34 protein-coding genes (2 of these 34 only partly in view) are annotated in these 57,671 nt (G+C 50.6%); 8 read left to right on the forward strand and 26 right to left on the reverse strand.

The annotated features are described in order from the left end of the window. The 17 genes from RBB63_RS02620 to RBB63_RS02700 form a co-directional block, all read right to left on the reverse strand. Positions 1 to 109, reverse strand: the beginning of a protein-coding gene (locus RBB63_RS02620; protein ID WP_309380812.1) for a hypothetical protein. It extends 836 nt beyond the left edge of the window; the window shows 109 of its 945 coding nt (coding positions 1–109); its start codon is at positions 107 to 109; the stop codon falls past the left edge of the window. Between the two features lie 51 nt (positions 110 to 160). Further along, positions 161 to 4,192 (reverse strand): type I secretion C-terminal target domain-containing protein, encoded by a 4,032-nt coding sequence (locus tag RBB63_RS02625; protein WP_309380814.1) that lies wholly within the window; start codon positions 4,190 to 4,192, stop codon positions 161 to 163. 81 nt (positions 4,193 to 4,273) lie between these two features. Further along, positions 4,274 to 14,578 carry a LamG domain-containing protein gene (locus tag RBB63_RS02630; protein ID WP_309380816.1) on the reverse strand — a complete coding sequence of 3,435 codons (10,305 nt, stop codon included), beginning with the start codon at positions 14,576 to 14,578 and terminating at the stop codon, positions 4,274 to 4,276. A gap of 40 nt (positions 14,579 to 14,618) precedes the next feature. After that, positions 14,619 to 16,481 carry a hypothetical protein gene (locus tag RBB63_RS02635; RefSeq protein ID WP_309380817.1) on the reverse strand — a complete coding sequence of 621 codons (1,863 nt, stop codon included), beginning with the start codon at positions 16,479 to 16,481 and terminating at the stop codon, positions 14,619 to 14,621. Between the two features lie 194 nt (positions 16,482 to 16,675). Beyond that, complete coding sequence (locus tag RBB63_RS02640; RefSeq protein WP_309380819.1) at positions 16,676 to 20,035, reverse strand: protein kinase domain-containing protein; 3,360 nt, start codon at positions 20,033 to 20,035, stop codon at positions 16,676 to 16,678. Positions 20,036 to 20,108: 73 nt separating this feature from the next. Beyond that, the gene (locus RBB63_RS02645; protein ID WP_309380821.1) at positions 20,109 to 20,648 is read right to left on the reverse strand and encodes an ECF-type sigma factor; all 540 of its coding nucleotides are present in this window, start codon (positions 20,646 to 20,648) and stop codon (positions 20,109 to 20,111) included. Between the two features lie 173 nt (positions 20,649 to 20,821). Continuing rightward, entirely contained in the window at positions 20,822 to 21,721 is a 900-nt protein-coding gene (locus RBB63_RS02650; RefSeq protein ID WP_309380822.1) for a peptidylprolyl isomerase, read from the reverse strand. A gap of 365 nt (positions 21,722 to 22,086) precedes the next feature. Continuing rightward, on the reverse strand, positions 22,087 to 22,842 hold the full coding sequence (locus RBB63_RS02655; protein ID WP_309380824.1) for a metallophosphoesterase: 756 nt from the start codon (positions 22,840 to 22,842) through the stop codon (positions 22,087 to 22,089). A 272-nt stretch (positions 22,843 to 23,114) separates the two neighbouring features. Next, positions 23,115 to 23,921: a sugar phosphate isomerase/epimerase family protein gene (locus RBB63_RS02660; RefSeq protein WP_309380826.1), complete on the reverse strand. Its 807-nt coding sequence runs from the start codon at positions 23,919 to 23,921 to the stop codon at positions 23,115 to 23,117. After that, on the reverse strand, positions 23,922 to 24,572 hold the full coding sequence (locus RBB63_RS02665) for a DUF6250 domain-containing protein (protein WP_309380828.1): 651 nt from the start codon (positions 24,570 to 24,572) through the stop codon (positions 23,922 to 23,924). Between the two features lie 70 nt (positions 24,573 to 24,642). Further along, a complete protein-coding gene (locus tag RBB63_RS02670) occupies positions 24,643 to 26,409 on the reverse strand; it encodes a sodium:solute symporter family transporter (RefSeq protein WP_309380830.1) in 1,767 nt (588 codons plus the stop codon). A 45-nt stretch (positions 26,410 to 26,454) separates the two neighbouring features. Continuing rightward, positions 26,455 to 27,510: an NAD(P)-dependent oxidoreductase gene (locus tag RBB63_RS02675; protein ID WP_309380832.1), complete on the reverse strand. Its 1,056-nt coding sequence runs from the start codon at positions 27,508 to 27,510 to the stop codon at positions 26,455 to 26,457. 20 nt (positions 27,511 to 27,530) lie between these two features. Next, entirely contained in the window at positions 27,531 to 28,184 is a 654-nt protein-coding gene (locus RBB63_RS02680) for a type II secretion system protein (RefSeq protein ID WP_309380834.1), read from the reverse strand. A gap of 67 nt (positions 28,185 to 28,251) precedes the next feature. After that, entirely contained in the window at positions 28,252 to 29,637 is a 1,386-nt protein-coding gene (locus RBB63_RS02685) for a sulfatase-like hydrolase/transferase (RefSeq protein ID WP_309380835.1), read from the reverse strand. A 1-nt stretch (position 29,638) separates the two neighbouring features. Further along, a complete protein-coding gene (locus RBB63_RS02690; RefSeq protein ID WP_309380837.1) occupies positions 29,639 to 31,951 on the reverse strand; it encodes a heparinase II/III domain-containing protein in 2,313 nt (770 codons plus the stop codon). 49 nt (positions 31,952 to 32,000) lie between these two features. After that, a complete protein-coding gene (locus RBB63_RS02695; protein ID WP_309380839.1) occupies positions 32,001 to 32,528 on the reverse strand; it encodes a hypothetical protein in 528 nt (175 codons plus the stop codon). A 113-nt stretch (positions 32,529 to 32,641) separates the two neighbouring features. Continuing rightward, the gene (locus RBB63_RS02700; RefSeq protein WP_309380842.1) at positions 32,642 to 33,670 is read right to left on the reverse strand and encodes a LacI family DNA-binding transcriptional regulator; all 1,029 of its coding nucleotides are present in this window, start codon (positions 33,668 to 33,670) and stop codon (positions 32,642 to 32,644) included. 94 nt (positions 33,671 to 33,764) lie between these two features. Between RBB63_RS02700 and RBB63_RS02705 the strand changes: the two genes are divergently transcribed. From RBB63_RS02705 to RBB63_RS02720, 4 genes are all read left to right on the forward strand, one after another. Beyond that, positions 33,765 to 34,532 carry a PEP-CTERM sorting domain-containing protein gene (locus tag RBB63_RS02705; RefSeq protein ID WP_309380844.1) on the forward strand — a complete coding sequence of 256 codons (768 nt, stop codon included), beginning with the start codon at positions 33,765 to 33,767 and terminating at the stop codon, positions 34,530 to 34,532. A gap of 147 nt (positions 34,533 to 34,679) precedes the next feature. Next, positions 34,680 to 34,823, forward strand: coding sequence for a hypothetical protein (locus tag RBB63_RS02710; protein WP_309380846.1), 144 nt, complete (start codon positions 34,680 to 34,682; stop codon positions 34,821 to 34,823). 857 nt (positions 34,824 to 35,680) lie between these two features. Next, positions 35,681 to 38,485 carry a hypothetical protein gene (locus RBB63_RS02715; protein WP_309380848.1) on the forward strand — a complete coding sequence of 935 codons (2,805 nt, stop codon included), beginning with the start codon at positions 35,681 to 35,683 and terminating at the stop codon, positions 38,483 to 38,485. 3 nt (positions 38,486 to 38,488) lie between these two features. Further along, positions 38,489 to 39,175, forward strand: coding sequence for a hypothetical protein (locus RBB63_RS02720; protein WP_309380850.1), 687 nt, complete (start codon positions 38,489 to 38,491; stop codon positions 39,173 to 39,175). Between the two features lie 17 nt (positions 39,176 to 39,192). Here the strand turns inward: RBB63_RS02720 and RBB63_RS02725 are convergent, their stop codons facing one another. Next, entirely contained in the window at positions 39,193 to 40,212 is a 1,020-nt protein-coding gene (locus tag RBB63_RS02725; RefSeq protein ID WP_309380852.1) for a LacI family DNA-binding transcriptional regulator, read from the reverse strand. A gap of 344 nt (positions 40,213 to 40,556) precedes the next feature. Between RBB63_RS02725 and RBB63_RS02730 the strand changes: the two genes are divergently transcribed. The 3 genes from RBB63_RS02730 (at position 40,557) to RBB63_RS02740 (ending at position 45,586) form a co-directional block, all read left to right on the forward strand. Continuing rightward, on the forward strand, positions 40,557 to 42,314 hold the full coding sequence (locus tag RBB63_RS02730; protein WP_309380854.1) for a sodium:solute symporter family protein: 1,758 nt from the start codon (positions 40,557 to 40,559) through the stop codon (positions 42,312 to 42,314). A 562-nt stretch (positions 42,315 to 42,876) separates the two neighbouring features. Then, a complete protein-coding gene (locus RBB63_RS02735) occupies positions 42,877 to 44,430 on the forward strand; it encodes a glycoside hydrolase family 140 protein (protein WP_309380856.1) in 1,554 nt (517 codons plus the stop codon). Between the two features lie 370 nt (positions 44,431 to 44,800). Further along, entirely contained in the window at positions 44,801 to 45,586 is a 786-nt protein-coding gene (locus RBB63_RS02740; RefSeq protein ID WP_309380858.1) for a PEP-CTERM sorting domain-containing protein, read from the forward strand. 463 nt (positions 45,587 to 46,049) lie between these two features. Here the strand turns inward: RBB63_RS02740 and RBB63_RS02745 are convergent, their stop codons facing one another. Next, entirely contained in the window at positions 46,050 to 46,778 is a 729-nt protein-coding gene (locus tag RBB63_RS02745) for a type II secretion system protein (RefSeq protein ID WP_309380860.1), read from the reverse strand. Positions 46,779 to 47,175: 397 nt separating this feature from the next. Between RBB63_RS02745 and RBB63_RS02750 the strand changes: the two genes are divergently transcribed. Beyond that, entirely contained in the window at positions 47,176 to 48,714 is a 1,539-nt protein-coding gene (locus RBB63_RS02750; protein WP_309380862.1) for a glycosyl hydrolase family 28-related protein, read from the forward strand. Positions 48,715 to 48,823: 109 nt separating this feature from the next. Here RBB63_RS02750 and RBB63_RS02755 read toward each other — a convergent pair whose 3' ends face one another. The 7 genes from RBB63_RS02755 to RBB63_RS02785 all read right to left on the reverse strand — a co-directional run. Beyond that, a complete protein-coding gene (locus RBB63_RS02755) occupies positions 48,824 to 49,831 on the reverse strand; it encodes a hydroxyacid dehydrogenase (RefSeq protein WP_309380864.1) in 1,008 nt (335 codons plus the stop codon). Between the two features lie 118 nt (positions 49,832 to 49,949). Continuing rightward, positions 49,950 to 52,808, reverse strand: coding sequence for a LamG-like jellyroll fold domain-containing protein (locus RBB63_RS02760; RefSeq protein WP_309380866.1), 2,859 nt, complete (start codon positions 52,806 to 52,808; stop codon positions 49,950 to 49,952). Positions 52,809 to 53,220: 412 nt separating this feature from the next. After that, positions 53,221 to 54,027: a hypothetical protein gene (locus RBB63_RS02765; protein WP_309380868.1), complete on the reverse strand. Its 807-nt coding sequence runs from the start codon at positions 54,025 to 54,027 to the stop codon at positions 53,221 to 53,223. A 21-nt stretch (positions 54,028 to 54,048) separates the two neighbouring features. Further along, entirely contained in the window at positions 54,049 to 55,878 is a 1,830-nt protein-coding gene (locus tag RBB63_RS02770; protein ID WP_309380870.1) for a glycosyl hydrolase family 28-related protein, read from the reverse strand. 11 nt (positions 55,879 to 55,889) lie between these two features. After that, positions 55,890 to 56,246 (reverse strand): polysaccharide deacetylase family protein, encoded by a 357-nt coding sequence (locus RBB63_RS02775; RefSeq protein WP_309380872.1) that lies wholly within the window; start codon positions 56,244 to 56,246, stop codon positions 55,890 to 55,892. Then, positions 56,243 to 56,623, reverse strand: coding sequence for a polysaccharide deacetylase family protein (locus RBB63_RS02780; protein WP_309380874.1), 381 nt, complete (start codon positions 56,621 to 56,623; stop codon positions 56,243 to 56,245). Before RBB63_RS02780 ends, RBB63_RS02775 begins: the two co-directional genes overlap by 4 nt. A gap of 241 nt (positions 56,624 to 56,864) precedes the next feature. Continuing rightward, positions 56,865 to 57,671, reverse strand: the 3' portion of a protein-coding gene (locus tag RBB63_RS02785) for a PEP-CTERM sorting domain-containing protein (protein ID WP_309380876.1). It continues 33 nt past the right edge of the window; only the last 807 of its 840 coding nucleotides appear in the window; its start codon lies off the right edge, out of view; it ends in the stop codon at positions 56,865 to 56,867.

Consider the following 57,671-nt stretch of genomic DNA (forward strand, 5'->3'; position numbering starts at 1 on the left):
TTTCAATGGTGTTGAGCGCCCCATCAAATGTGCTGGTTATAGTCGAATACTCATTATCCGCCGCACAATAGAAAGCAGCACATAAGATGATTATAATAGGTATTTTCATCGGCTTTCAATGAAGCTCTCCCAGGCCTTTTGTGCTACGATTGCCTCGTCATTAATTCGAGCTTAGGAGTAGATTTTTTATCTTCGCGCCGTCGTCGCTTTCGACTGCCGTTACTCGCCACACAATCATATGAACGCCCGATAGAGCTTCGGCATAACTAAAACTCGTCCATCCACTAGAGTCGCCCGCCGACAAAACGGACTGCCCGTCAACAAGCAGTTCAAATATAACTCCCTGGCTCGTTGATTGAACTTCATAGTCAAATGCCAACTCGAAAGATCCGTCTACAAACGTAGAGAATGATGACACTTCCATGGGCTCTAAAGATGGGGTCGTGATCGCATCGGAGTCGTCAATTTCGGGCGTCCATGGCTTATCGCCACTGAGCAACAAAACATGCCCCGCAGCTCCCAATGACTCGGCAATATCCGATTCCCAATTAGGAACGGCATCCCGACTCATGCTAACTCGGTAGAACTGTGAGCCTCCACTGTTTTGCAGATTATCTGGACGCACCGAAACATAGCGACGCTCGATCCGCCCATCCGGCAGTAGCACCATCTCTAAGTCGAACTCGTCATTCACGTTGGAATTTACAACAGCGAATGACCCATCTAGCTCTTGGATATTGAAATGCACATCAGTCAAATCGGATGCATGGCGAAACCGCAGTTCCCGGTCTCCATGTGAGTTAGTGAAGAAGCTAACGGCGGAATCTATCTGGTCATTTGCAGTAGGGTCCGTCCCATATAGATACTCAGCAAATGTTGATGCCGTATCTCCATCTGAATTATGCATAGCCCAATCGACCACCCCACTGATCTCCTGGCCTGTAAAGTGAGCAGCTAGCCAGCTATCGAAATTTTTGGCGCCTTCAACGATACCATCCACAATCAGTACAGATGCAGTCCAAGGGTTGGTCAACATGTAGCGCTCCGGATCAGGCAACACACTAATCTGAACCACTTTTGTTCCACCATTCTTTTCAACGCCCAAGAGCGGCTCGATTTCTATAAAAGCCGTTTCGCTTCCGGACGGGAAAGTTACGACTGGGATAATGCTCTCGATATCCCGTCCCATCACCGCATTGCCGGATACTGCCAAATCTATAGTCAATGCCTCTGATAAATCGCCCGATCGCGTGATCTGGATGAGCCCGGGTATACTCCCCGCTCTCTGCGCATACTCCGTCAGCACTGCAATCTTGATAGAAGGCGCATCGCCGATAGTCAAAGCGGCTTCATCCGCCGAGTAATCCGTTATCCTAGCGTCACGATAAACCTTGATAGTCACAGATTCATGCTCGTCCCAAATATCCTGGATTGGCGTCAAGCTGAACGTGATTGAGCTATCCCCTTCGGGGAAAGTAAAGCTGCGTACCGAGCCATCGCCATCAAGACCACTAAGCGTAAAGTCCTCCCCTTCTCCCGCAGACCCCGAGAAACCAAGGTAGAAAGTCTGCTCGCATTCGGTGTTGCCGCTGCGCCTAATCGTTATGTCGTAGGAGATACGGCCTTCGACTAACAAGGTCTCCTCCGCCTCAATTGAAACCGACATGGGATATACCGGACCGCCGAGAAGAACAGAGCCTTCACCGACCAGTCTTTTCAAATCCTGCTGCGAATAATAGACGCCCTGAAGCTTGATCGTCTGCTCCACAATGCCGTCTTCATCCAAGTCAATGGAAATGAGGGTGCTGGCCGTCGGAGTGGAAGGTTTGTCAGTAGCATAAAGCTTGAATAGCAGCTCATAGTTTTCGTTCGTGCTGAGATGACCGCCGTCATAACCGTTAGCTCTGTTGTATTTTAAATATTTTTTGTCAGTGGCGAAGGAATAAGTCTGGCCCGTCGTTAGTGAAACCGGTTCGTCGAACTTAAAGACCGTCCAACTCGAATCACCGATCGTGGCGCTAGCTTGGCCAAGGATAGCTCCTTCAATTCCTTCGCCCTCATAAATCGTCAATGTACGACTGTAACCATCGCCCTTAGTGAAGTCGTATAACACAAAAACACTATGCAGGAAATCATTTGTAGCCGTGAACGATTGCCATATCTCTTCTGATTGATTGAAGGTGGCAGTAAAAGCCAAAAAACTCGAGGCCATCACTTCTGGCACGATATCAGAAGGTTGAAGCGAATCGACCACCAAACTAAAGCTAAGATAGTCATCAGGCGTTCCGCCCAAACGTGAAAAAAGCGGGCTAAGGTCCAAGCGATCACCTTCTCCTTCTGCGAAATCCTTAATGATCTTATTTCCGCTCGCCGGATAAAATTGAAATACATCCTCCCCCGCACCACCAGCGATGACGTCATCTCCGGCGCCCATACGGAAAACATCTTCACCCGGTGAGCCAATAAGCGTATCGTTGCCCCAACCGCTGGCTATGATATGGGCTGAGGATGTGGCGCCGCTCAGGTCCAACTCCACCGGCGATGTCAATGCGCGCAAGTCCCATAGCTTATAGAGATAGTTTGAAAGTAGATAATCAGCCACACGGCTTTCAATCTCCGCAGAGAGCACGCGATCGAACAATACGAGCTCAAATATCTGTCCATCGGAGAAAAACTGTGAAGCCGCCCCCTCCGTGACAAGGCACTCAGCGCCCACCGTAGGGAAAGCAGCCGGAAGGCTCGATTCCTGTTTCCAAGAATAAGCCAGTGATCCGTCAAATAAGTTACGGAGAATTCCCAATTGGTCGTCACTCGTAACGCTAAAAAAATTATATGCATTCTTCAGAGGAGCGCTAACCGCAACCTGATCATCCTCCATTAATTGCAGGCTCTTACGATATGGTTCATCGCCTCCGGTCAAACTAAGGCGAAAGTGTCCACAATTTAGAAGCGTCATGCGATCAGATGTTGCTGCGCCAAAGGAAGACGGCGGGTAAAAGGCAACGAACAAGCTATAATCAGAGTTAAGGAGCTCCCGGTCATCCCAGAAAAGGAAATCATCCAAATCAAAATCGAATGTTGGGTATGATGTATAAGGGACAACGCCGAGGCTGGGATCGTGGCCATCGTCAGGTAGCCAATACAAATTTTGGTCATTGCCTGACAGGTCAATTACCTTTCCATCGTTCGCATTGAACGCATCTGCCTGATCAGCGTCAAACCAAGCCACTGGCGCGCTCTGGTTTAGGGAGGCGGGCGAAAATGCTTCCACCATCACGCTCAAATCACCGTATGTCGTTGGCGTTGCGTCAGCATTATCAGTGATGCTAAATACGATGGGGGCGTCGATGAAACTAGCGGCCACCTCAATAAATATGCCCCCCTGCTTCATTGATCCCAGAGTGAAGGAGTCATTTATGCCAAGTATTTCGCCCCCAAAACATCGGCCGATAGAAAGCCCAGCCGGGATCGATTGCAGAGTAAAAATGAGCTCAGAGTCCTCACTATCCGCATCCTGCACCTGAAGATATAAACCAGATACGCCACCCAAGGTTACATCGATGGAGCTAGTCAGCAATTGAGGGGTCAGATTGGAACTAGTGGGATCGGAACCTTTGCCAAACTCCGCTGCATTATTCCAGCCATCCTCGTCGCCATCTAGCGCTGCATCTCCTGCGTAGTATGGGTTCAGGCCGTAGCGCATTTCCCACAAATCGGGCATGCCATCGCCATCGGAATCCAACACGTCTAAATTCACCATCAGATCGAGTTCGATCTCCTCCATCTTCAGATCAAACCGCGTTTTCAGAATCGCCATATCACCATCGAGCGGAAACACAGGCGCCCCATTCAACGTAATCTCGCCGATTTCATATTCACTAAGTTCTGGCAAGACCATCAGCGTATCGCCTAAGACGTCGCTAACCGGCAGATAGGTCAACTCATACTCCAACCAATAAGAAAAGATTCCATCGGTCCCGGATGGCTTTAAATCCGTGGTCAGTGTAACCGCATTGCTTGGGTTGATGCTATTGACTAAGGTAACGGAGAGCTCGCCTTCGAACAATTGGAGCGATGTGCTATCAGAAAACTGAAAGACCTTACCGAAAAGCACAAGGGGGGGCTCAGTAAAGCCGTTATCCTGCGCCCAGCCTGCGGACGGTCTACACGCCAAAATCAAAATAAGCCCCATGAGGACCCTGTAGCAGGAAATACAACTATAGCTATTCATAACACTACCGATGAAATCATTGTTGGCGCCTTCCCTATTAAACTAGAGCCCAGCATTGGAAAAAGTTTCGAAGGCTAATTTGATGTCACTGACGTTCTCAACAAACTGGTCTAATCCATACTCGTTATCGCCGTGCAGGTAGTTACCGGGAATAATCAGCATCCACCGTGTGTTCCATACCGAACGGCCAATTAAACGTGTATTGGGCATCATCTCCTCAATGGAAACCACCTCTTCACCACTACTATGATAGGCGCGGAAGGCGCTGAACCGCTTAATGTCGACAAAACTCCCATTCACTGAGTCAACCGAGGGAATATAGCCAACGTCCTCCAGGTGGCTGTCGTTGATGGGCAGCACATTCGGTATCGTCTGCTCAAGGATGTTCCAAGTGCGCGTCGTGGGCTCTTCTGCATCCGCTAAGCGAAGCACATCCGTACCAACTGGAATGAGATAACAACGAGGAGTCGTGGCGACCTCCGCATCATTGTAACCCTCGAACCAAACGCCCACCGAGCTAATTTTGGTCGCATAGACGGAGGGATCGTAAGCGTGGTCCTCTCCTCCTAATTTGTGACCGAAGAAGTTCTTATTCGCGAATATCTCGGTGCCAAATTCAATCACAATCCCCGGCAATGGGCCTTCATCCCGACTCAGAGGCGGACGACAGAATCGGCCGAACTCCGGAAGAGCCCACAGATCATCTACGCGCCGCGCCTGCAGGGCTTTCTTCCAGCGCTCATCGCTGTAATAATTACCTTCCTTGATCCGAAAGTATTCCTTGCGCAGAGAGATGTACCCCGTCTCTAACTGCGGGTTGTTAATGCCCAATTGCCCTTCCAAGCGTTCGTAGTTAAGCTTCAGCGTTGCTAGGGCTTCAGCGATACCGCCAAGACCGATACGCGGCTCTTCGCGATACCAGTGCCCCAGTGAGCGTTCCTTGATAAGACTCTCCAGCAACGACGTCACTGCATCAGGAGAATCCGGTGAAAGGCTGGTCTCGTATTCGTAAGCTTTCGCTGCCAGCCAGGCATAGCGAAGGGCATTCTCAAAGGCGTTGCGGTATTTACCTAGAGCTTCATTTCGCGCGATGCGGTAAAGCATATCCGAATAGCGATGTCGTTGAGCCTTTGATGCAAGGATCATGTTAAAGGCTTCACGCTGATCTAGGAGTCGAAAGCCTTCAGCTAATTTTGTCTTCAATTCCTGAGACTTTATCTGCAATGCCTGCGCTTTTTCAGCAATGTCCAATCGCTTTGCCTCTTCCTCAGTCAGGAGGCGCCCCAAATCTGAACCAGCCGAGGCCAAGTCTGCAAATTCAGATGATTTCCACGAATCCCATTCAAAGCGAAGTGCATCAATATCTTGACTAGTTTGGTTTAAGTGACGTGCCAGTCGCGTAGCTTCCCACCACTGATAAAAACTCTGCGATATGATCCAATCGCTGACTTTGGACGTCATTCGAGCTGCGAAAGTCAAATCGTTGGACACTCCGTTTACGGTTGGATATCCTGTATCTTTGATCTTTTGATAGTACTTTATAAATTCAAAATTCGTTTCAAAAAACTGCTCTTGGGCGTAAAGCACATTATCCAATGCTTCGAATAGAGCTTGCCCGGCAAAATACTCTCCCCATCGATGACTCTGGCGTTTGTAATTGCGCAGTAGGTTTTCCACGGTATCCGTGAGTATCGCAGCTTCTTCCAGATATTGTTCGTATTCGCGAATGCTTTCATGGAGTATGATTTCTTCTTGTAGCATTTCTCCGAGCAATATCTGGATTTCTCCGTATGCTGATCGCTTCCCCCAATCCGAGACCCCATCCCCGTTGGAATCTGGAACCTGAAATGCATAGTCCTCCGTACTGACGAAATATGCTTCGGTGGACAAAGTTGGATCTGACGATATGCTCATCAGGCCAAGGTCACTATAGAAATCCTCCGCCTCAAAATTGCCAGGGCTTTCTATATCATTGAGCGATACAGAACTAAGCAGATAGTCATTTTTAAAGTTAGTTTTAAATTCGCTGGCTTCATCAGTTATTTCAATATACTCCTGAGCAGTATCGGGAATGAGCGTATTAAAATCTACCGTATCGATATATAAATAAAGTTTCGTATCAGGTCCAATGTAGCCCTCTTCATAGATTTGCCCCGGCCCGATAGTACCTTCATATGGTCTGCCGAAGATTTCGATTAATCGGTTGCGGTAATCAATGTCCTGCCGAAGCGCCTCGATCTGCAAAGTCCGCGTGTCATCGGCAATACTGCGCAAGTCATTACCGGCGGCAATTGAGTATTCAAGCGCCTTGAGCGCATTGTGCGCCGCATCCTCAGCCTTGTCGTAAACTTGCTCAAAGTGGCTTCGCCCATCATCATTAAAGGCAAAAGCATCAATATCAAAAATCATCGCATCGGGATCAAAACCCAACGGATTAAGCCCATCGCAGGCGTGGTCCAAGGCGATCTGAAGCTCATAGCCACTCATCGCAATTTCGGATATCTCAGCCTCGTTGGCGCGACGATCAATCTGATCAAGATCTTCCAACTCGGCGTCATTGGCTTCATCCGCATCCGCTGGAACGAGCGCGTTCGCCACTACCCAATCAAATAAGGTAGCCTGTCCAGTCCTCTTACCCCACTCGGAAACGCCCCAGGCACGCGTTTCATCAGCATCGGTGTAACCCTGCCATTGGCCATCGGGGTCCTCAGTGTAGGCTTGGCGGTACGTGGCCCGAATAATCTCTACGGCCGCACTCGCTTTAGCTGCGGCAATACGAGCAAAGGACTTTTCATCCAGAAAATCGACTTCGATGACGTTGTCCAGCAGGGAGTAAAGTTCACTTCGACTTTGCCAATCAAAAGCAGGATGCTGCAACAACTCATAATGCATTCCCAGTGCGGAAAGAAAGTGCCCCCAGGCGTCTCCATGCCCCATGGGATAAAGTTCCGCAGCGTCATACTCGTTAATGAAGCCGTCCTCGTTGACATCCTGTATATTGTATTCCGCGTTGTAAGCCGCCTCTCCCTCTCCTTTAGTGTAATTCCAAAACAGACGATTGTAGCTGGGATACGCTTTGACATAATCGGCGCCTCGGAGCAGAGCCATTTCTTCCTGGAGTAGGCTTGAAACCAATCCATGGAACGCGTGCAGGTAAGCGTTAACCGAATCAATTTCCCCACCGCCATCATAAGCAGTAACGGTCATCGATATAGTCGGGTCCTGATAATCCGAGTATGCCTCACGGGCGTGGAGCTCATACAAAAACGCCAAGCGCGTTGCTGCAAATAATAGCGCCTGATTAGTGCCATCTGTCGAAGCTCCATCGATATCGAGCGTCAACGATTTGGCGCGATGGAGAATCGTTTCATAGAGTGCGATCAAACCGACATCCTCAATGACGTCCTTGTCAGAATTGAGCGCAACATCGCCCACATACGGCCCCCCGGCTATCTGCAACTGACTGGAGTATGTCGCCGGACTTTCATTGCCATAAAAATCGGTGTAACGCGCCTCATAAGGATTTACGCGATCAAGCACACGCTTGACCCATCCCATAATCAACTGCGGAATATATGAATAACTCCCATCCGATTGGTATTGCGGCGAATTGGACGCCCCAGCCCATTGAAAGGGAACACGATTTCGGGGACTATCGTCGACTGTAAATCTGTCATCCTGGTCATTGATATCAACTAGCCTCCAGGAAGCATCTGCGACTAAGCCATTCGTCGTATCATTGCCCAAGCCGATATCATTTGCGTCATTAACAGCATCGAGCTCGTCCCTTTCCCCATATCGCACGTAGAATAGCTTGTCGGATAAGGCAATATCCGGCCTTCCTCTAAATTCGATCTGATGCAAACCTAACCCTTGAGTATAGAGCTGCCATTCTGGATCGTAGTCGCCCGAAGAGGGATCTTCTTGCGGTAGGCCCACATTGTCCAACGCATCGACTTCCCGCATCCACCACTGATAATAAACATCTTCCGTGTTCGCGCCAAAGTCTCCTGAGTGGCGGAGGTTGATCTTTTCATCGAACACATCCTGAGCTTCGACCATTTTTATGCCTCCACGATATCGCTCCTCACCGATTTGGATAATGTGGATTGCGACCGCTCCGCCAGCATCAACATGATTATTCTCCAATAGCGTAATGTAAGCAGGTTCATCCGAGCTTGACGTTAAAAGCTTGGGATTGGGAACTAAGGCCGCCCCCGTTCCCAGGCTACGTAAAGGATGGTAATCGCCATAGAGCGCCAGCTTAGCAGCGTCCGATGAAACATCGACATTCGCGTAACCAACAAGCCCATAACTAGCGTCATAATGGAGCGGTTGCGTCTCCAAATACGGTAGTTCATTGGCATTTAAGACGTCGAAGTCGGCAGGCTGCATTCCTGAAAGGAAAACATGCCCAGTCCGGTTGTCCGAATGGACATCCGCAGGATTGTATGTCTCCGCATCACTAAACTCAATATATGATGGATTTTGTGACATCATATAAATTTCGTCTATCGCGGAGAATATAGCCTCACTGCCCCCCAATCCGATATCATCAATGAGCCAATCCACAGTGAGGAATTCATACTCGCTTTCGGTTAAGACATTAGGCTCCAAGATGTGGAGTGAGATGGGCATTGCTATAAGGTCTGGATCACCACTTTCAAGATCATTAAGCCGACCGCGAAAGACCAATTCCCCGGTCAATGAGTCGTAGTAAAATCGCTTCTGCAGCGAACCGGCCAAGCCTTTGAAATACCAGCGTGATCCAACCACCAATATGTTCTCCGTGTAGGCCGGCGTCAACGCATCCGGCAAGTTTGACTGGGGCAGGTCTACTACGTAGCGATCCAAAGGGCGTATAAGTCTAGCAGAAAAGTGATCGAGGAATTCTTGACTATAATTCATCGCTGGATGCACGCTATCGTAAACCACCTCTCCAGCTGCCCATGCCACCACTCCAGGCAAACCTTCAGCCCCTGAATTTTCATTGAAGTATTCGCCGCCGGGATAGGTAACCGTCTCCCCCCGCTTGAGCACGGGGTAGTCATCGCGCCAATAGGTATGATAATCCACAATGACCGAGGTCGTCGTTTTTGGGTCAAAAAATTCCCGCGATTCTGGAAGCCAGGCTAATGGCGTGCCCGTATTCACGTCGTTGATACCGTCAAAGTTTTCCTGGCTGCCAGTTTCAAACCAAAAGTCGTCCCGCATGGGGTACCAGTAGCGATAAAAGAAATTTCCATTTCCCGATACACACCAAGTATTGTCGTTTATATCGTTCCAGATAGTACGCTGAATGAAGTTGTAGCTATTCGGCAAGTTACCCCCCGATTGCTCTTCTAATATGGCCGCCCCGATAACGCGATTCAGCGGATATGGGGGAATGAGAATATCGCCAGCAAAGTACGGATAATAGAAATCGTATGTAGGGTCAGATGGTTGCGCTAACGATTCGCCAAGGCTATCAACAGGCCCGTGTGTTGTCGGATCGAGCGCGGGAAATGGCTCGGCCCCCGAGCGGGTTTCCTCCACCTTGTACGCAGCCATTCTCCATTCTTCCGTATCGAGATCCTGATAATCCACGAGCACCCAGGGCTCGGAAGTAAACTCCTCTGGGTTGTTGTCGTTTGTATCCAGATCGGAGTCGTTCAATCCGTATCGGTTGATCTTATTTTGCAGTGCGAAGGCGGCATCCTGGCCGAGAATAAAGCCAATATCCCCCGTTAGCTGATCCTTAATTGAAGGCGCGATCAACGCGTGTTCTTCATTAGGATTATAACCTGCGTATTCGGGATAAGGCTGATTGTAGATAGTCAACCCACCAAACTGAGCCGGGTCGAAGACCAGTTGGTCATCACCATTCGCATCGACGCCCTCAGTGCCGAGACGGCTGGCCACATAAATACGCTTGTCTGCATGTTCGCCCTTACTGGGGAATTCCACAGTATCGTAGGTCACAAGCGCATGCGGCCAAGCAACATTCGGATGTAGATACTCCTCGGAGAATTTCAAAGCCTCGTACGGATTTTCATAATAATAAATGGCCAATCCCTCCTCGAAGACACCGTCCCAATTAACGGGATAAATTGGCCCCCAGGCACCAACGTCGGACTCGCGGTCATACAGCGAAGCGTTGTAATTACTAATACGATTATGAATATATCCAGACCCCAACCCAGCGGTGTCCAGTCGTGATAGAATCCGTGTCGCAACTTCAGCATGAGCGTCAGCTTGTGGATAACCAAAGAGCGGCCGCGAATCGGTCGGCATAAGAGAATATTTATTCTCCCCCCCCTCACCCCAGTTCTCATTGATAAAGCCGCAAAAAATCGCATCGCTACCACTGGCATTGATTGTGCCTTCATTATCGATATCGATATAATTTCCACTGCCTTGACTGACACCATGGTCAAAGCTGAAGTAGAAATCAAGGTTGCTGGCGAGACTGTCTTCTATCATAGAGGCTGATCGAATCTGGTCTGCAGTCCACAGTTCATCTACCGCCACAAATGAATCGATATAGCCATTGAGAGTAGTTAAGTAGTGTCCATGGATACCTCGACCAAGCGCGAGAGCAGATGCTTCTGGCGAGTTTGAGTAAAAGACTTCTTCACCCACCATGATACCATCCATGTATAGCTTAAGGTGATTCTCTGATGAATCAAAAGTGACTGCCCAGTAGTGCCAGCCATCATCTACTACTACATCATGAAATCTGTTTTCAGTGCTAAATCCAGAGTGGCCGAAATATCTTTCGCCAATATAAGGAACGCGTGCATCTTCGTCGACGCCAGAGCCTCGAAAACCAAATTCCGTCAGTGTATAGCCATCATAGTAATTAAGCCTGGATACAAACGCGATTCGATTAGCAGTGTCATCCGAAACCTCATCATCAAGCTTACACCAAAAAGCGATGGTTAAATCCTGATTTTCCACAAAGGCCAATTTGGGATTGCTTCCTCCAGACATGAGTATGAAACCCGCATCCATCTCATCATTGACATAAAGGGCTTGTCTCTGATCGTCTTGAATTTCAGCGCTAGACACCATGCTGCCAACCGCTTCACTTGACTCGACGATTCGCACCGCGAATGCTTCACTGCTCGAATCGCCGATAGCCACGTTTGAGGGATCGGGTGTGTAGTTGAAAAGCAGTACGCTGCGGCCCGACTCAGTAGCCATAAACTCACCGGAATCACTGTCGGTAACTGACGAAGCTTCGGTATAGGTCTGTTCTACAAAAAACCAGCGATCAGCATCATTCGCATCAAGTTGAACTGGAGGCGTTTTTTCTTCCTGCACATTATATAGGTAATTATAGTGAGCAGTCGGGGACCCGGGAAAGGCGTCGCTCACATCCTCAAAAGTCACGCTTTTAGTCGCAGCGCCATTCACGTCCATTTGGCTGCCATCTTCATTCTCTAGGAACCAATAAGCTTGCTCCGTATCACCTGGAAATCCCGAAATGATTTCGACCAAGAAGGACTCATCCTGAATTTCATCCTGCCACTCCAAGCGATAGATGCCCGGCTGCAGTGGCAGTAATTGCTCTCCAACCTCATCCCATTGTATCTTAAGACTGCTTCCAGTTCCTTCATCGCTTTCAAAAAGTCGCTGTTCTTCTAGCAGACTCGGGCCAGAGCCATATTTTTCGAGCACCGCGCCATCTGGTAAATTCGGCACAAGCTGAAGATTTGCCGCAGTGGAATCAGATACATCCAAGACATCTCCCAGCGGCACAATTGCTCGAAAGCGAGTTTTGTCATAGAGAAACGTAAGACTACCAGTATTGTCGACATTGCTCACAAGAAATTCACGCGTAACGTTGCCGCTCTCATCGATGCTGTCTTCAAGGCTATAGAATTCGGGACAATCGATAAAGAGCCCAAGTTTACCGGTCACACCATTCAATGAGTAGCGACGATCATCTGTACGATAACGTGAGCCGACAATTACATCACAACCGCCTTTCACCCAATAGCTGCTAGAACTGTCCTGAATTACGTCATTAACGTCACCTTCGGAAGAAACGAAAGCCAAACCGGTGAAATGGGAGCCTGAAAGCCCGTCTTCACTAAGTCCGTGAGTGGTATTTAGCGTAATTTGGAACTGCAGATCCCAACTGAAAATAATCCTTAGCCAGTCATTAATGATATAATTTCCGGTGGAAGCGCGACTGCCACTCTGCAATGGTCTTTTGGTAAATGTATATGGGAAAAGCTCATCGACTAAGCCTTGTGATTCCACACCAGGAATCAGGACGGAAGCAGAAATATATTTGAACTCAACCGAGTTGCTCGCGGTGGACAAATTGTTGTCAGACACCCAAGCATCAACACTCACGACATCTCCGACTTCGTCATATGATACGTCATCGAAGGTCATTTCCAGCTCCAGGCCTTGGGCTTGTCCGGCGTAATCCTGCGTCTTCATGCTATCGACCACATCGCTCATATCGAGCGCGCGTCCCCAAACACGAAAATTATCCATACAGGCGTTTAGATGATGATATCCATCATGACTCCCAATCCATAAACATGTTTGTAAGGGAGTGTGTTGATCAACTAGATAGTCCTCTGTCGCAAACAACTCACCATCGATGTACAGGCCTATCGCGCTACTATTGTTGTTGGTGAGATCGAAAGACACGCTGACCACATAATGATGCCAATCCCCATCAGTTACCTTATCCGTGTGCCAATCATGAATAGAGGAGCTATTCAACCCGAAGCCAATAAACCTTAGTCTATTTTCACTAGGCTTACAGGTCATAATTAGATAATCACCGTTCTGGCCAGTGTGCGTGTAGTCTTTAAGAAAGATACGTTCCTCTGTGTTTGAAGTCGACTCCTCATGTCGCATCCAAAAGTCAAAAGTAAATCCGTCACCGCTAATATCAACGCCCGAATCACCAGCTACAGGTTCCAAACCTCCCTTTCCTCCAAATTCATCTTTGATCTTACCGCTGAGCTGGATGAAGCGATAATCGTTAGTTGAAGTTACGGCATTTTCAACTCGCCAATCCGTCATCGAATATCTCACACCGTAGGTTCCAGTTGCGTTTGCTTGCAACACAGAGGCACTGAGTTCTGTCCCTGGCTTTATCCACTTCTTGCCGATCGTATTATGGGTCGTTCCGTTGTCCTCGGTAATTTCGGGATCTCCCATATCATCCAAAGAGTCATCGACTCCTGCATATTCCACGATGACGGCGTATTCAATTTCCCATTCCCATGTGAAACTAATATCGGCTGTCAAAGGTAGTTCTATCGAAAGGGTGTCTGTAGTGCCAGACTGCTCATCGGATCCACCAGCCTTGTATTTATACCCAACACAGACCGCTCGATAGTAGGCCTGCTCGATAATACCAATCAAATCCACATCGTCACTGAAGCCGAGTTCGTTCCCAAATTGATCAAGATAAACGTATTGGGGAGCGCTAAATGTTAGCGTATCGCTTGCATGAAAATCAAAATTCATTGCCTGACCAACTGCTGGCGACACCGCTGAGGAGCCATAGTCAGACATTACAGATACATTGATTATATATGGAGGCTGATAGCCCGGCAATAGCTCTGGATTAGCATTTTTTTCAATAGAGTACTCTGAGAATCCATAAGTGACTTTCCTTCCATTCCGGACATTCTTGTCCGCATATACTGGTGGTGTTTCAGTCAGATTTTCGAAATCGAAATGACCTTGAAAAGCACTACTCCCTTGGTCGATTTTGCTAGGACCATATAAACGTATTATCGAAATCTCATCTTTAATGGTATCATTTACATCTTTCCAAATCATCAAATCATCGACCAACAGGCCCTTGTCAGTCATATGCTTACCGATTTCTGTCCCACCAAGCTGATCGATAGAAATGCCATCAGCACCAATTACAAATATATCATGAGGTTCATTAAACGACTCACTGTTAATAGTACCCAGAACTTGACCATCCATGAGCGTTTCAACACTTATTTTGCTGCTCGCGGCATCATAGCTATAATACACCTCAACAAAATGCCAGCTGCCATCATCGATATGTAGCAGCCTTCTCCCGTAATCATAATCGGTCCATATACCCCCGATATCATAATACTCATGTATCTCCTGATCAGCTAGGTAATCGTCTGTGTATGCTTTAATCCAAAATGCGATGGAGTATGCATCAGATTCCCCCAAGGTCGCCTCATCCAAGAGAATAATCTCGCCAGGCTGCACCAATGTAGACTCATCACTGGAGGTCAGGTGCTTTGTTTCTCTCAGATGAAGAACCCGATTCGCCCAAGCGTGGGAAGACATGCACACAGCAGCGATTACAAAGCACAAAATAGAAAAGCAGGATTTCATGGCAGAACAGCAAGATGGTAAAGTCAGCAAATCATTTGCTTTAATTGATATCTGATATCTCCGAGATGCGTTCGAGTCGGAGCGCTCCTCGTATCGAAATAGGAAACGCAGCTAAACCTTCGACAGTTTCTTCGTAGACGCCCGTCAACAGACCACTTTGGAAGCGGTCGTCGAATTGAACCAAGATGGCTCGCTCAATCGCATATCCAACGGCGTGTTTCTTATGAAATACGTGCCGAAACGGATTACTGCGATGAAAAGAATCCAACACCAACGGCGCATTGGCTGACGTCTGAGTAATCGCGCCGGGACCCACGCCTCCTTCCAATGGCCACGATAGCTCATATTCTTCAACCAGATCTATTGGACGGCTCGTTTGCGCATTGATGTATCTCAAAACATGGCCAGCAGTCAGATCGCTAGCCTGATGGATCTCGTCTTGAAAGGTGTCGAGCAACTCGTCCTCCAAGCCAGCTTGCACGGCGGGATCATTATTGCGCGGCATGTCATAACTCGCGGTCTCAATGCGCTTACCAACCAGCTTCCCGTTCCGCTCCTCAACTCCTTCAAAGTACGGAATCTTGTTTTGATCGACCACCAGCACAAGTTCACCCACCTCATCATCAGCCGCCGTCTCTTGCTGCATCAGCGTCACGCTGGCCAATAATGCTGGCTGACCAGCGCTATCGACATGAAGGATGAGACGCATCGGATAAGCAGAAATCGCATCCGCCCAGGGGTGACCAGCCTCACTGATGCTAGTCACTTCCTTAAAAGTGACTTCACCCACCCAGAGCCCTGCGTATGCGGAATCAGCACCCCCTGGGCTTGCATCAGAGATCGAACTATTGCCCGCCGACATCGGCAGCCAGTAATAGAGATTGTTTCCAACTATAACGCGGTATAAGTTTTCTCTCTCGCTAAGGCTGCTCGACCAATCCCGATGAGCGCCTAAGACAACGAAATCCGTGTCGCCAGATGCGATGTCAAAAGATACGCTGGTCAGTTGGTCGTTTTGCCCAACGTTGTAACTGAGCGTCTCTGGATCAGACTCAATTTCGTAAATCTTAAGTTCATCGGTGTAAGCGCTTTGCGCCGAAGTTGCAGGCGTCACTTTTTCGATGATCAGTTGCTGAGGTTGAGACGAGACATTGGAGAACACAATGTCTTCGCGCAAAACCGAGATCGTATCCGCACCATTGCCTAGTGGATCAGTAATATCAAAATCCCCAGCGCCGCTACCGAAATCCAATTCACGTATAGAACCGAAATCAAATCGAATGGGGCCAGCAAACGAAGTCGGCCCGTCACAATAAATCCAGTAGGCGACATTGGGCTCCATCGAGTCACTGCCTGAAATGCCTTCCCATTGCCCGCTAGCAGTCAACCGGAACATGCGACTCGTCGGGAATACATCAGAAACATCCTCAAAAAACTGAGCGAATGTAACCCCCGAAGTGAGTTGAAATCCAACTAAGTTATAAGCGTCCTCAGACCAATCGAAAAGGCTATGCCAGGCCTCGCCAGTCACTGACACTTGAATGTCACTTTCCGCAAAAATCAGATAAGCTTGATATCCCCTGACGAGAGATAGCGTTTGCTCGCCAAGCTTGGAGTTGCGTCGCCATGTCAACCAACGCTCATCGTTGTAGTATTTATCGGTTGTTTCCGAAATAAACTCCGACGTGCCAGCTGGTAAGCGCAACGTGGCAACGGCCGAAACAGCTGTATCGATAAAGACCTCTTCAACCGGTAAGCTCTCACCGTTTTCATTAACCGGATCGACCTCCAACCAAACAGCGTTCCAACCGGATCGAAGAGAAATAACCTGAGTATAAGTTACGGCCGATAACTCCAAACTAGCAAGCAAGCAGGTTACGATAAAGGCAGGCAGGTTTTTCATGAGTAGGCCAGCAGTTCACCATACCGCTACCTATTTATTTCAGAGAGCGATCCGACGAATGCTATGTTAACAGAATGATTATGGCAGTAAGTGAAACTATCGATGCGTTGACCGTGAAATGTCTAACATCAGCGTGGTTTAACTGAATACACGCATTTAGCTTCGTGAAGCCGCCAAAATTTTCTTGGAAAACTTCAGGGCCGCCCTTCGCCCCCATAGAGAGATGCAGCGAGCAACATTCCAGCTGTTGCGTCCCAGATGATTAATCTGCCATCATCGCCTACAGAAGCGAAACGGCTTCCACCTGGCCCCCAGGCAAGGTCATTTACAGCCCCCTCATGTCCCTCCAAAGAAAGCACCAGCTCTCCGCTTTGGACATCCCATAATCGAATTTCGCCGCGGCTGCCTCCCGTCAACAGCCGGTCGCCAGAAGGGTTCCAAGCAATTGCCCGCACTCCTTCTTGATTTGCATGAATGCTTTCGATCGGGGCGCCTGCCTCTATGGACCAAATAACAACAGAGCCGCTACTACTACCAATAGCAAACGCATCACTATTTGGGCTCCACGCATGAATGTATTCCCTGCCCCCATCGCCAGGCTCCAACTTGTCGAAAATAATTTCGCCAGTCTCCGCGTCCCACAGTGTCACGCGGCCCAAATCACCACTAGCGAGCACCATTCGACTATCCGGGCTCAGTGATAATGCTCGGAAATTTGCATAGGGCATTACGGTCGGCGCCTCAAACTCAACTAACTCATCAGACGTCAGTAGATCCCACCCGACTACTTTGCCATCTTTATCGCAAGCATACAAGTGGTCATGCTTCGTCCAAGCAAGGGCACGCAATGACTCCAATTCAACTGGCAGTTGACCACGTGACCCAGCGAGACCTACGCCATACATTCTAACGTTGATATTCTCATTGCCAAACTTTCCCTTCCGTTCAACTGCAATGCCTCCCTTGGTTGGACTCCAGGCAAAGGCGGTCTTTCTACTGAAATGTTTAATCTGATGAGTCAGGTGATGTTTCCCCTCTAGCCAACGAATAATAAAAACTTCTCCATGTTCAGACAGGCAATCTATCCGGGCGTCGTCTTGGCTCCATCTAACCGAGGTCAACGCACCGGGGCACTCCATCGCGACAATTGAGCTCGGTGGCAAATTGTAACGAACGAGCCTACCCCCACCCGCTGCTTCACCGATTGCAATGGTGTAAGCATCCGCACTCCATGCAATTGAAGTTGGCTCATGACCATCCCATTTCAACCGAGTCACTTCAGAGGCGTTGAGATCAACACGCATAACATCATCAACACCTTCGCTAGTATAAGCTAAAGCGCCTCCGTTTGGATTCCAGGCAATATCATTTACAGCGGCAGGCGCACACTCATCCCACGAAAACAAAAGTTGCCCACTTGAAACCCTCCAAACACAGACCATACCGCCCTGACAACCTGTAGCGAGCAAAGCGCCGCTGCTCGGCCAATCCATGCATGTCACCTTGCCCAGATGCCCACGATAACGCGCAGGCGCCTCATTGATATTTTCCACTTCCCAAACAAGAACATCATTTGAATCGCCGATTCCGGCAATATGCTGCCCGCTTGGACTCCAAGAAATTTGCTCTAGCCATTCCACTTGCACATTGATATTTTCAATTATTTCACAGGATTGAATCTGCTTAGAATAACGCCATATACAAAGTTCCCCCGTCGCATCGAGCGTCGCCAGGCGCAAGCCATCGGGCGCCCAAGCAAATGAGCGATATGCATGCTCTGCTGGAAGCGATGCCAACGGCGCTGCGTCACCAGGCTGCCAAAACGTTATTCTACCTGAATCACTTAGAGTTGCGATGAGTTGTCCATCTGGGCTAAATTGAGAAAATAGATGACCTTCCTTGTCTTGCCACCTCTGCATCAACTCACCTGTCAGAGAATTGCACGCTGCGGTACCGTCGTGATCGCTATAAAGCACCGATTGTCCGTGTGGTGAAAATTCCAATGAGTTAACCGCGGACTTCGTCGAAAACACTTTGCCCAATTGGCAGAGCTCGCCAAGCAAGTAGAACCATTCCCACCCGCGAACATCGGTCTCGTCTCCCTGAGGGACCCACGCCGTTAACAAGCCCTCAGAGACGAATTTCTCCACATCGCGAAAACGATTTGTGCGTTCCAGATAGCGCATACTGGCGTCGTATTCATGACGACGGCTAGTCGCAGGCTGCTGAAACGCACGTTCCTTCAAACGTTCTGCATCAGCATGGGCTTCCTTTTCGATCTCCTGCGTATGGATCGATTCTTGCCGCAGAGCTCCCTGTCTCAGCCCAAGCAGGGAACCTCCTATTACCAGAAGAAAGATCAATAAGCCGCCGATCGATGCAAGAGCCGCATGTAGCAGATGACGCCTCGTCCACGTTTTAAGACGCTCGCTTGGCGTTTGCTGACGGGCCATGATAGGCTCACCGCCCAACCACGCGTCCAAATCTAAGGCCAGCGCCTCCGCAGACTGATAGCGCTTCTCTGGCTGCTTCTCCAAGCACTTCAGGACAATTGTCTCGAGGTCTCGATCAACGGCAGCATTTAACTTGCGCGGTGAAGTCGGCAGCTTTTCCCGCACCATCTGCAGTGTTGCGAGGATCGACTGCGCACGAAAAGGAGGCGCTCCAGTGAGCAACTGATACAAGATCGCGCCAATTCCGTAGATATCGGATAAAACAGAGTACTTGCCCGGCTCACCACTAGCCACCTCCGGCGCCATATACTGAGGCGTGCCCATTATTTGGCCAGTCAGCGTCAGGTTATCACTCCGGTCAAGGTAGCAGGCCAAGCCAAAATCACTTACGTGCGGCTGGCCAGCATCATCGAGCAGAATATTATCCGGCTTGAGATCGCGATGAATGATTCCCTTCTGATGCGCAAAAGAGACCGCCCGCGTAACGGTGAGCGTCAATTCTACACTCTCTCTTTCAGAGTAGGCCCGTTGCGCAATGCGCCCCCCCAGAGTCCCTCCGCCATGCAAAGCCATGCTATAGAAGTAATTGCCCTCATAAACGCCAACTTCATAAACAGGCACTACATTCGGATGGACCAGTTGGGCAGCAGACTCAGCCTCCAACTGGAATCTCTTTCGCTGCTCAGGCAAGGCAAATGAAGAACCTAGGAAAATCTTAATCGCAACATCGCGCTTCAAATTGAGCTGCCTGGCCCGATAGACGACCCCCATGCTTCCACGCCCAAGCTCTTCCAATAGTTCATAGTTGCCGAAAGAACGAGCTTCGACATCCAGCTCAATCGTATACTTATACTCGTGGGCTATCGCACGAGCAATTGCCTTTCGCTCATCCAGAATTAAATCTTCAAGGGAGGCGTCAACAAGCGAGGCGGCGCTACTCTCCGAAGCCTCGAGAAGGGACTCAATCTCCGCACGCAGCACCGTGTCAACGCCGCAAACATCATCCAAATATTGTGATCGTGAATGCCCCTCATCAATCTCGATCGCTTCAAGAAAAATTTCTTTCTCCGACCGAGCCCTATTCTGTTCCTCGTCTAACATGCGTATTATTATTATTAATACGCTTTTTTTAGGGCTTAAATTTTATTTTAACAAAATTGTAACGAACGCTGTATCATACCAGCATGGAAATTTTTCGACTCAGCCAAGCCTTTGCATAAGCCCATTGACGCTGCACAGTGCGAGCGGACACGCCATTCGCCAAAGCTATTTCCTCCATGCTTAGACCAACAAAAAAGCGCAGCTTGACGACGTCTGCGACTGAGCGGTCCACTCTTTCCAGTGCGTCAAGCGCTTCATTGATATTCTCCAGTCGAGGATCATTCGTTATTTCCTGAAAGCCATCATCGGAAAAATCAACTCGTTCGAATTCGCCACCTCGCTTCAATGACTTCTTTGCTCTTATTCGATCAATTATAATGCGCCTCATCGCTTCAGCTGCCACACTGTAGAACTCACGCTCACTACGCCACTTGGGCTCACTGCCTTCCTTACGCATCCGAATGTAAGCTTCGTGGAGCAAAGCAGTGCCACTCAAGGTCTGGTTATTACTGTATTTAAGCTTGTACGCAGCCAGTCTCCTTAACTCTTCGTAAAGTTGAGGAAACAAAGAATCAGTTGATCGCAATCCGCCTTCTCGACTACTCTCGCTCATACACATGCCTATGTCGCATGTGAATTACTAGCGCAAATTCACAATTACTCGTTCTTCAAATGTTTTCCCAAATGGCGCCCATTTGTCGCGTAAATAGAAGTGACCAGCTCAATCCCGCATTGCTGGACACGAATAATCACTGCAGCCCGATCGGGCAAGTTAGATGAAAACGCCTACAAACCATCCGATTTCACGGATATCTCAACGCCAGAATACATACTTTCCAGAAAGTCTGAATGAATGGCCTCTCGTCGCACTTGAATAATTTCTCTCCGCAGAGCATTCCTTGCAAAATCGAATGGGATGATGCGTTCTGGTTCCACCTCGAGAACTCTGACCAGGAAAACACCTTCCGGCTTAACAAAAACCTGACTCATTTCTCCGCTTTCTAGCGACTGCGCAATTTCCGCTATCGCTTGTTTCCACTTATCATGACTCACACCAACTTGAAGCCAGCCCACAATCCCCCCTTTGAATCGGGAGGCATGATCTTCCGAATGCGTAATTGACAATTCCCCAAACCCCTCTTCCGGCTTCAGCCGTCGGTTTTCCATCACTGCTCGAGCTTCGATCAATCGCCCACGATAGCGTTCTTCAAGCTCAGCAACACCCCGACTATCCAACCACAATACCGCCACCTTTTGCTTCGACGGTTGCATGAATCGCTTACCTGAATTTTCATATGCATCCCTTAGATCTTGCTCAGATACAATCGAAGATTCAGCGACTTTCGGTAAAAGACTTTCCTCCTTCAATCGGGCAATTAAAATACTCTCGTGCGTTTCACGAACTAGCCAATCATCCTCTAAACCTGCCGTTTTAGCTTTCTCAGCTAAAACGGCCCGCTCAATCAGAGAATCCAATAATCGCTTTTTCGCGGCTTGCGAATCATCGTCACGTTCCTCCTTAGCCCAGTAATAATTAAACTCAGTTTGAGTTATCAAACGGCCATTCACCGTCGCCAGCACGTCCTCCATCTGCGCCTCTCGCTGCTCCCGGCAATCCGTCAGAGACAACACCACCAGCAGCATCGCTGCGCCAACGAGAATGCCTGAAAGAATTCGATTCTTCATTAATATCACCATATTAAACTAGTCGCTATTCGAGTAAGCGTCACCGATACCCTGATTAATTATGCACCACAGTTTATCTTCTCGGGTGTATATTCCTAAGATCAACCGCCATATAGGTAGAAACGCAAAACTTCACTCAAACCCGCCAACTATCTAAGTCCGGCGATTGGCCAAGCCAACGCAGTTTTTCAACCACGAAGGACACGAAACCCGCGGTGCCTGCTTCCTGCGCTCTGAGTCCTTCGTGGTTAAATCTACGCCACGCTGGCCCAGCGCCGAAAAGCCTTATGCTGTATTTTGCAAAAGCCTTATCCCTCCCTGGATCGCCCAGAACTCTGTATGATAAGCTCATGATTGACCAGTATCTAAGTTTTAACCTCTAAGCTAGAATCGGCGTCGAGCAATGCGTAACAGGTCTGACGCCCATCAATGCACCAAGAGCGACCATTCTGCCGCGCGCCGAAAACAGAGCTCGTGTGCCCAACGATTTGCGGCCAAGGAAGATCGTCCTGAAACTCTTCGTCCCAATCCAGCCAGGTGACGCCACCAATACTGACGTCGCCACCTCGGCATTTTCCGGCCATTAGCAAATCATCATTGCCCATACCAATCCTTTCGAGGGACTCTCGGCATCTCTCATCGAATGCGGCTAATGGGTGAGACGTTTCAGCAAATTCAACCCAATATTTATGCGCCACCCCCGCATGACTGATCATGTAACCGTTAACGAATTGAAATAATCGGCATGCCGACCAGAAACCATCGCTCAGCAGCTTGTTGATCTTTCTTCCTTTGCTATTCGTATAACCCGAAACCTTGTAAGATAGATTTTTCGGATTCTGAAAATGAATGAAGCGATGCCTTCCTTCCAAATAAGGAACGTCATGATTGCCCAATAAAAACGTGACCCTGTCCTTGTATAGCTCCTGAAGCTCCTGCAAGAAACGACAGGTTTCGGGAACCGAAGCAGCATTCTTGGACTTGGTGTCAAAGTAATCTCCCCCGAGCAGCAGATGAGAAAATCCGCCCTCCTCAGCCTCCAAGACACGACGCGCCCATTCGACATCTTGATGGATGTCGAATATTAATAAGCATCGTTCGGTTTGGAGGCAGTGGATCATCGTTCTCAAAGCTTAATCTTTAGATCAACCTCTTCGATAATTTCAAAGAATGCTTCGGCATTACCCTTGGCGTCATCAACTGGATCGTGCGCATTCATCGCCTTGCGAAGGCGCTTGAAGCTTTTGAAGCAATCTCTGATCGCTCCTTTGTAGAGAGAACCAAGGTTCGTGGAAGAAAACCCAAAAGGATTCTCACCAACATAATGGTGAAAATACTAGTTGATGAATTGCAATCGAATCCGTTGTTATCGGAAATGAACATAGGCTTTCCATTAAAGAAACAACGTTCTCAGAGAATTCAGCGCAATCCTTATATCGGGCAACTCCGGATGCCAAAACCTTTCCCACTCTAAACTAACTGGACCAGGAAACTCGCTATCAACTAAAGTTGCCAGAAGACCTTCAAATGGAAAGTCGCCCTGCCCAGGTAGGACATATTCAGGAGCTCCTGTTTGTGGATTAGGCGCTGGGCTGTCCTTGATATGAATATGCCTAACCCAATCCGAGATTGATCGCCAAGTTAGAAGTGGCTCCTCCTGACCTTTGAACCACGTATGATGCGAGTCCCAGAGTAGATTCACTGGCTGGCTCAATCTATTTTGCAATCGAAGAATGGTCTCACTGGTCAGCAATGTGGAATGCGTCTCGATCAGAACATCGACTTGCCAGCCTTCGGCAGCTCTTAAGCTCTCCCACCAGTTGACAAAGCTCTGGGCGATTCGAAAATCGCTTGCTGAACCGTCAGCCTGTCCATCAAACACCCTCATATGCGGAATACTCAAAGCGTCCGCCCATGGCGCCAATCTCTGCAATTCAGACCAGCTTTCGCGCGAGTAGTCAAACAAGCGAGCAGATGTTCCTAAACAGCTGACAGGCACTTTCATCAATTTCGTAGAAGGATTGGCTAAGCTTACAGAGCCGAATTGCCGCTCAAGGAGCCCTAATAAATCCGTGCTGCCCAACAATGCCCGTATCTCAATAGAGGACATGCCGTACTCTTTAGCCAGATGCTGCACCTCCATCCACGAGAGGTTTCCACAGCCCAGTGTCGAGAAGGCCCAATTGAGCTTCGTTGCCATTTACAGCTTGCTGTCGAGAATTTCGCCGATCCTCACCGACTCATAATTCACGGATGAAAACCAAGTCCGCAGAGCAAACCACCCTCCTGGCAAAGCATCATCCACGTGGTAGTCGTGAATCTTTTCTCCGTTAATGTAGTAGCGCACACGGTCTCCGTTGATGATGATCAAAAAGCGATATTCCTGCCCTGGCTCGGCGCGCTGGTTTGGGCTTTCATGAATAAGATTAAATCCAGGGTTGAGGCGCGCTCGGCTCCACCCTGGCGTTATGCCGCCGGTGAAGGTAATCAAATGGTTCGGCAACTCATGATACTCTTTGTAAATGCCTTCACGGCCAAAGCGAAGCGCCGAGCCATCCGATTCGCGGGCATGAATAAAGAAGTTCAAATTGCAGGCATTGTTTTCAACCACGGCATCCGTAGACGCTTGGACATCGATAACAATATTCTCAGATAACTCTTCCTTCCACCAAACCGTAACCCCTGCCTCCTGGCGATTGTCATCTATCAGACGAACCTTCAACTGATCGGCCTCTGCATAGACCCGTGGCCCCTGGGTTTCCACAAACCAACGCTCTTCCCATCCGTCGTCACCGAAGTCTTCATCCACGATCCATTCGACTTCCAATTTTTCATTATCTGGAGTTTCCATAGTTATTGGAGCAGCCTCCACGGCTGCGGCTGTTGCAAAAATTGATATGAACAGTGTGAGCAATCTCTGATTAGTTATCATTATCCAAATCCTTTCCCAAAGCGGTGGGCTGAAGACGACGGGCGGCCCATAACATGAGCACAGACACAAACCCGATCACCGTTGCCAGCCCCAAGATCCACAAGCGATCTATCAGCGGATTGGGCAACAAGGCAAGTAGCACAACGAAAAACGCCATAACCGCCGCCCCCCGGCCAAGAATCCGCAATTGGCTAAAGTCCGTGGCGCCTCCGATTTCTTTCTCGAAGTCGACCGGTCGATACATCAACTCAAAGAACTCATTCGTGCGACGACGGTCTGCCTCACTCACGTTCTTCCAGAAAGGCATCGTGGCGAAAAAGGCAATGGTGGACACCGTAGTCGTCAGGAAAAACTTCTCCTGAAATGTCCAGGAAAGCCCCGTAATCGGTATTTCAAAATAGCCGATTAAGCCAGCGGCGAAACCGATGATGATCGTGCACATCGCTGACCAACGTGGCACGCGGCGCACTAGCAACCCAAAGAACATGGGCACCATCATCGGGATAAATGCGGTTTGCAGCAAGAGCATCAGTTCGAACATACCTTTGCCCTCCACTTGCGAGAAATAAACAGCCGATGCGATTACCAGCACCCCAAGGCCAAAGCTGATCCAACGACTCAAACGCAATGCTTGCTCTGGTGAGTCCAACTTCGCTTTCAAGCGGCGGGAAATACGTGGCAACAAGTCTAGGACAATAATCGCGGCGTTAGCGTTTAAGCCCGTATCAAGTGTACTCATCGTCGCTGAAAACATCGCCACCACAATCAACGCCGCTAGGCCCGTCGGTAGCATTTTCACACTTACAAATGCATAGGACGCCTCTTCGGGCTTAGTAAGCGCATAGCCCAAAATCTCTTGCTCAAACAGAATGCGACCAGTCATCGGCGGCACCAACCAAATCCAGGAGCCAATCAACATGAGCAAGCAAGTAAACAGAGCTGCCTTCGCAGCCTCGCGCCCATCCTTGGCCGCGAAATAACGGCGAGCGCCATAAATCGTATTGCCGCTAATGATGTTCTGCGCGGAAACCGCCAACATCCATCCAATCGTAAACGCGCCGGCGGCATGGTTTGGGTTAAAATCAACGAACTGAAAATCTTTTTGTAAACCGCTGCTTTCAATCGCGTCAAAGAATCCGCCAACACCACCAAAATAAACGAGACAAAGAATGCCGACCAATAGCGTGACAGCCATCAACAAGACGCTCTGTAAATAGTCCGTCGCCATCACCGCCCAGCTGCCGCCGGAAACGGAATAGAAGACCACAATCAACCCCACAAAGCAGATGGTGCCCGCAACGGGAAAACCAAAGAAGGCGGCGCAAAAGATCGCCAGCCCATAGAGTGTCAATCCGCTCCCCAGCACTTGTAGCATCACATTGGCTACCGCGTACAGCACTCGCGTCCGTTCATCGTAGCGCAAACCAATTGCCTCTGGGACCGTTGTTACGCGAAGTTGCCGAAACCAGGCGGCAAAGCAAATAAAGTTCAGAAAGAATCCCAGCGCGCCACCGATGTAAATTGCCATCACGGTCCACCCTGCATTAAAGGCCGCGCCAGCGGCGCCAGTGAAAGTCCAAGCGCTGAAGGCAGACATGAAGGCGCTCGATCCCACCATCCACCAAGCGCCCCGACTTCCGGAGCGGAAGTAATCGGAGACGTTGTTGTTGGCGCGGCTGAATACCCAGCCGATCCCCGCCATTAAAAACAGATAGCTGAGGATTACCGCAGCATCGATAATATGATTATCAGACATTTACAGGTCAGAGTGCAGACGTGCCCAATGGCAAGCGTCCAGGGGTTAGGTCGCACGATCGAAATCGCTCAACGACAAGCGGTCGCTAACGGCGCGGCCTTCAAAAAAGGCAATGAGATTACTGACGGCCAATTCGCCGCATTTTAAATATTGGTCAAATGTGGGACCGGCGATATGCGGTGACAAAATGGTGTGTGGGGCATCAAAAAACGGATCAGCCGCAGATATTGGCTCAGTCGTCACCACATCCAGCGCAATGCGTAAGCGCCCAGCTTCTGCAATTAAAGCAGCTTCATCAACAACAGCACCACGGCCTACGTTCACAAAGACAGAGTCGTCGGCCAAAAGAGCAATTAAGTCCCCGGTCACACTTCGCTCCGATTTCTCAGTGAGGGTTTCACACTCGAATAACACATCACTACTGCGGAAGAGATCGCGAATAGATTCACAGGCACGAACGCCATGAGCCTCGATAAACTCCGAAGGAACCCCATCGGAATAGGCGCAGATCTTTACTTGAAATGGCTCTAAGAGCTTTACCAAAGCACGGGCGATTCGCCCAAAGCCGTGCAATCCCACCTGGCGACCAAACAACGTTTCCGTAGAGAGCTCAACCGCCTGATAACGAATGCTGCCGTCGCCCGCTTGAATAAAGGATCGCCAGTTATATAATCCACGTAGAGCCGCAAGCGCTAAAAGCAAAGCATGCTCAGCGACCTGCGCACAGGCCAGATCTCCCCAGTTGCTGACGATGCCGCCGAGTTCGAGAAAACGACGCGGCGCCACATGCCGAACTGAACCCGTCAAATGGCAGATGTACTGCAATGCACGTCGGCTATCCCCAACAAACGACAACGGCAGTGATGGAGTCGACCAGCAAGAAACCAGCACGTGCGGATCCCAGTCACACAAACATGCGTTCCACTCATCCGCGGAACAGTCGGACGTATCCACGAACTGGCAATCAACTCCATTCAGTTCGACCCCTTTCAGCATCGGCAGAAAAAACGCACTTTCTTGCGAATTGAGCGCCAAGAGTAGACGCTTTTGAGCAGTCGATGCAGCATTACCTGCCAACGCCATTGGCTTCATAAGACTCATAAGGATACTAGCTGATATTGCTACTCGACAAGTTCGCGTCCAACGCTCCAATCGAAAAACAGTGTGACACGGAACTTGCCATGTGCGGGCTCCTCTAAAAATGAACTGGCATTCCAACCCGACACATCCGGGTGTAATCGATCAACTTCCTGCAATGCCCAATCTTCCCGCAGATCATACGTTGCTATTTGCTGTAAGGTTAAAGGCGCAACCGCGGGTGTGCCATCAGACTTCTCGGGATAGCCAAACGGAGGACGTCCGGATTGACCTGCAAGGCGCACACTTCTCTGCACTAAGTATGCATTTACCGTATCAGACTCCCGATTCGCCAGGTAGGCAGGATTAGACAATACATCCGGCTCTACCCACGTATTACTCGGCTCTGGAATATCCAAGTAAGGCCAAAGAAAATAACCGAGCAAGCCAGTAGAGTTACTCTTGTATTTGGGGAATTGCCCATAATTTAATGGCCCAGGTAAACTACCATCGTGATCATTGGCATACATTTGCATTGCCGCGCCAATTGATCTCAGGTTGGACGTCGCCACAGTCGCATCGGCCTGCTTGCGAACTGTCTGAAGACCTGCTAAAACCATAGCGCCAAGTATTCCGATGACCGCGAGGCAGGTAAGTAGTTCAACGAGGGTAAAGCCAAGGGGGGTATTCTTCTTCATTGCTTAGGAGTAAATTAGATTTTTTAGAGAACGACAAACAGCGGGGCGTGCACACTGTTGTCCTAGGCTAAGAGACTGTTGCAGATGCATGCGCTCGGCGCTCTCCCTCCACATCGTCAAACCAGTTCTGCAGCTTGAGCATAAGCCCGTCGACAATCTCCGGGTAATTTGCGGCAAGGTTTTGCTGTTCGCCGGGATCATTGGCGAGGTTGTATAACTCTGGCTTGGAAGGCGCCGAAAGCGTCCGCTCGGGCATGGGCGCTGTCAGCCAATAAGGGTTAAAACTTTCTGGCTCATTCAGGAGGCGACGGTCAATTGCCATTTCCTCGGCATCGGTCTCCATGGCTTCAGGGATGACCGGACGGACGAGCTTCCAATTTCCCTCGCGGGCAGCTGCATTACACGCAACCTCTGGACCATAGCGGTTCCACTGCCAGAAACGCAGCGGCTGCTCAGCTTGCGGAGAGTTATCGCGGAGCGCAGACCATACATCAACGCCATCCAAGGGCAGCGGCGACTCATCCTCAATGCCACAAGCGGTGAGCAGCGTAGGCAACAAATCGCACGAATGCACCAAGCCGTGAAAATCTCCATTGCGCTCCATGCCATCCGGCCATCGCACCACCATGGGTAAACGGATGCCGCCTTCATAAACGTGCATTTTACCTTCACGTAAATGCGCGTTAAAACGCTCCATTCGGTGATCCAGATTCGGGCCATTGTCACTGGTAAAAATCAGCAAGGTATTGTCATCGATACCCTGCTCCACAAGCGTATCTCGTAGCGATGCCAAGGCTCGGTCCAGTCGCGAAATCATCGCATAAACTAGAGCCTGTTCTTTGGTAAAACGCCCGCTTTCGGTATATGGACGCAGGTCCTCCTCGGGCGCTTGCAGAGGCGTGTGAGGCGCATTGTAGGCAAGGTATAGGAAGAACGGTTCTTGTCGGTGGCGGCGTATAAAATCATTCGCCTCTGCGGCCAGCACATCCGTCAGGTAACAACCATCGGAAATGAATGGGCTGCCATTACGCTCCATGCGCCAATCATAGTAGTCCATGAGCCCATGCCGAAATCCGGTAAACTCATCGAACCCTCTTTGATTGGGGTGATACTCAGCCCCCACTGCTCCGTTGTGCCATTTACCAACCAGACCTGTGGCGTAACCCGCGGAGCGAAAGACGTCGGCCATGGTTCGCTCACGTAGATGCAAGCGGTCCAACCCGCGACTTTCACGCATGTCGATGGCTCCAGTACGGTGCGGATAACGCCCCGTCAAGAAGCCCGCGCGGGATGGCGTGCACACGGCCGACGCAGCATAGTGCTGGCTGCAACAGACCCCCTCGGCAACCAACTGGTCCAGCGCAGGTGTGTGCACGCGCCCCTCACTGAAGCATCCGAAATCACCGAAGCCCATGTCATCAGCCATGACTACGATTACGTTCGGGCGGCTCATCTTATTGCCCATCCTTCAGTTGAATTGTCTGCGACTTTTTGCCAACCAACGTAATGGTTACCTTGGTTGCATCGCCTTCACTGGTCTCAACTTGCCATTGCCCGCTCTCATCAAGCGCCAGGCACACCTGCCCGGCTCGATCGAGAACGATTGAAATGTCATCTGCATGCAAAGAGGATCCAGCAATACCGACAGCCATAAGGGACTCGCCTTCATCACGCAAAATGTAGGAATAGTTTCCATCCAAAGCGTCATCGCCAACAATCCAAACCGAGCAAGTCATTTGACCGTCGCTCATATCTAGGCGATGCCCCGGCCCGCGGTTTACTTTGAAATCATCGGCTTCATCATCTTTGCCTTGTATCCCAAGCGCCGTGAAGAATTCAAAGTTGTTCTGTTTGGGAGATGCAAGTTCCAGGTGATAGCCGCGTTGCTGCGTGCGTGAACGCGTTGGCTTCGGGTCGGTCTCCACAATAGTCGGTGCTATTCTCGCTTCCACATCGACCAAGCTTTCAATAACCAACTTGCCAGGATAATTCTTCATCACGAATCGACTATCACTGATTTCTTCAGCTGCCCGATCGGTGTGCAGTCGCCACTGATAAGCATGCGGAAGGTTGGACTCAAGTTGATCCAGAATCACTACGTAACGCCCTTCCAGCATCAGCAATCGACGATGCATTTTCGTCATTTCCAACGAGTCTTTGTACGCTGCCTGGAAAATAGCCGTGGACGCTGCAACTCGTGGCGCCGTCCACACATCAGTCATATGGATTTTGTTGTATTCACTATACGGCTTGCCACGGAAAGTCGTCCATGCCGCTCCTCCTTCATGTTGGCCAATTCCGTCGACTAGAATCGTGTTGTGGTCTGCGCTTTCTTTCGCACCCGTGTAGCCGGTGTCATTGGCCAGAAACACACCCTCTGCAAAAATCAAGAACGAGCCCGCATCCGGGTGAGCATGGCCCAATGAGGGTCTCCACTCCGGGTAACGCTCCAGCAATTCTGTAAAGTGATGCCCAGCCGGCGGCCCTGACTTAAATGCCAGCGCCGTGGCATTCGCATCACGCCAATTATCACGCCAGTGTACGACTTCCATATCCGGAAAATAATGATAGGGCGGATAGTCTGCATACTGTGTCTGCATCGGCATCGACGCCTCAGGAACAGGTAGTTGCAACAACATGCCAAACACCGCATCGATTGTGTAGATGCCCACCATTTCAGCATGCTGGGGCGTTACATGGCGCAAGTAATCGCGCAGAAATTCAGGTCCGTCATGAGCGTTTAGCAGTAAGCTCGGAGCAACAAGTTTTACCCGCGTCGGCAAGGTGTGCCAAGGCCAGTCGTAGCCCGATTGAAAGCCTACTCCGTCGGACTCAACGCGTGGTCCCCAGTCGCCAAAGTCGAAGACGAACTCAGGATTCGGCAAGGTCATGTGGGCTAAATAAAGTGGCGCTTTACTGAAAGCATTCACGTCAAAAGCTGACCCGCCAACTGTCCTCTTCTGCGCGGCAGCAAATGCGGCGGGAAATTGAAAAGTATAGTTCCAATAGCTAAAGCCTTCAAAGAACCAACCATCCACAGCAATCGCATCCAAGGTGCGCTCCATCAAGTTTCCGGAAAACACGCCCCACTGCGCTGCTTCTGGATACTCGTCGACAACTGTCATCGCCGCCACACCCAAACCACACACTGGGATGATCAGGTGGTTTTGCTCATAGGCATAGCGCTTCATGGCCGCCAGATCAGTGAATGATCGTTGGCCCTGGCGAATAATAGCATCACGCAAAGTCGATTCCAGCTCCTCATCGCCCTGCCCTTTCGTAACGTCGTAGGCGATCGACAAGCCCAGTAAGACATGGCCCGAGGTTAAGCCGATTGCACCTCCGATGGAATGCATTTCCGGCGGCTCATATTCGGCAATTAAAGGCAACCAATCATGCAAACGATTGAGGTATTTTTCTTCGCCAGTAATTCGCCAGGCTACGGCAATTTTGGCGATAATGATCGCATTGCGCTGGGCGCTCACGCCCTGGTCCAGAGGGACCGGATTCGCCGTCATTTCAGCTCCACCATCTTCAGGCAGATAAATGGCGCACCATTCGGGATCTTCCTGGTAGCGGCGAGCAGCCGCTTCCATTTCCGCTGGCCCGGTGTAGAGCCTCGGATGCACGTTGCGCATCTCCTCTTTCAATTGGAAAGCCCCTTCAAAGAGCGCTTCGCGCGTCGCATCAGCAGTAGAATAAAGCGTCGTCATGAGGAAGATGCCAGCAAACGCCGCCAGTTGTTTCATCAGGGTAAAATAGTGCATGGTCAAAGAAGCCAACTTATCGTTACCTAGAAGATTCGGGAAGCGCGCCCTATTGCCCGTTGGTTAGCTCCAACGATTCTAGGGTTAAATTAGATTCCGATGGATTCGAATAACTGGCATACACGCGGATACCCGATATGCGATCCTGCTCCGTCACTGCGTCCTTGTTCTTCGCGTTATCAGCCGTGACAAACTTCGACAGCGGAATCGAAAACTTATTGCTCTTTCCAGTCGAAAGCGGTGCTTTCGCATAGAGCATCTTGCCGTTGTTGAAAAGGATAGTCAGCCCAAGGTGGTTCGGTTTCTCCATTGAGTCGACTAATACCTCCCCTGAAAGAACATAACTTTGATTGAAGATTAGTTGGCCAGGAACGCGGACCGTAAAGGTATTCCACTTGCTTTCCACGGTTTGAGTTTCCGACTTCGTAATCGCCAAGACCGTTTCACCTGCGCCGGTGGACTCCGGTGAGAACTCAATCTGGCTTGCAGGATAGTTCAGGCTTTGCGCATTGAGTGCGGTTAATGAGATGCAAGTCAGTGCGGATGCCCACACGAGATTTCGTAGTTTTCCTATCATGTATCGGGTAGTAAGGGGTTAGTTGATTTCGTTGATAAGAACAGCATGTTCGATAAGGATAATTTTCCCAAGCATAGCTGAATGCACATTGTAGCATAACTCAGCCGCCATCATCAAATTCGCTTCTTCAAAGTAGTCCCAGCCTTCCAGGCCCCCTCGATTAAAAGGTACTGTGGCACTGCCGGAATACCGCGGTCATTCCGATGCAACATACCAACGAGAATGTCTACAGCCGCCTCGCCCATTTTATGAGAACTCTCATCAATGCCACTGACCTTGCGCTTATGAGTCACCAGGGAGGGCGAGGCAAAACCAATGTCTTTCGGAATCGAATAGCCATGCTTTTCCAAGACATCGATCAACTCGTTGTAAGAAGAGATGACGACCTCCGGCTTATATCGCTCAACCCATCGGATAAACCCTTTCTCTTCAAAATCTTTCGGGCAATAAAGCGGCACTCGGATTTTCTTGGGCCAATGCTGCTGACAGGCCAAGAAGGCGCCTGACCATAAGTGAAACGTGCGAGCATCTCGATCTTTGGGCAAAGCAAACCCAATGCGCTCATAACCCAGCGCACGAACTGAATCGACGGTAATGACTAAAGCACGAAATGCATGGCTGGCCACTGTGTGCAAACTAGGCCAACCCAACGTGTAGCCAAAGGTCACAGCTGAAAACAACGACCAGTCCAAATCAATTCGTTCTCCCGTTTTTGGCTGAGGACAAATGAGTAAGCCCCTAATGTTTCGCGCTGCTAGTATGTTGCCTGCGCGCTTGGGCGTCATGTCCTCGGCGCGAAGCCAAAACTTCTCCAAAGCATAGCCAAGCTCGGCAGCTCGCTTCTTGGCGCCATCATGGTAGAGATTGAAAATTTCATGAGCTTCCAGTTCATCCGCAGTGTGACCATTGGTAACCCACGCCAGATTCCCCTGATAGCTGCGCGGCCCCTGCCGGGTTCGGTAGGCAGTCAAGGCCGAGAGCATGGGGTCCGGTACATAGCCAAGCTTATCAGCGATCTTGCGTATACGCTCAATGGTGGAAGTAGGGAGCTTGGGATGCCCGGCCAATGCCCTTGAAACAGTGGTATAATGCACGCCTGCCTCTGCTGCAATATCCCGAATCGTTACTTTGCGTTCCTTCACAGCGCAACAATGTGCACCAATAAGGATTTGAAGTCAACGGGTACATGATTTCTAAAATGCAAGTGTTCAACTAACCTCAAAGTAATTCTATAATATGATACCTCGCACCCTTCTTATCCTCCTTGCAACTGCCCCTCTTTTGTCAGCACAAACCACCCTGTTTACTGACAATTTTGACTCTTACACCCCAGGAGAAACACTTCCTTCAGTTTCTTGGGGTTCCGTCAACCCTTCAACCAGCTCAAGCGATGCAGCCATGGAAGTCGTCCTGGATGCCGGCGACTTTTTCGGCCAGGGAACATCCAACCAAGTACTTCATATCCTGGATGAAAGCGGTTCGCAAAATACGCGCGCAGATGCCGCTAACTTATCTTTTCAAGTCGCTACGCTGGAATTCGATTTCTATGAAGTCGGTGGTGTTTCCGGCACTCCATGGCGCATAAGTTTCGGACTTAACAGCTCAGGAGTAGGCAATGTTTTTCAGGCAACCCTCAATAGCGGCAACCCTGGTAGCTACTCATTAGATGCCGCACACAAAGCTCAAATCGTAGTAAATAGCTCAACCGAGACCGTCTTCTACGGAGGCACGAGCATTGCATCGATGCAATATCAACTTTGGATCGATGGCGTCCTCGTAACAGCCAACGGAGGCACCGCTTCGAACTTCATATCTGGATTTACTGCCGGGGATTCCATGACTGCCTTTCGCATCACAACAGACACCAGCGGCCTATCCCAGGAAATGTATATCGACAACGTCACCCTTTATGATGGAGCCGTCATCCCTGAACCGTCGACCTGGGCTTTAATCACTGGACTGGTTGTCGGTTGTGCACTTATCTTTCGCCGACGGAGCAAATAGGACATTGCCATCAAACTCTTGTAGCAGACATTGGCCCCGAGTTTGGCCAATGTTTAGCGAATCATCATTCTAAAATGAACGTGGTCGAGCTTACGCGAACTGATCCGCTTGAGTCGTTAGTCTGGCGCTTTAGAAAGAGCCCAGACCATGAAAGGTAAACGATACACAACCGAACAGAAGATCTGTATCCTGCGCAGCGCCGACCAGGAAGGCGTGAGCATCCAAGACGCCTGCGTGAGGCAGGCATCAGCGAACAGAGTCTCCATCACTGGAAGCGCGAGCTTGGGATGATGGAGCTCGATCAGGCGATCCGTGCCTTGGCATGAAGAAATCAAACAGGGCGGGAATTTCAAGGAGTCACCCTCACCAATGGTCTCACATTTGCCAGACTTAGGGGGTCTTTAGTTGTCACAAAATGACAGGAAATGCGAAACGATTGAAATTCCCTAAAGCGTTGCTATTGAGCCGCTTAGTTCCTATTTGACTCAGCTTGACCGGGCGGGACAAATGGTGCTCAGGGCGGGAGTCGAACCAGTATGAGACCTTCATTTCATTTCACTGAATTTCATTTCTCGTTACAAATCGACGCTTTGCAAAGTGGAAAAGCGGCCAGAAAATGCAGCTAAATGCATCAAAATAACCCAAGTTTGGCAAATATTTGGCAAATCAAAAGGCTGGCTCGCAGGGCAGGCTGTTGCCTCATCAACTGCGAACTTGAATGGGCTACAAACGCAGTCGTCGGTTCGATCCCGATAGGCTCCACCATCTTAAATAACGGATAAAGGTGGTTATTAGAAACTTCGGGAGCGCTTGAAGATAAAGGGCAGTCTAGCTCAACTTCTCAATAAGCATATAACCTACTTAAGCCATGAAATGGCCATTTGAGGTTTTCAATATTTGAATGGCGCCGAACCGTCAGCTCAAGCAGTTGGCTGCAAACACCAAGCTTGAGACTGACCTTCCATACGATAAATTGGAATAGCGCCTCATCGCTGATGGACAGGTGCTCCACTATGCAAGCGCGGACGCTAAAGAACCCGCAAGAGTTCTCCAGCTACAACAGGCCTTAAAGACAACTTAGATCATTCAGTACATGCGTTAGATTGCACGTACTCGAATCTGGTGTATTTCCGCATCCTAATTATAGAATGAAAAGAAATGCATCTGAGCAGTTCCTCGGTCATCAAAATGCCAACGGCAAACCTGCTTTCGCATTGGTGGTCGCACTTACTTTGATGAGCCTTTTTGTGCTGCTCGCGCTTAGCCTTTCATCGCTGACTGCGGTCGAGCTGCGCACGTCATCAATTCAGCGAGACATGAATCACGCCCGGGAGAACGCACTCCTTGGCATGAAGACAGCGATCGCCCGCCTGCAAGAAACCCTTGGGCCGGACCAAAGGTTTACTGCGACGTCCGCGCTCATTGGCGAAAGCGATCAGCCTTACATCACCGGCGTTTGGAAGAAAGGCGCCACCGACGCGTTCACGTGGCTCGTCAGCGGAAACACCACCGCAAGCCCACTGGCCGTCTCCCCTTCAGCGCTACCCGATCCGGCAACTCAAGCTGACGGCGACGAAGTTTTCCTCGTCAATCTGGGTTCAGTATCCAGTGTCGAGCAGCGCATCAAAGTGGTGAAGGAAACGGTATCTCAAAGCAGTTCGCCCGGTCACTACGCGTACTGGATCGGCGACGAAGGCGTCAAAGTCAGTGTAGGCATCAATGATGAAATTGATCAACTCGACTACGATAATTCGCGCCCGGAAAACATTCCCTACAACTCTCCGGGCGAAGGGCACGACTGGTCGGAACCAATACACCGCGACGAGCTACGTCAAATGACACAAAGCATCACCAATTTCTGGCAGCTACTCGGCCTCGAGCATGAAGATGTAGTCAACTCGTCAGACTTGGCCAATGTATCAACCTTGTCGTCTTCTTCTCTGCTACCCGGCAGCATCGATGCTGAAATTTGGAAAGATCATTTCCACACTTTAACGCCGCTCAGCCGGGCTGTTCATATCGACCACACCACGACAAACGGTTCATTAAAGAAAGACCTCTCAGACTCGCCGCAGCTTACTTCGTCATTCAAGCGCTTTTTGCGCAATCGCACGCAGGAACTCGATAGCGGCAACCGAGGCCACACGATCATCCCACACTCGGCGGCCAGCAGTGGTATTTTTCCGGCCTACTCGGTCGGGCCCGTCGTCACCGAGTTCGTGGTCCGGTATAATTTCTACCGTAATTACAATGGACGCCTTAACGTCCGACAGGAGATGCAGGTGGAGCTATGGAACCCCTACGCCACGCCCATCCAGAGCACCTCCAAGGTATTGCTCAATCTAAGTGACTTGCCGGAAATGGAAGTCACTGTCGGCGGGGAGTCTTATTCGGTCAATCTCGTCGACTACTTTGAGAGCGGCCCCTACGTGCCGCCCGGCATTGAGTGGGAGCCAGGCGAGATCAAGTGGCTAAAAGGCAGTGGTGGAAATCGCCAACTTGCTGTCGATGGCCCATCCCGCTCAGCGGAAATTCTCGATAGCTCTGGCTCTCCCATCGACATCCCCGAACCAACGACGGCCGAACCACAAAGCATCCAGGTGAGCATTCCCGGACTAACAGGAGAAGCCGATGAACGGATTACGGTGTCGCTGGATACTCAGAACGACACCATTGCAGAATACCGCCCAAACATAGCCTATCTGCAAGCCAATGTGAGCAATGCTTCACCAAGCCTCAGCAATAGTGGCTGGATGTTCGGCTACGCATTTGAAATGGATGATGACCTTGCTCGCTGGGTTGATGGTAGTCGCACGGACGCGGTGGACCCGCGGCGCAAAGACATGGACGTGGTGGATTTTGCGGATCCGGATTTCGAATACTGGTCTGACGATCCGGCCGATACTTTAGGCGCAATCAACTTGGCCGGCTCAGACACCTTTAATTCACAGCAGCGCTACATTCTGTTTGATCTGCCGAGCCAAGAGCCCATATCGATTGGCGCGCTGACGCACCTCATCAGTGAGAAGCCACACATGCTGGGAAACACCTGGGGCGGCGCGGCGAATGAATACTTTGATCAATACTTCATCTCGAGCCTGCCCCGTTGGCATGAGTGGAGCCTGGGCTCGCTGCCCATACTGCCAAACCGCTACATCGACTTCTACTTATCAGGCGAATCGAACATTGAAATCGGCGACCCGTTTGCAGGTACAAGCGCCGATAGCGACTTCATATTTGATCTGCAACACGCGGCCAAATACCTCATGGTGCGTGGGGCGTTCAATGTGAACTCCGTTTCGACGGACGCCTGGAAATCAATGCTCGGCGGCATCAGCATATCCGGCTGGAAGCAAGAGAATGCCCAATCAAGCACAGACCTGCAACACGCATTCTTCAGGCATAGCTTTGGCGCTAAGCTGGTCCCGACGATGCCCAATGAAATCATCGAGTCGGCAACTGCCTACACCCGTAGTGGCGTCACCTTAACCACAGCGCAGGTCGATGCATTAGCAAATGCCGTAGTGACGATCATCCTTGATCGCGGGCGTCCCTACGAGAGCTTGAGCGAGTTCATCAATGCGGGGGTCATTGCTCAAGCGATTGAAGATGCTCAGATCAATCTCGAAGCCACGGAACTTGGCATCGCAAACAACTCACCGGCCATGCTCACCCAGGCCGATGTCATCAAAACCATCGCACCGATGCTAACCCCGCGCTCGGACACATTCCTAATCCGGAGCTACGGCGATGTGGTGGATCCATTCACCGGCGAAACCACGGCCCAAGTGTGGTGTGAGGCCGTTGTCCAACGAGTGCCAAGTTTGACCAGTCCTGCGACAGGTGTGCTCGCACCCGCTACGGACCCCCTGGCGCCGTCTCCTACGAAGTTCCCCTTTGGCAGAGAAATGAAGGTCCTCTCCTTCCGTTACTTAACCCCCGACGAAGTTTAGCGCATGTCCAAGCATCTATTCATCGCCTTAGGCCTCCTTCTCATTGCGACCCTTTCGCTCCATGCCCAACAGCGTCGATTTACTGTCGTTGCTCCTTATGGCGGCAAAGAGCTCAAGGAGCTTGGTTTCCTGGATGAAGATGGCGAATTCCAAAAGTTGAAATGGAGCCGCTCCCGACGCTCCCCCGAATACACTGCACCGCGCACGAATGATGTGCGTTTGGTGAAGCCGCACGTCAACGAGGAAGGCCGCACGGAGTATCTACCAGTGCTCGACCTTAACTGGCCGGGCAATACAAACCAGGCGCTGTTTGTGGTTGTTCAAGTCGATGGCGAAACACCTGCCCGGGTGATGGCAATCGATGACCGCGACGAAACATTTCCGCTCAACACCTTGAAAGTGCTCAATGGAATCGACCAGACGATCTATGCGCTGGCCGGAGATAAGAAATTCCAACTCAACGCGGGCAAGCTATCCAAAGCATTCACCACCGAAAAGTATTTCCAAGTAGATGAAGACGCACCCAATCCCGGCATGCCGATAGCGGTTGGCGTAAATGTCGACGGCCAGTATGACTTGCTTTATGCTGCCGGTGTTAGCGTGACGCCTCACAGCCGCGTGCTTTGCCTGGTGCTCCCGCCCAAGCAACAGGGCTCCACGCGCTATCAAGCACGCTTGCTCATACATTAAAGTACTTTGACGATGCTTCACCGAACCGGGCGAAGCGTTGAGCCTTCGTTCCACTGCCCTTCCAGCAAGATATTCTTGGGGTCCGCAGGTATACCGCGTTCATCATGCTGAATGAGCTGGATCAACGTGTCCACTGCGGCAGCTCCAATTTGCTCAGACTTCTCAACCACCCCACTTAACTCCGGGTGCCTGAGCGGCGCCATCGGGCTTGCGATGCCAAGCTCTCCAGGGATATCCAAACCTAACTGCTGCACCACTGGCCACATCGGCGAAGTGATGATCACGGCGTCTGGTTTATGCTGTTTTTTCCATGCACTGAACTTAGTCGGAAAGTCTTCGTCTGTCAGTAGCTCAGGCAGAAATTCCAGACCATGGCTGCGACACCCACAGAGATAAGCAGACTGGCAATGTTCCAGCGTTTTTAAGTTCACTTCCTTGCTTCCCGCAAAGCCGATGCGCCGATAACCACGCTCTACCAGGCTATTAAAAATCGCCCGTGTCGCACGGATGTGAGACGGCGACACGCGGTGCATGATCGGCGTCCGAATCGTGTAACCAAAGGTAACGAGGCAATAGTCTTCGTAGGGTATATCGAAAACCTCCCCCTGCTTAGTCGGTGGACAGATAAAAATACCGCGGATGCCTCGCGCCTTTAAAATACTGTCCAATCGCTTAGCGCTGAGATTTTCCTGCAGCAGGTCGATTTTTTCGATATTGAACCCCAAAGCCTGCGCCCGCGCAAATGCTCCTTGGTAATATAGATTGTAGGTCGTGATCAGATGCCAGGGCCGCTCCTTGCTCGAATAGCTAATCCACGCTAAGGTCCCCTGATAATGCTGCGCCTCTTCATGGTTGCGGTATTTGGACAACGCCGAAAGCAGCGGATCCGGTCGATAACCCATCGACTCCGCAACCTCGCGCACATAGGCGCGCGTCTCCGGTGATACTGCCGGGCTCCCGTTCAGAGCCAGAGAAACAGTCGGGCGGCTAAGCCCTGCCTTTGCGGCAACATCTTTTTGTGTCGGTCGTCGGGGCATTGGGTGTCATTGAATGGTTGTCATGCGCGGGGTATCAAAGTTGCCTCAATACAGCGAACGCCAACCGCCGCAGCAACGACCACGACGCTAACATGTGTTAGCTTACACTGTCATCAACACGATCCCCCACGCCGCCCCCACATTGCCAAGAGGATGTAGATCACCTTCTAACATGTGTCAGAATTCCAACCATAGACATTCCACGACGCTCGCAGATTACTGAGACTCCTTGCCCAACGACTCAGGTTAGTCGTAGTAAGATTAAAACCGCAGCATCGCGCTCAAACCTTTCGCCCCAACCGATACGAGCACCCAACCAAAGCTCACCCTCACTTCGCACAATCATGTCGATTGAATACGCAACCATTTTAATCTACTTCATTTTTCTCGTCACCTTAGGCTACCTCGTCGCCAAAATGAATACCTCGGTCGACGATTATGTCCGCGGCGGTGCCAAGGGAACGTGGTGGATCGTGGGCTCAAGTATGTTCGTAGGCGGCATCAGTGCATTTACTTTTACGGGCAATGCATCGGCAGCGTTCAGCGCCGGTCCAACGTTTTTAGTCATCTACGCCGCCAATGTTATTGGCTTCCTGATCTGCATGATTCTTGGCCCTTGGTTCCGGCAAACGCGTGCGGAAACCTGGGCCGACGTGCTTCACGACAGATACGGCGTATCGGTGGAGCAGTTCTCAGCGATTCTGGGCGTTTGCCTCTCACCATTGGCAGCCGGCATTCAACTGTATGCACTGGCGGTGTTTGCTTCCTCAGCACTCGATCTCCCGGTTACCTTGCTCATTTTTATTCTTGGTGGCATCGCCATCAGCTACTCCACCATGGGCGGGCGCTGGGGCGTCATGGCGACAGATTTTATTCAAGGCGTGCTGATGTTCGGGATGACACTCCTCGTGTTCTTCCTTTCGATTAAGGCCGTTGGTGGATGGGGTCAGTTTATCAACTACTTCAGTGATCCCCGCTTCGCCGAAGACTTCAAGTTCGTGAAAGCGCCCGGCGAATTCCATCAGGATAAATACAGCCTCAAGTGGATCATTGTCATCTTCTTCGTCCAGCTAAAGGGCTATATCAATCTCGGAACGGCTGGTCGTTTCTTGTCGGTCAAAGACGGTCCCTCCGCACGCAAGGCTGCGCTTCTGGCCGCAGTGTTGATGTTTGTGGGCAGCATCATCTGGTTCGTTCCTCCAATGGTCGCACGATTCCTGTTCGAAGCTGAGATTCAAGGCATGGACATCAAGGAACCGGCAACGGCAAGCTATTCCTACCTCGCTCAACTGCTGTTGCCCAATGGCCTCATGGGTCTCATGTTGGCAGCCATGTTTGCCGCGACAATGAGTAGCCTGGACTCAAGCCTCAACGGCACGACAGGCGTCATCGTAAAAAACATCATGCCTTGGGCTCGCAGCAAACTCGGCATGGGGGAAATGAGTTCAAAGCAGGGCGTGCGCTGGTGCCAATTTTTCACGGTCGGACTCGGTGCCGCGATTATCGCTGTCGCCTGCATCTTCTCGCGGCAAGAAAAGTTGGAGCTCTTCGACGCCTTTCTAATGATCGGCGCTGTAATCGGCGTCCCCCTTGGTTTACCCGTTTTACTCGGACTCTGGATCAAGCGCATATACTGGGGCAGCTATTTTGTGATCATCGCTGTCGCCCTGATTCCATCCATCTACTTCACGTATGATTCAAGCGTCAACGATGCCAGCTGGTCCATACAGGATCGCATGATCTGGCTCTACATCTTTGGCGTCGCCGGCTTCTTAATCAGCCTTCCGATGTGGCGACTGGCCAAACAATCCGAGCGCTCAAGAATTGAAGCATTTTTTGAGCGCATGCATCGCCCAATCGACTTCGCAAAGGAAGTCGGCGAAGACAATGATAGAGTTCAACTAAAGCTTCTAGGAGTATCATCTCTAGCAATGGCTGGCTTTGTTTTATTGCTATTATTTGTGCCCAACGATCTGACAGCCCGTCTTCAAATCCTAAGCCTGAGCTTGTTCATGGGTTCCATTGGCGGTCTGTTGATGGTCGCATATTATCGCAGAACGCCATCTCACCCCAATGTAAGAAACTGCTCCAATAAAGTGTGATCCTGCGAGATAATTCCCACACACTTTAGGGATTGTCTGGGAATTCAAAATGTTGATGGTGCGCGAGAAAATGAATGCAGCACAAGGCGGCCAAAGCGATGTGGGCTGGAAGCCCATGAGCGCATGGCCAACGCAGTGAACTTTCATTTTCGCCGCATCGACTGACGGAAGGCTTTTTCCCTTCAGATTCGTTGTCATGCGGTTCACAGGCTTCCAGCCTTGTGAACCACATTCCGCCTTTCTGAACTAAAAAATCCTTACCGCCATCAGCATTTTGAATTTCCAGACACTCCCTAGAACGACGGACAAAATTCTCACCATCCGCATTCTTGACTCTGAGCAGCTCAAAGCCGATTTGAAGCGTTGCGGTATAGACTACCGCACCGAAGACGGGGACTTGGACTGTTCACGCGCTGTGCTACAGGTTCGGCCATTGACGGGCCACGCAAGGGCAACCATACAATTTGCGCCAGTAAAAGTAATCTCTAACTTGTGTAGGAATTGTTTCCGCTTGTGTTTTAGCAGCGAACTTGGGTGGATAGCGTAAAGCTTTCTATAAACAATGCTCAAGCCATCCCCTGAAATCTGTTCCCCATGGCGCGAGGTCGAGCTGATCTTTGCCGCTGTAAAGCACTATACGCAGCCTTACTTGGAAGTCGACGCCTACGTGGTTTTTACCCACGCGCCCAGCGGGCAAGTTTTACGGCGTCCTGCGTTTTGGGATGGAGGTTCTAGATGGCGCGTGCGATTCGCGTCACCAGAGAGCGAGGGGATTTGGTCATGGGAATCATTTGCGTACGTCGATGATGTCGGCCTGGTTGGCCAACGAGGCAAGCTCGCGGCGCAGGCTACAGCAAGCAATAGCCTATTCGAACAACACGGGTTTTGGCGTATGTCTCCCGGCAAGCGTAACCTAGTTCACGCTGACGGCAAACCAGCGTTACTCTGCGGAGATACTGCTTGGGCGTTGCCTTGGCGCGCGACGATTGAGCAAGCGGAGGTTTACGCGAATGACCGTCAACGTAAGGGTTATAACGCCGCGCTGCTAATGGTGGTTCAGCCAGACATGAACGCCGAGGGCCCTGATTCCCGTATGGAGGATTACGGCTTTGCTCGTGGTTTTGATGATCTCTGCTCCGGACATCTAAACGAGCTACGCCCAGACTTTTTCCAATACTTCGATCGCTTAGTCGATGTGCTGCTGGACCATGAAATTGTGCCGGTCTACCAGCCCGTATTCCACGGATATGGTTGGAAGGGCAAACAAGTTGCCGGGCAAGTGGTTTCCGGCGAGGAATATGTGCGCTTTTGCCGATACATTGTAGCGCGTTATGGCGCGCGTCCGGCGATTTACCTCGTGGGAGCCGACGACTATGGCTTGCTTGATTCAGTGCGTGCCGGCGGCGAGATGGTTCATGCCTCAGATTGCTACGACCAACCTACTGGCGTACATTACAACCCAATGGCGCTAAACCGCAGTTGGCAGGCATGTGACTGGCTAGACTTTCAATGGTGTCAGACCGGGCACGGCGAGGAGCATTTGCCCGAACGCGTGATGGACATGTGGCATCAGCAGCCGGTCAAAGCAGTGTGCAATGCCGAGCCCACCTACGAGCGAATGGGCGGCTACAAGGCTGAGGGCTGGTGGCAGGGGCACGAGGCTTGGAGCAACCTTTGCGCGGGCGGCACGATGGGGGTTGTCTATGGCGCCGCCTCGCTCTGGCAATGGCGCCTCCACAAGGACGAGCCGGGACACGAGAGTTGGTGCGCGGACCCAGATGCTGGCTGGGAAAAAGCGTTGAACTTCGAGGGCTCGAATTATCCGGGCGTTGTACGACGCATTCTCGAGCAATATGACTTCACTGACATGCACCCGGATTGGCGGTCTATCACCGGTAAGCGCGGCTTGGCGGCAGGTAATCGTTTCCTGCTGGTGTACTCAGAGCATGATGGCGATATCTTTACGGGGTCTCTAGGCGATGCGCCGGATGGCTACCGTGTTTACTGTGCGCGGACCGGCGAAGTATTGTCCGCAGGGAAGCGTACTAGCTGTAGCAGTATTGCTGTGGAAAAAGGTCGTCCGGCGGTGATTGTTTTCAGCGATGAACTTGCCTGACAACGGAGTAAAAAACAGCCAGCCGTAAATCTCTCAGTTGACGGGAACTAAACCGGCCGGCTCGGCCACAATTGCTCTTTTGCCAGAAATCAAAAGCTAAAGAGATTGCAGCCAGTTTAGATAAAACTTTGGGACTGCGAGCCCTAACAAGCGTTAGAAGTGGTGACATTGCTCAAGGCGTTCATTTTGAAAGTATGTATGCACTGCACTTACCCTTACATTCTCAATTTAATGCCAGATTGCCATACTATCAGCGTGTGCTTTTTACCAGTTGGAAGACTCAATCATATTGATTTTCCCAAAGCACAACAGCAGGCACGAGAATAGAAATCAAAACGGCTCTTAACTCCCTGAAATAGCAAATAGCACCATGAAACCAAATAATCGCCTTATGGCCGCCCTTTCCGTTGGCGTCGCTGCTTCGAGCTTGGCCTATGCTCAGACCTCTGCCTATCTGTTCGATTTCAACACAACGCAATCTGGTTCTTACCCCGATGCTTCGACCTGGAATATTTATGCTGAACCCGGTGATATATCCGGAGCAGTCAGTGATACTAGCGGAGACTCAAGCGCTGGCGTAATACTAGGATTTTCCGGCGACTTCATTGATTCAACCGGCACTGGGCTGTATAATGATAATGGTCCAGCATGGACGGACGCCAATGCGCCAGCAGGGGACTTTTTCTGGACGGGGACGAACCTGAGCTCAGTTAGTGAATTTACCCTTTCCCTAACGGGACTCAGCCAAGGCTCAATGATCGCCCTGGACATTTTTGCCAGCCGGAATTCCGGTAATGCTCTCTTGGGCTTCTACGAATACTCCATCGATAATGGTGCTTCCTGGAATGGTTTTACTGTGTTAGATAACACTGGTAGCGCGGTAACTACCGATGGTTGGGGCGTTAATACTACTCAGACCCAGGAATTCGATCTCGATAATGATGGTTTTGAGATTGGCCGGTATATGAACATCGCCAATGTTTCCATTGGCTCGGCCGAATCAATACAGGTTCGTGTGACCAAACCTGCGAATACGTCGAGCTACGTCGGCATTAACTCAATGCAGTTTATGGTATCTATACCAGAGCCTTCAACCTATGCATTGATTTTCGGGTTACTCTTGGGCGGAATGGCGATCCTTAGGGCTCGCCGCTAAGAAGTATACATATAATTTAGCCTCGGACGCCAATGTGGTCCGAGGCTTTTTGTTGTCAAAGTGATAGACGCATTCGGAGCTCTTTGTGCTCTATTATCAATGATATGACATTGTTTTATGGTCTCCATGCCTATCACCGGTCGACAGCATTGGTTTCTTGAGGAATAGCTGTTTGAACTACCATACAGTTAATTGCCTGTAGTCAATGCATCTGCTTCCGATTCATTACTATGCGAGGCACTTCACCAGTGATGGTAACAGAAGATTCTGACCAGGCGTTAAATACGGTCAAACGGAGTGCTTCAGCTTGTCGTTGTCTCTGAATTCTTTGCCCCCGCCGTATCGTCAGCCAACATTCAAATCGCGACTGCATGTAGCCACAAAAGAGGCGGAGCACCCAGCTGGTGGCTCCGCCCTATTGATCCCCCTTGGGGATTGAAATATTCTTATGGATAGATGGGATTCACGTTCTTCTCCAGAACTTCATCCTGGTGTCGCTTTTCAACGTGACCATCCATAAAGAAAAACTTGGCCTCACCATGTTCATCCCAGCGAATATCGCCGCCCCCCCCGTGCCTGGGTCGATTGGTTTGTCTGCATTAGATGGATTGTAATTACCGCTCCAACTACCAGACCAAGAGAATGATTCACTGTGGAGCAAGTCGCCCCATGGTGTGCCAGTTGGGGAATCAACCCCGGCGTCAGCAAGTAGTATCTGTCGTCCCGGGTTAAACTGCCTCATTAAGTTATTGCATCGTCGCAGTGCTTTTGGAGCTGCTCCACCGCCATTTTCATCACCATTTCCTCGAGTAACAGCGCCCAAGGGTGCGAAGTGGTATTTAACATTGGGTGAAACCGTTCCATCGTGTATCGCTGCGGTGTCGTGAAATGCATTGGACCATTCATTGGGGTAGTCTTCGTATCCGCCATCAGTAATGATAGCGTTTACTTTGCGGTCCCACATATCTCGTTTGCTTGCGCCATGAATGGAAGGCAACTCTCCATTATTGTCTTGGGCGACGAGCAGATAGGCTAAGCCGACTTGGCGAATATTGCTGAGGGATTCAGTTTGGAGTGCGCTACGACGGATGCTCCCGACTGTAGGTATGAGAATCGCTGCAAGGATGGCGATTATAGCGACGACGGTCAGTAGTTCAACCAAGGTAAAGCCAGGATTGTGATCTTTATTCATGGGGATGAGGTAATTTTTGATTCCTAACAATTTACACCGAACTGGCAATTCGGCAATTTTGCGCGAGCTAACCCATGTTAGAGTATTTGTAGACAAGCGAGAAGGAACGGATAATGGGCGCGACGATGGGAAGAATGTGGGTTCATTGCGTTCTTTCGCTTTGAAGTCCTATCTGCGAAAGACTGAGATCGTGGATCTCCGCCGAAGAATTCCGGCCCTTGGCGTCATCGTATTGTGTCGCATTGGCGCCATCCGATGTGTTGTGTATGCCCCCCGAACATCGAACATGCGTTAGGCGGCAGTAGCTTTGTTCGGGCTCAGGGCCAGTCTAGGTTGGCTCATCTCAGACACCGTGTCTAATTGCATAGCAACCCTTCATGTCAGTTTGTAAACCCGAATGAACGCTCGCACCCCCTCTCAGAAATCATGGTTAAGTATACTCTGTGGAATGATCGCCGCCAGCGCACTTTTTGCAGAAACACCCCCAAGCGCTCCAGCAACGTATTCTCAGCTCTGGGGCGAGAACGGGGAACTCTGGTCACCGGTTGGCCGACTGCCTGACTTTTCTTTCGCGGGGTACCACTTCGGCGAAGACCCGATTCCAGACATCCCGGTCGTGTGCAGCGTGAAGGATTTCGGAGCCAAGGGAGATGGCGTGCACGACGACACGCAGGCCTTCATTGACGCCATTGCCGCGACGGACGCTGGCGTGATTGAAATCCCGGCCGGTCGCTATGTCATCCTGGACATCATTTGGATTCGCAAGCCCAACGTCGTCTTGCGCGGCGCCGGGCCAGATCAGACAATCTTGTATTGCCCACTGCCACTCGAGACGGTGAAGCCCCACCCAAGTAAAACCGGGAGCGGCGAGAGTGTTTCGGAATATTCCTGGGCAGGGGGATTTCTGTGGATGGAAGGTCGCTACAGCGAGCAAGAGCTGAGTCCCATTACCTCGACAAACGAGCGCGGCGACCGCGAAATAACCGTGGAATCTACAGATGATTTAAACGTCGGTGATGTCGTTTGCGTCAAAGTGGTCGAGGACGAGCAGGGTACGCTCATGGCCTATTTACACGATGGCGCCCCGGGCAGGGTACACAAGATTCGGCAACGTGAAGTCAGCAACCGTATGTTCAGCCGCATCAGTGAGATTCGCGGTAACATTGTTGTCTTGGAACGCGCACTCACGGTTGATCTTCGCCCTGAATGGAAGCCGCAGTTGATGCGGCAGACCTCGGACGTCAAAGAATGCGGCATTGAAGATCTGGCCATCGAGTTTCCAATCACTCCGACGCGGCCGCATCACTATGAGTACGGTTACAATGGCATTGAGTTTCGCCGCACGATGAACTGCTGGGTGCGGAATGTGCGGATCAAAAATGCTGACAGCAGCATCATTCTGTTCGGACGCTTTTGCACGGTTGATGGTCTCGTCCTTGAGTCCGAGCGCCCCGAATTGGACGGCGTTACCGGCCACCATGGCGTCACCATGGGTTACGATTGTGTGCTCGAAAACTTCGATATCCAGACGCGGTTCATCCATGACATCACCGTGGACACCTTTTCCTCGGGCAACGTCGTCAAGAACGGCAAAGGCGTGAACCTATCACTCGATCACCACCGCCGCGCCCCCTATCAGAATTTATACACGAACCTCGATCTTGGGAAAGGAACTGAGACCTGGACTTCCGGCGGCGCTGGCGGTCTGGGCAATCACGCCGCAGCGCGAAACACCTTCTGGCGTCTCATTGCCGAAACCGACCAAACTTTTCCACCCCGCGGCTTTGGCCCAGAGGCCCTGAATTTTATCGGCCTCCAGACACACCAAAAGTCGATTTTGCAGCCCGATGGCATTTGGTTCGAAGCCATCCCACCCGCAGAGCTTGAGCCAGCAGACTTGCACGCCGCCCAGCTCAAGAAGCGTCTGGGAAAATGAGCCAATGCGCCCGACTCAACATCGGCAGCAGCCAACTCAAACGAGATAGCAAATTTCGGTTCGCAGTCATGACCGGCTGGCTGTTCGGTTCGTTAAAACAGGTGGCAGCTCACGCCATTGTTTTTAGAATCGATTCCGTCACTTCGTGCTTCAGTGGCAAGCCACAGAGGCATCGCTCCAACTCATCGACCATGTAGGCGCCCATACGTCGGCATTCACCATTAATACTGCCCGCAATGTGCGGAGTGATCGTCACGTTAGTCAGATCCCAAAGCGGATTCTCTGCGTTCTCCGGCTCATCGGAAGTCACATCGAGAATGGCCTCCAGATCCTGCCGTTTTTGAAGCACTTGCAGCAGAACGGCCTCATCAATGAGATCTCCACGAGCCGTATTGACAAGCGTGGCATACGGCTTCATCGACTCCAACAGCTCACGGCCAACGAGACGCCTCGTCTCTGGCAAGCTGGGGCAATGCAGGCTGATCACATCGCAATTGGAGAATATATCCTCTAACGAAGTGAGCTTCGCGCCAAGCGCAGCCGCGTCCGTATCAGCAATGAAAGGATCGTAGGCTGATACATGGAGCGTATGCTCTCGATCCAGCATGCCAGCGACCCGTTTGCCAACAGCGCCGAGGGATACTAAGCCTACCTTGGACCGATAAACACCAGGCGCATGCGGTGGCTTGGACCACTCACGACTCAGAAAGGTTTCACGCTGACTTCGCCAGAAATGTTTGAGGCTCAGAACAATCAAAGAGTGAGCAAACTCTGCTGTGGGAATCGCATTCGCCTCCCATGCCGATGACACGCCAATGCCCCGCAACCTCGCCGCCTCCGTGTAAAAGTTCCGCACGGACCCTGACCCGTAAAAGACATGCCGCAAAGCCGGCGCCGAATCGAGGAACTCCTCATCCAGCACGGGCATGCCCCAGCCGGAAAGAATGTATTCCACCCGCCGCAATAGGTCACGGTAGTCCCGCCAATTGTCGTTCGTCAATTGGACATCAAGCGGATTGGTCAACTCTCGAACCTGCTGCTGCGCTTCTTGGCTATATATTTGCTCCAGCCCACCAACACGCAGGACAAAGGCGCTTATAGGTCTTGTATCGCTCATCTAATCTATACGGTAAGCCAGCGAACGGATTGCTGATTTGTTACCTCAACAATCATTCAACAAGCTGACTCATCGGCAAACGGGCCAACACTAACACATGTTAGCCCGATGCCATAAGTCATTCAGCCAAAGCTTGGACTTCATCCGGGAAGAGACAGACGTCAAATAGTTGAACCGCATCCATGAGACCTTCAAAGCGAAACCCGCCCCAGATGGTTCCCAATTCCAGTTCTTTATTGGACGCGTCTATCGAGCCGGAAATTGCGCTCGCCCCGATCTCAGTACCGTCCAGGTAAACTAACAATTGTGTTCCATCATAGGTCATCGCCACATGCGCCCATATATTGGCCTGAATCGACGCCCCCATGGTGTTCGGCGAAATATAAATTACCCAGGATCCTCCGATGCGCAGGCCACAGCGTAACCGGAGACCATACGTCCCCGGATAGAGATACATGTAGTATGCTGTATTGCGGCCGATAACACATTGATTGGTGGAGTCATCGTATGGCTTAACCCAGGCAGCCAGGCTCAAGGCAGAACCGCAATCCAGCAAGGGCGAGTCCGCAATCACCACCTCATCATTCACGCCATCGAATCCAAGCGCATAGACGCCTCGAACACTATCCGTGCTATAGGCAGCACCATTAATCACGGCATCCAGCTGGTTAGGTCCGCTGTCCAACGCCGTAACGCCTGCTCCCTCCTCAAACGCATACGCAGCTAGACTAGTCGGCAACACTGATGCCAACCAGTCACCAGAGTATAACAGACCGATTCCGGCTTGGTCTATCGCTACATCGAAGATGGCAATGTCATCCATATCGCCTTCGAAGCGGTAACCGTTCCAGATCGTGCCGAACTCCAAGCCATCGTTGCTGTTATACAACGTCCCACTGATTGCAGATGATCCAGCAACTTCGCCATCCAGATAGACCAGAAGCTCACTGCCGTCATAGGTCACCGCAACATGTGTCCATACATTCTCATCAACGGCATTCGATGAAGTAGTCGTGTAGGTAACCCAACTTGCGCCAATGCGCAAACCAACACGCACGCGCGCACTGCTGCCATTACCATACAGCTGGACGTAATACGCGCTATTCTTTCCAATGATGCATTGGTTCTTATTTGCGTCATCCGTACGAACCCAAGCGGACAAAGTAAAGCCTTCGCCTAGACTAAGCTCGGGCTGATCGGCAACAAACACTTCGTCCGAACTCCCGTTAAAATTTAACGCGATCGAGCTATTATGGCTACTGCCAACGTAAGTCGCGCCGCTGATGACGCCGTCAAAGTAGTTCTCGCTGAGGTCGGTGAGCAGGCCAGCATTCTGGTCTTCGGCATCATAATACACTACCGGCGTAAAGAGGGCCTCAAGATAGCCTGACGACGTGGTCACAACGGCTGGCTCCGTAGGGGGCGTTTGCCCGGTGAGCGAATACCAGCGATCCTCAGCCGGCAGACGATCGGCGACCCCCAAAGTTGGCCCATGCAGCGGCCAGGGTTTGCTCCCCATGAAGGCTGGCTTTGCAGACAAATAAAGGGATTCGGGCAATGCGGCATCATAGTCCGCGTCCCACTCGACAATGCCAGATTTACCGTTCAAGTTACCGGTTACGATGGTCGTGGGGGCAACATCCACATGTATGTCAATCGGGTCGCCTGCACTGAGCTCATTGCCCACGACATTGCCAATAATACTCGCCCAATCACTGGTTTCAGCCACATGAATTCCGGCATACCCGGCATCAGGCTTAGTGGCGTAATTACGAAATGCCGTGTTCCACGGGTTCGAGCCATGCACGTTATCGAGGAAAAGTTGGATCACTTTATTGCCCTCCCACAACGTATAATTGGCCATCGACCCATGCGCGGACATATCCGAGAACACACAATGCGAACAAACTTCACTGTGGGGATCCCGTGAAAAGTTATAGCCGAACACATTGCCACTTCCTCCGGTTTGCACCACGTATGAATGCCGCAGATGGTTTGCAGTATTGTCTTCAATCAAATTCAACGTCGAACGGTCTTGAGCCACAATGCCATAGCCATACCCGCCTGTATCACGCCACGTATCATTAACCACACAACCACGGACCTCGCACTGTAAAGATCGCGCTAGCCGAATGTGGTGCGCATAAGTCTTTTCAGACCAAACGTCTTTCACCCAACATTCATGCGCTGAATATAAAAAGAGGTTAATGCCAGCGCCGTTAGCATCATCAAGCATACGGTCAACAGTCAGCGTTTCGACTCCCGCATGATAGACCGGGCTTTGGGCGCGAATCTTGGGATTAAAGGAAGTTGAAAACTCCAGGAACAGCGGGTGCTTCAGCGTAACCTGCGTTCCATTCACACTGACGATCTCGTTAACCATACCCGTCTGGCGGTCCGTCCATGATTCATAGCCTTTGTAACCCATTTGGTAGACGGCCGGATCGTTGTCCTGCTTAATTTCGACTATGCGACCAGGAACAAACTTAGTGCTGTCGATCGATGCCAGAGTCAGCACAGTGCTCCCAGCCGAAAGGCCTCCGGTTATATCAAACTCTGCCGAGGAATTTGAATAAGAGCCAATAAAAATTCCGTGCTCGCTGTGATCCATTTTCAAAACCGTACCCATGCGGCTCTCTCCGCGGATCACCACTTGACTGGGCACATGCAAGGTGTCGGTCAGGTAGTAGTCGCCATCAGGCAGGTAGACCGCTTGTCCTTGCGGACATGCGTCTATCGCTGCTTGAATAGCGGCGGTGTCATCGGCGACACCATCGCCTACAGCGCCATAGTTGATCGCATTAACGCCAACACTATAAGTCGGAATACCGCCCGGCAAACCAGCGTCCGCCCAAGGCGCCATGCGGTCAGCAGGCACAAGCTCCGCGTTAAGATGAGCATTGAAGAGAATCGTAGATAGAAGGCTGAAGACAACCCGAGCAGACCAATTACTGGACTTCATGATTAATGTATTCATAGCAACGTTTGCATATGCGCCAAAATCGTAAGCGCCGTAGCTCAATGGGGTTAATTTGAGGTGTATATCCTCACGCGAGGAACGAACTAAGCTTAGTTTAACTCACCACTTTGCCGATGCTCTCATGCCTAACGCAGGTTAGTCCGTTCAAAAAAAGCCCGTCTGCTGATCCAATAAACGGGCGTGCCAATAGTCAGAATATTCCGAATGCCCATCATCCCTAAGTTACCCAACCCCTAGGTGTATTGTGTCGGAACACCATCTTGGTTTTGCGATGCAAAACACTCCTTGGCTGTGTCTCAACTCACATAGAGGTTGTGACTACCTCCTATTTTCAGTTCGTGGCGTTTGAGTAGGCCTTTACTTGGGTGCTTCGATCATGACGCAGTCGTAATCGGGCGTTCCTAGCAAACTACTTAGCTTCGCCTTTAGCTTCAAACGCAGCAATGCCCAGCATGTAGGGAGATGTTGGCGTAGCGTTGCCAAACCACTGGTCTTCCTCCACATAAAGTCCAACTGCCATAACGTCGCTCAAATCGAGAGAGTTGTATTCAGCCGATCTGTCATCGAAATTTAGATTATCCTCTGGATGATAAGGCGCCCACTTAACACCGACCAAATTCTGTTTCCCGATTTCACTAGAGCCGCTGTTGGTCATGTTAAAATCGAAATCCGACACATAATACACGCCGCCAATTTCAACCACATAGCGACCGCTCACATTGCGCTCAGAACCAGTGAAGTACGTATTCCACTTCACGGATAATCCATCGATTCGAACGTCACCTTTGTTGAATGGCTTTTTGAAATCTTCCTTTTTAAAAATAATGACAACGTGCAAGGCCATCTCTGCATCAGCCCATCCATTTTTGCTGTAGCACTGCATCGTAATCGGATGAGAGCCTTGGTGATTGAAACGAATTTGTTCGCGGTTGAATATCCATTCCGGGTTGGTGGATTCAAACTGATAGCCGCCGTAGATGGATGGACCAGAATAGCCAGAATACACATTGTTTTTCAACAAGGGCTCTTTGGCGCTAAACTCCACAACTTTCACATTGGGAGCGGATATGGACTGATCCGCATAACGGTCAAAATCAATATCATACTCGATGCCATACTCCGAGGGTTCGTAAGACACGACCACATCACTGGCCGACAAGCACAGAGTAAACATTGCCAACATTGGCAAGATGAGATTTGAAGGGAGGTTTTTCATAGATATATCTTTCGTAAAGTGTTACTTGCCGCTCAGTTTGATTTTCCGGGAGCCAAAGACTGCCACTAAGCCAACCAACACAATCAGACCACCGAAGTATATGAAGACTGAATCCCCACCCTCGCTGTCCTCATTCTTGGAGTTCGCTGATTCCGCGATCGTAAGCGTTGGTTCAACGTCTGGCGCGGAGTCCATAGTGGGTGTCGCAACGTTTTTGCTGCGTAGCTTCAGGTCAGCTTGAACGGCGACTTTACCTTGATTCAGGCGTAACTTCAGCTGTTCCTCATATAGCGACTGCGGATAAAGCCTCTCCCACTCGCCAGAGCCTTCTACATAATCCCAGGGCAGGGTGCCTTGGTACTGTGCCTCAAGCCAATCGAGCCTGGGTTTATCAAGGTCCACTTTGGTATATGTGCGCAGCGAGTCGGACAGGCCAATTAAATAGCCCCATCCATATTGCGCAGAGCGAATTTCGCCATCGCCGCTACAGTTCCAATAAACAGATTCAGTAACCGTGTGCCCAGCACCGCCACTTTTTTCCCCGCGGTTCATGCCATGCCAGCCATCGTTTATCACACAGGAGTCCACCAGGTTGGCGATCGCAAGAGAGTGATGAAAATCGGATGGGCCCAAGTTATTATTAAAGTCGCTCAGCGAACCTCCGGTCGATTCGCATCGGAGGTAAACGTTGCCCACGTTACCGAACAACCAGCTTGCAGTGTAATTGTGGCGACCGCCAATCCCCTTACAATCAACCGTCAACACATCATTGCCGCCCTCCACGACATAGAGGTAACCATGCCCTCCGCCATCCCTTCGCTGAGCATAGTAAAATCCGCAGTCTTGAAGCGTGATGCGCTTGCAACGAATCACTACGATCCCTTTGTCATAGACTTGATACTTCGCATCATAGCCCTCTCCGATGGGCAACATCGACTCCACGTTTCGAGTCCAACAATTCTTTGCATCGATAAACCGGATCAGCTCACGCCGGACATCTTGTGACAACGTCTCCACCACCCCCTCACGCATCGCATTAGTAATAGAAAGGTCCTCAACGCCACATTCCTCCAGCAGATGCGTTCGCCTTTTGATAGACGCCATATCACGCACCTTGATTGGATACCGCACTGGAGTATCCAGAGTCACCTTATGTGGCTCGCTGGATGTGTCCACGGCTTCGACATTGGCCTGAAAGAACGTCATCCACTTGCCGTTATGCGGCTTCCATACCCCGGTCATGCCATGCTCTTCAATGAACTCATCCGATATGATCCATCCCACATCAACGTCATCGCCAACCTTTAGGTCACTCGCGTTCTCCACCCAGACATCCTTGCTCAAACGTGGGGTATCTTTGACCAGCAGCTTACTTACATCCGTTTTGTTTTCGCCAGCGAATCGAATCGCCGTCACCCTTTTCTCTGCTTCATCAACAAACTGCAACCGGGTCTTCCCCACACCATTACCACGTATAACGACGCCATCGCGATTTACATTCAAGCCACTGCTAAAATAGTAATGCCCCTCGGGCAAATAGACCACACCGCCTCCCGCTGCCTCTGCCGCATCAATGGTCGCCTGAACGCTGACCGTTGAATCCTCTACACCTGTATTATCAGCGCCAAACTGCTCCACAGCATTAAAGACCGGGCCCTTAATTGTTGGTATTGGCTTTTCCCCACTATGATAGCCGGCATAAGAAAAATCGTGCAGAAAGCGCCCTTCCTCATCCGACAACCCGGGAGTCCAGTTCTCTGGAAAAAGATGACTACGCCAAACACCACTTTGCGCATTCAAGCCCGCGTGAAGCAGCGCCAAGATCAGGGTAAAAAAGTATGACTTAAACATGTAACGACTGACTAAGCTTCTGGTGAAAAATCCCGTGGCAGCGCGAACGTTGCACCCTGTTCACGCAGGTAGGAAACAATTTTGATAAATTCGGCAAACTCACTTTCATCCCACATTCCTGGATGGCCCTGCAGGACCAAGGGAGACTTCGGCGGATTGCTTTCGTAGCTTTTTTTGAAGACCTCGAAATCTACGTGGCCGACTTTAGGCTCGAGATTCACTTTGTAGTCGCGTTTCAAGCTCTTAGCGCCTTGTACTGATTTACCCGAACCATACAGCCAGACGTTCAGTTCAGGAAATTGGCCCAGCGCAATTCGCGTGTCGTCATCCACTGCATTGAATGGCGCGCCGAAGGTGGAAAATGTCACCCAAGTTTTTCGCGCCCTAATCGTTGCGAGTCGCCAATGTGCTTCAGTTGATGCTCAAGTCCACTGTTGGAGAACTCGGACACCTTAGCATCGCCATCCATCCAACGTTTATGATCGTAACCGTGATTCCACAATTCAATAAGGTCGCTACTGCTCCAAGCCGTTAGCGTTTGAAAGTAGGCTGGCTGGTCCCCCTCCAGCGAATCACAGATAATGCCCATCGAGACAGGCACCTGCTCCTCAATCGCAAAATCATAAAGGCGCTGCCAGCGCTCTGGCACATCACCATGCCTCGCGCACACATCATCCATTTTGAACACAACGACCGTCACTGGTGTTGGTTCAACCGCGAGAATACTGATTGGCAAAAGGCTCAACAACAAGCCTGGGAGAATTCGAAAAAGCCTGGGCATTACAATGATATCGGGTATGCCATTCATCCGATTACAGAAGCACGGTTTTGACAATTGGGCCTACGCTAACAGATGTTAGACTTGCACGTGCCGTATAAGCGAAATCACCTCCCAATGCGTATTTCAACAAGCATACGCGCGAAAATAAAAGAAGCCATGTGACATGAAATCACATGGCTTCCAAGCTGAGATACTGAGTAGAAATTTATCTATACCGACGACGCATCAATGCCCCACCCAAAACTACAGCGCCGAGCAATAAAGCATACACGCTTGGTTCTGGCACAGTTATTCCAACTACCTCAAAGGTTTCAATACCCATACCGAATGGAGTCGTCGCAGCGCTTCCTGCAAAACTGTCCCTTTCCACATAAAATCCAGCGCCCGTCACATTCTCCAGAGCCAATGCCCCAAAGCTGGAATTTTGATCGAAGTTGAGGCTGGTGAATGGATCGTAGGCAGCCCAGGTCTCAGTGGATAGCGCTGCAGCGTCCAACACCAAGGACGTCGTCCCGGAAACGTTCATAGTGCTGTTCGATACATAGAAGCTACCACCGACTTCCACCAAGAAGCGTCCCGTTCCAGCTCCGAATGAATTGCTGGACATCGAAAGTCCCTCTATGAGGTTGGCCCCACTCTGGTAGCCGGGCAAAAAGTCTTCCTGCTTGAATAAGAAGGCAGCGTGCAAAGACAACGTACTCCCATCCCATCCGGTTGGACTATAAGTTTGCAGGTATATCCGATCTAAAGGATCAGAATTGCGGATTTGTTGTCGCGAGAATTGGCCATCCACAGTCGAACTGCTGAATTGATATCCGCCATAAAATACTGGACCGGTGTAGTTCGATGAAGGACTTAACACTTCATCCAGATCATAGTTCAAGGTGTAGGTATACGGGCCGGATCCACTACTGGTGGCAGATCGGGAAAAACTAACGACAGAGTCTGATATATAGTCGCCACCATAGCTCAATAAGGTGTCAGCTGACAAAGGTATGGAGATAGCGAGCCA

It is taken from the genome of Cerasicoccus frondis, from assembly GCA_031296915.1.
Lineage (GTDB): Bacteria > Verrucomicrobiota > Verrucomicrobiia > Opitutales > Cerasicoccaceae > Cerasicoccus > Cerasicoccus frondis.

What these genes read in the sequence shown, in the direction of transcription:
- RBB63_RS02770 (WP_309380870.1), bottom strand. Translation starts at nt 55,878, where the DNA reads ATGTTTAAGTCATACTTTTTTACCCTGATCTTGGCGCTGCTTCACGCG.
- RBB63_RS02635 (WP_309380817.1), bottom strand. Translation starts at nt 16,481, where the DNA reads ATGAAAAACCTGCCTGCCTTTATCGTAACCTGCTTGCTTGCTAGTTTG.
- RBB63_RS02720 (WP_309380850.1), top strand. Translation starts at nt 38,489, where the DNA reads ATGTCCAAGCATCTATTCATCGCCTTAGGCCTCCTTCTCATTGCGACC.
- RBB63_RS02630 (WP_309380816.1), bottom strand. Translation starts at nt 14,578, where the DNA reads ATGAAATCCTGCTTTTCTATTTTGTGCTTTGTAATCGCTGCTGTGTGC.
- RBB63_RS02760 (WP_309380866.1), bottom strand. Translation starts at nt 52,808, where the DNA reads ATGAATACATTAATCATGAAGTCCAGTAATTGGTCTGCTCGGGTTGTC.
- RBB63_RS02690 (WP_309380837.1), bottom strand. Translation starts at nt 31,951, where the DNA reads ATGCACTATTTTACCCTGATGAAACAACTGGCGGCGTTTGCTGGCATC.
- RBB63_RS02710 (WP_309380846.1), top strand. Translation starts at nt 34,680, where the DNA reads ATGAAAGGTAAACGATACACAACCGAACAGAAGATCTGTATCCTGCGC.
- RBB63_RS02765 (WP_309380868.1), bottom strand. Translation starts at nt 54,027, where the DNA reads ATGAAAAACCTCCCTTCAAATCTCATCTTGCCAATGTTGGCAATGTTT.
- RBB63_RS02745 (WP_309380860.1), bottom strand. Translation starts at nt 46,778, where the DNA reads ATGAATAAAGATCACAATCCTGGCTTTACCTTGGTTGAACTACTGACC.
- RBB63_RS02655 (WP_309380824.1), bottom strand. Translation starts at nt 22,842, where the DNA reads ATGATCCACTGCCTCCAAACCGAACGATGCTTATTAATATTCGACATC.
- RBB63_RS02740 (WP_309380858.1), top strand. Translation starts at nt 44,801, where the DNA reads ATGAAACCAAATAATCGCCTTATGGCCGCCCTTTCCGTTGGCGTCGCT.
- RBB63_RS02755 (WP_309380864.1), bottom strand. Translation starts at nt 49,831, where the DNA reads ATGAGCGATACAAGACCTATAAGCGCCTTTGTCCTGCGTGTTGGTGGG.
- RBB63_RS02750 (WP_309380862.1), top strand. Translation starts at nt 47,176, where the DNA reads ATGAACGCTCGCACCCCCTCTCAGAAATCATGGTTAAGTATACTCTGT.
- RBB63_RS02725 (WP_309380852.1), bottom strand. Translation starts at nt 40,212, where the DNA reads ATGCCCCGACGACCGACACAAAAAGATGTTGCCGCAAAGGCAGGGCTT.
- RBB63_RS02715 (WP_309380848.1), top strand. Translation starts at nt 35,681, where the DNA reads ATGAAAAGAAATGCATCTGAGCAGTTCCTCGGTCATCAAAATGCCAAC.
- RBB63_RS02735 (WP_309380856.1), top strand. Translation starts at nt 42,877, where the DNA reads ATGCTCAAGCCATCCCCTGAAATCTGTTCCCCATGGCGCGAGGTCGAG.
- RBB63_RS02680 (WP_309380834.1), bottom strand. Translation starts at nt 28,184, where the DNA reads ATGAAGAAGAATACCCCCCTTGGCTTTACCCTCGTTGAACTACTTACC.
- RBB63_RS02730 (WP_309380854.1), top strand. Translation starts at nt 40,557, where the DNA reads ATGTCGATTGAATACGCAACCATTTTAATCTACTTCATTTTTCTCGTC.
- RBB63_RS02640 (WP_309380819.1), bottom strand. Translation starts at nt 20,035, where the DNA reads ATGTTAGACGAGGAACAGAATAGGGCTCGGTCGGAGAAAGAAATTTTT.
- RBB63_RS02685 (WP_309380835.1), bottom strand. Translation starts at nt 29,637, where the DNA reads ATGAGCCGCCCGAACGTAATCGTAGTCATGGCTGATGACATGGGCTTC.
- RBB63_RS02675 (WP_309380832.1), bottom strand. Translation starts at nt 27,510, where the DNA reads ATGAGTCTTATGAAGCCAATGGCGTTGGCAGGTAATGCTGCATCGACT.
- RBB63_RS02665 (WP_309380828.1), bottom strand. Translation starts at nt 24,572, where the DNA reads ATGGAAACTCCAGATAATGAAAAATTGGAAGTCGAATGGATCGTGGAT.
- RBB63_RS02695 (WP_309380839.1), bottom strand. Translation starts at nt 32,528, where the DNA reads ATGATAGGAAAACTACGAAATCTCGTGTGGGCATCCGCACTGACTTGC.
- RBB63_RS02660 (WP_309380826.1), bottom strand. Translation starts at nt 23,921, where the DNA reads ATGGCAACGAAGCTCAATTGGGCCTTCTCGACACTGGGCTGTGGAAAC.
- RBB63_RS02670 (WP_309380830.1), bottom strand. Translation starts at nt 26,409, where the DNA reads ATGTCTGATAATCATATTATCGATGCTGCGGTAATCCTCAGCTATCTG.
- RBB63_RS02645 (WP_309380821.1), bottom strand. Translation starts at nt 20,648, where the DNA reads ATGAGCGAGAGTAGTCGAGAAGGCGGATTGCGATCAACTGATTCTTTG.
- RBB63_RS02705 (WP_309380844.1), top strand. Translation starts at nt 33,765, where the DNA reads ATGATACCTCGCACCCTTCTTATCCTCCTTGCAACTGCCCCTCTTTTG.
- RBB63_RS02650 (WP_309380822.1), bottom strand. Translation starts at nt 21,721, where the DNA reads ATGAAGAATCGAATTCTTTCAGGCATTCTCGTTGGCGCAGCGATGCTG.
- RBB63_RS02625 (WP_309380814.1), bottom strand. Translation starts at nt 4,192, where the DNA reads ATGGGGCTTATTTTGATTTTGGCGTGTAGACCGTCCGCAGGCTGGGCG.